This window comes from Pseudohalioglobus lutimaris (genome assembly GCF_002866825.1).
In the GTDB taxonomy this organism is placed as follows: Bacteria; Pseudomonadota; Gammaproteobacteria; order Pseudomonadales; family Halieaceae; genus Halioglobus; species Halioglobus lutimaris.
Window position 1 is genome coordinate 115,344 of sequence record NZ_PKUS01000010.1, and the last position, 56,544, is coordinate 171,887.

Annotated in this window: 58 protein-coding genes and 1 tRNA gene (2 of these 59 running past the window's edge); 32 read left to right on the forward strand and 27 right to left on the reverse strand. The window is 56.6% G+C overall.

Features of this window, described 5'->3' with window-relative positions; all coding sequences use genetic code 11:
- Positions 1 to 297 carry the 5' portion of an ABC transporter substrate-binding protein gene (locus tag C0039_RS09965; protein ID WP_076001254.1) on the reverse strand. Its footprint begins 456 nt before the window's first position, so 297 of the gene's 753 nt are visible here — the first part of the coding sequence; its start codon is at positions 295 to 297; the stop codon falls past the left edge of the window.
- A gap of 161 nt (positions 298 to 458) precedes the next feature.
- Between C0039_RS09965 and C0039_RS09970 the strand changes: the two genes are divergently transcribed.
- Positions 459 to 929: a YbjN domain-containing protein gene (locus C0039_RS09970; protein ID WP_076001253.1), complete on the forward strand. Its 471-nt coding sequence runs from the start codon at positions 459 to 461 to the stop codon at positions 927 to 929.
- Between the two features lies 1 nt (position 930).
- On the opposite strand, the gene C0039_RS09975 is transcribed toward C0039_RS09970, so the two are convergent.
- Positions 931 to 1,773, reverse strand: coding sequence for an SDR family NAD(P)-dependent oxidoreductase (locus C0039_RS09975; protein WP_101517974.1), 843 nt, complete (start codon positions 1,771 to 1,773; stop codon positions 931 to 933).
- Positions 1,774 to 1,803: 30 nt separating this feature from the next.
- Entirely contained in the window at positions 1,804 to 2,823 is a 1,020-nt protein-coding gene (locus C0039_RS09980) for an AraC family transcriptional regulator (protein ID WP_101517975.1), read from the reverse strand.
- A 146-nt stretch (positions 2,824 to 2,969) separates the two neighbouring features.
- Here C0039_RS09980 and C0039_RS09985 point away from each other — a divergent pair, with 146 nt between their 5' ends.
- From C0039_RS09985 to C0039_RS10000, 4 genes are all read left to right on the forward strand, one after another.
- On the forward strand, positions 2,970 to 4,604 hold the full coding sequence (locus tag C0039_RS09985; RefSeq protein ID WP_101517976.1) for an AMP-binding protein: 1,635 nt from the start codon (positions 2,970 to 2,972) through the stop codon (positions 4,602 to 4,604).
- A 16-nt stretch (positions 4,605 to 4,620) separates the two neighbouring features.
- The gene (locus C0039_RS09990; protein ID WP_101517977.1) at positions 4,621 to 6,141 is read left to right on the forward strand and encodes an aldehyde dehydrogenase family protein; all 1,521 of its coding nucleotides are present in this window, start codon (positions 4,621 to 4,623) and stop codon (positions 6,139 to 6,141) included.
- A gap of 24 nt (positions 6,142 to 6,165) precedes the next feature.
- Positions 6,166 to 7,365, forward strand: coding sequence for an iron-containing alcohol dehydrogenase (locus tag C0039_RS09995; RefSeq protein WP_076001249.1), 1,200 nt, complete (start codon positions 6,166 to 6,168; stop codon positions 7,363 to 7,365).
- A gap of 186 nt (positions 7,366 to 7,551) precedes the next feature.
- Complete coding sequence (locus tag C0039_RS10000; protein WP_101517978.1) at positions 7,552 to 8,820, forward strand: cytochrome P450; 1,269 nt, start codon at positions 7,552 to 7,554, stop codon at positions 8,818 to 8,820.
- Between the two features lie 135 nt (positions 8,821 to 8,955).
- On the opposite strand, the gene C0039_RS10005 is transcribed toward C0039_RS10000, so the two are convergent.
- Complete coding sequence (locus tag C0039_RS10005) at positions 8,956 to 11,073, reverse strand: oxidoreductase (RefSeq protein ID WP_101517979.1); 2,118 nt, start codon at positions 11,071 to 11,073, stop codon at positions 8,956 to 8,958.
- Between the two features lie 221 nt (positions 11,074 to 11,294).
- Positions 11,295 to 12,158 (reverse strand): LLM class F420-dependent oxidoreductase, encoded by an 864-nt coding sequence (locus tag C0039_RS10010; RefSeq protein ID WP_076001246.1) that lies wholly within the window; start codon positions 12,156 to 12,158, stop codon positions 11,295 to 11,297.
- Between C0039_RS10010 and C0039_RS10015 the strand changes: the two genes are divergently transcribed.
- The 3 genes from C0039_RS10015 to C0039_RS10025 all read left to right on the forward strand — a co-directional run bounded on the left by C0039_RS10015 (position 12,157) and on the right by C0039_RS10025 (position 15,892).
- Positions 12,157 to 12,363, forward strand: coding sequence for a hypothetical protein (locus C0039_RS10015; protein WP_076001245.1), 207 nt, complete (start codon positions 12,157 to 12,159; stop codon positions 12,361 to 12,363). The genes C0039_RS10010 and C0039_RS10015 overlap by 2 nt on opposite strands.
- Before the next feature lie 184 nt (positions 12,364 to 12,547).
- Positions 12,548 to 14,251, forward strand: coding sequence for a class I adenylate-forming enzyme family protein (locus C0039_RS10020; protein ID WP_076001244.1), 1,704 nt, complete (start codon positions 12,548 to 12,550; stop codon positions 14,249 to 14,251).
- Between the two features lie 30 nt (positions 14,252 to 14,281).
- Complete coding sequence (locus C0039_RS10025; RefSeq protein ID WP_076001243.1) at positions 14,282 to 15,892, forward strand: AMP-binding protein; 1,611 nt, start codon at positions 14,282 to 14,284, stop codon at positions 15,890 to 15,892.
- 225 nt (positions 15,893 to 16,117) lie between these two features.
- Here C0039_RS10025 and C0039_RS10030 read toward each other — a convergent pair whose 3' ends face one another.
- A complete protein-coding gene (locus C0039_RS10030) occupies positions 16,118 to 16,525 on the reverse strand; it encodes a nuclear transport factor 2 family protein (RefSeq protein WP_076001242.1) in 408 nt (135 codons plus the stop codon).
- 191 nt (positions 16,526 to 16,716) lie between these two features.
- Between C0039_RS10030 and C0039_RS10035 the strand changes: the two genes are divergently transcribed.
- Positions 16,717 to 18,276, forward strand: a complete 1,560-nt coding sequence (locus tag C0039_RS10035; protein ID WP_101518029.1) for a long-chain-fatty-acid--CoA ligase — start codon at positions 16,717 to 16,719, stop codon at positions 18,274 to 18,276.
- Between the two features lie 33 nt (positions 18,277 to 18,309).
- On the opposite strand, the gene C0039_RS10040 is transcribed toward C0039_RS10035, so the two are convergent.
- On the reverse strand, positions 18,310 to 19,044 hold the full coding sequence (locus C0039_RS10040) for a DUF975 family protein (RefSeq protein ID WP_076001241.1): 735 nt from the start codon (positions 19,042 to 19,044) through the stop codon (positions 18,310 to 18,312).
- Positions 19,045 to 19,211: 167 nt separating this feature from the next.
- On the opposite strand from C0039_RS10040, the gene C0039_RS10045 reads away from it, so the two are divergent.
- A complete protein-coding gene (locus C0039_RS10045; protein ID WP_076001240.1) occupies positions 19,212 to 20,132 on the forward strand; it encodes an aminotransferase class IV in 921 nt (306 codons plus the stop codon).
- A complete protein-coding gene (locus C0039_RS10050) occupies positions 20,129 to 20,857 on the forward strand; it encodes a sulfotransferase-like domain-containing protein (protein ID WP_165787090.1) in 729 nt (242 codons plus the stop codon). Before C0039_RS10045 ends, C0039_RS10050 begins: the two co-directional genes overlap by 4 nt.
- 30 nt (positions 20,858 to 20,887) lie before the next feature.
- Here C0039_RS10050 and C0039_RS10055 read toward each other — a convergent pair whose 3' ends face one another.
- The 13 genes from C0039_RS10055 to C0039_RS10115 all read right to left on the reverse strand — a co-directional run bounded on the left by C0039_RS10055 (position 20,888) and on the right by C0039_RS10115 (position 32,811).
- Positions 20,888 to 22,012, reverse strand: coding sequence for an NAD(P)H-dependent flavin oxidoreductase (locus C0039_RS10055; RefSeq protein WP_076001238.1), 1,125 nt, complete (start codon positions 22,010 to 22,012; stop codon positions 20,888 to 20,890).
- 99 nt (positions 22,013 to 22,111) lie between these two features.
- On the reverse strand, positions 22,112 to 23,110 hold the full coding sequence (locus C0039_RS10060; protein ID WP_076001237.1) for a phosphotriesterase family protein: 999 nt from the start codon (positions 23,108 to 23,110) through the stop codon (positions 22,112 to 22,114).
- A gap of 4 nt (positions 23,111 to 23,114) precedes the next feature.
- Positions 23,115 to 24,542 (reverse strand): DUF3336 domain-containing protein, encoded by a 1,428-nt coding sequence (locus C0039_RS10065; RefSeq protein ID WP_101517980.1) that lies wholly within the window; start codon positions 24,540 to 24,542, stop codon positions 23,115 to 23,117.
- Positions 24,543 to 24,668: 126 nt separating this feature from the next.
- Positions 24,669 to 25,391, reverse strand: a complete 723-nt coding sequence (locus C0039_RS10070) for a hypothetical protein (protein ID WP_243391591.1) — start codon at positions 25,389 to 25,391, stop codon at positions 24,669 to 24,671.
- Positions 25,381 to 26,172, reverse strand: coding sequence for an FTR1 family protein (locus C0039_RS10075; RefSeq protein WP_101517981.1), 792 nt, complete (start codon positions 26,170 to 26,172; stop codon positions 25,381 to 25,383). Before C0039_RS10075 ends, C0039_RS10070 begins: the two co-directional genes overlap by 11 nt.
- Positions 26,173 to 26,181: 9 nt before the next feature.
- The gene (locus C0039_RS10080) at positions 26,182 to 26,487 is read right to left on the reverse strand and encodes a cupredoxin domain-containing protein (RefSeq protein WP_076001233.1); all 306 of its coding nucleotides are present in this window, start codon (positions 26,485 to 26,487) and stop codon (positions 26,182 to 26,184) included.
- Positions 26,488 to 26,507: 20 nt separating this feature from the next.
- A complete protein-coding gene (locus C0039_RS10085) occupies positions 26,508 to 27,809 on the reverse strand; it encodes a sensor histidine kinase (RefSeq protein WP_101517982.1) in 1,302 nt (433 codons plus the stop codon).
- Positions 27,806 to 28,465, reverse strand: a complete 660-nt coding sequence (locus C0039_RS10090; protein WP_076001232.1) for a response regulator — start codon at positions 28,463 to 28,465, stop codon at positions 27,806 to 27,808. Before C0039_RS10090 ends, C0039_RS10085 begins: the two co-directional genes overlap by 4 nt.
- 11 nt (positions 28,466 to 28,476) lie before the next feature.
- Entirely contained in the window at positions 28,477 to 29,274 is a 798-nt protein-coding gene (locus C0039_RS10095) for an SDR family oxidoreductase (RefSeq protein WP_076001231.1), read from the reverse strand.
- A 9-nt stretch (positions 29,275 to 29,283) separates the two neighbouring features.
- On the reverse strand, positions 29,284 to 29,955 hold the full coding sequence (locus C0039_RS10100; protein ID WP_076001230.1) for an iron-containing redox enzyme family protein: 672 nt from the start codon (positions 29,953 to 29,955) through the stop codon (positions 29,284 to 29,286).
- On the reverse strand, positions 29,952 to 31,457 hold the full coding sequence (locus C0039_RS10105) for an AMP-binding protein (RefSeq protein WP_084179831.1): 1,506 nt from the start codon (positions 31,455 to 31,457) through the stop codon (positions 29,952 to 29,954). Before C0039_RS10105 ends, C0039_RS10100 begins: the two co-directional genes overlap by 4 nt.
- Complete coding sequence (locus tag C0039_RS10110) at positions 31,454 to 32,161, reverse strand: thermostable hemolysin (protein WP_076001229.1); 708 nt, start codon at positions 32,159 to 32,161, stop codon at positions 31,454 to 31,456. Before C0039_RS10110 ends, C0039_RS10105 begins: the two co-directional genes overlap by 4 nt.
- A gap of 11 nt (positions 32,162 to 32,172) precedes the next feature.
- Positions 32,173 to 32,811, reverse strand: a complete 639-nt coding sequence (locus C0039_RS10115) for a tetratricopeptide repeat protein (protein WP_101517983.1) — start codon at positions 32,809 to 32,811, stop codon at positions 32,173 to 32,175.
- 200 nt (positions 32,812 to 33,011) lie between these two features.
- Between C0039_RS10115 and C0039_RS10120 the strand changes: the two genes are divergently transcribed.
- Positions 33,012 to 33,674 carry a cyclic nucleotide-binding domain-containing protein gene (locus C0039_RS10120; protein WP_076001227.1) on the forward strand — a complete coding sequence of 221 codons (663 nt, stop codon included), beginning with the start codon at positions 33,012 to 33,014 and terminating at the stop codon, positions 33,672 to 33,674.
- A 28-nt stretch (positions 33,675 to 33,702) separates the two neighbouring features.
- Here the strand turns inward: C0039_RS10120 and C0039_RS10125 are convergent, their stop codons facing one another.
- Positions 33,703 to 34,638: a fatty acid desaturase family protein gene (locus C0039_RS10125; protein ID WP_076001226.1), complete on the reverse strand. Its 936-nt coding sequence runs from the start codon at positions 34,636 to 34,638 to the stop codon at positions 33,703 to 33,705.
- 109 nt (positions 34,639 to 34,747) lie between these two features.
- Between C0039_RS10125 and C0039_RS10130 the strand changes: the two genes are divergently transcribed.
- Together C0039_RS10130 and C0039_RS10135 are read left to right on the forward strand one after the other, a co-directional pair.
- Positions 34,748 to 35,557, forward strand: coding sequence for a PaaX (locus C0039_RS10130; protein ID WP_101517984.1), 810 nt, complete (start codon positions 34,748 to 34,750; stop codon positions 35,555 to 35,557).
- A 61-nt stretch (positions 35,558 to 35,618) separates the two neighbouring features.
- Positions 35,619 to 36,293, forward strand: coding sequence for a nitroreductase family protein (locus C0039_RS10135; RefSeq protein WP_076001224.1), 675 nt, complete (start codon positions 35,619 to 35,621; stop codon positions 36,291 to 36,293).
- Here the strand turns inward: C0039_RS10135 and C0039_RS10140 are convergent.
- On the reverse strand, positions 36,290 to 36,769 hold the full coding sequence (locus C0039_RS10140) for an Lrp/AsnC family transcriptional regulator (protein ID WP_076001223.1): 480 nt from the start codon (positions 36,767 to 36,769) through the stop codon (positions 36,290 to 36,292). The genes C0039_RS10135 and C0039_RS10140 overlap by 4 nt on opposite strands.
- 138 nt (positions 36,770 to 36,907) lie before the next feature.
- Between C0039_RS10140 and hppD the strand changes: the two genes are divergently transcribed.
- The 5 genes from hppD to C0039_RS10165 are packed head-to-tail and all read left to right on the forward strand — an operon-like array spanning position 36,908 to position 41,956.
- The gene (gene hppD / locus C0039_RS10145; protein WP_076001222.1) at positions 36,908 to 37,996 is read left to right on the forward strand and encodes a 4-hydroxyphenylpyruvate dioxygenase; all 1,089 of its coding nucleotides are present in this window, start codon (positions 36,908 to 36,910) and stop codon (positions 37,994 to 37,996) included.
- Between the two features lie 12 nt (positions 37,997 to 38,008).
- A complete protein-coding gene (locus C0039_RS10150) occupies positions 38,009 to 38,554 on the forward strand; it encodes a VOC family protein (protein ID WP_076001221.1) in 546 nt (181 codons plus the stop codon).
- Positions 38,551 to 39,552, forward strand: a complete 1,002-nt coding sequence (locus tag C0039_RS10155) for a fumarylacetoacetate hydrolase family protein (RefSeq protein ID WP_076001220.1) — start codon at positions 38,551 to 38,553, stop codon at positions 39,550 to 39,552. Before C0039_RS10150 ends, C0039_RS10155 begins: the two co-directional genes overlap by 4 nt.
- On the forward strand, positions 39,549 to 40,187 hold the full coding sequence (gene maiA / locus C0039_RS10160; protein WP_101517985.1) for a maleylacetoacetate isomerase: 639 nt from the start codon (positions 39,549 to 39,551) through the stop codon (positions 40,185 to 40,187). Before C0039_RS10155 ends, maiA begins: the two co-directional genes overlap by 4 nt.
- Before the next feature lie 11 nt (positions 40,188 to 40,198).
- The gene (locus C0039_RS10165; RefSeq protein WP_101517986.1) at positions 40,199 to 41,956 is read left to right on the forward strand and encodes an aromatic amino acid hydroxylase; all 1,758 of its coding nucleotides are present in this window, start codon (positions 40,199 to 40,201) and stop codon (positions 41,954 to 41,956) included.
- Here C0039_RS10165 and C0039_RS10170 read toward each other — a convergent pair.
- The gene (locus C0039_RS10170; RefSeq protein ID WP_076001217.1) at positions 41,953 to 43,011 is read right to left on the reverse strand and encodes a TIGR03617 family F420-dependent LLM class oxidoreductase; all 1,059 of its coding nucleotides are present in this window, start codon (positions 43,009 to 43,011) and stop codon (positions 41,953 to 41,955) included. The two genes, C0039_RS10165 and C0039_RS10170, sit on opposite strands and share 4 nt — an antisense overlap.
- Positions 43,012 to 43,064: 53 nt before the next feature.
- Positions 43,065 to 43,886: a class I SAM-dependent methyltransferase gene (locus C0039_RS10175; RefSeq protein ID WP_076001216.1), complete on the reverse strand. Its 822-nt coding sequence runs from the start codon at positions 43,884 to 43,886 to the stop codon at positions 43,065 to 43,067.
- A 171-nt stretch (positions 43,887 to 44,057) separates the two neighbouring features.
- Here C0039_RS10175 and C0039_RS10180 point away from each other — a divergent pair, with 171 nt between their 5' ends.
- Both C0039_RS10180 and C0039_RS10185 read left to right on the forward strand, forming a co-directional pair.
- On the forward strand, positions 44,058 to 45,095 hold the full coding sequence (locus tag C0039_RS10180) for a tellurite resistance/C4-dicarboxylate transporter family protein (protein ID WP_101517987.1): 1,038 nt from the start codon (positions 44,058 to 44,060) through the stop codon (positions 45,093 to 45,095).
- Positions 45,096 to 45,285: 190 nt separating this feature from the next.
- Positions 45,286 to 46,800, forward strand: coding sequence for an alpha/beta hydrolase domain-containing protein (locus C0039_RS10185; protein WP_101517988.1), 1,515 nt, complete (start codon positions 45,286 to 45,288; stop codon positions 46,798 to 46,800).
- Between the two features lie 129 nt (positions 46,801 to 46,929).
- On the opposite strand, the gene C0039_RS10190 is transcribed toward C0039_RS10185, so the two are convergent.
- Positions 46,930 to 48,252, reverse strand: a complete 1,323-nt coding sequence (locus C0039_RS10190; protein WP_101517989.1) for an amidohydrolase — start codon at positions 48,250 to 48,252, stop codon at positions 46,930 to 46,932.
- Between the two features lie 460 nt (positions 48,253 to 48,712).
- Between C0039_RS10190 and C0039_RS21405 the strand changes: the two genes are divergently transcribed.
- The 9 genes from C0039_RS21405 to C0039_RS10235 all read left to right on the forward strand — a co-directional run bounded on the left by C0039_RS21405 (position 48,713) and on the right by C0039_RS10235 (position 54,564).
- Positions 48,713 to 48,847 (forward strand): hypothetical protein, encoded by a 135-nt coding sequence (locus C0039_RS21405; protein ID WP_279304924.1) that lies wholly within the window; start codon positions 48,713 to 48,715, stop codon positions 48,845 to 48,847.
- Between the two features lie 1,356 nt (positions 48,848 to 50,203).
- On the forward strand, positions 50,204 to 50,485 hold the full coding sequence (locus C0039_RS10205; protein ID WP_101517992.1) for a putative quinol monooxygenase: 282 nt from the start codon (positions 50,204 to 50,206) through the stop codon (positions 50,483 to 50,485).
- Positions 50,486 to 50,597: 112 nt separating this feature from the next.
- Entirely contained in the window at positions 50,598 to 51,005 is a 408-nt protein-coding gene (locus C0039_RS10210) for a GFA family protein (RefSeq protein ID WP_101517993.1), read from the forward strand.
- Between the two features lie 69 nt (positions 51,006 to 51,074).
- A complete protein-coding gene (locus C0039_RS10215) occupies positions 51,075 to 51,305 on the forward strand; it encodes a hypothetical protein (protein ID WP_101517994.1) in 231 nt (76 codons plus the stop codon).
- 109 nt (positions 51,306 to 51,414) lie between these two features.
- Positions 51,415 to 51,828, forward strand: a complete 414-nt coding sequence (locus C0039_RS21540) for a GFA family protein (RefSeq protein WP_480341216.1) — start codon at positions 51,415 to 51,417, stop codon at positions 51,826 to 51,828.
- An 81-nt stretch (positions 51,829 to 51,909) separates the two neighbouring features.
- A complete protein-coding gene (locus C0039_RS10220; protein WP_076001208.1) occupies positions 51,910 to 52,206 on the forward strand; it encodes a putative quinol monooxygenase in 297 nt (98 codons plus the stop codon).
- Positions 52,207 to 52,299: 93 nt separating this feature from the next.
- Positions 52,300 to 52,593 (forward strand): DUF1330 domain-containing protein, encoded by a 294-nt coding sequence (locus tag C0039_RS10225; RefSeq protein WP_076001207.1) that lies wholly within the window; start codon positions 52,300 to 52,302, stop codon positions 52,591 to 52,593.
- A 91-nt stretch (positions 52,594 to 52,684) separates the two neighbouring features.
- Positions 52,685 to 53,749, forward strand: coding sequence for an ankyrin repeat domain-containing protein (locus C0039_RS10230; protein WP_101517995.1), 1,065 nt, complete (start codon positions 52,685 to 52,687; stop codon positions 53,747 to 53,749).
- 290 nt (positions 53,750 to 54,039) lie between these two features.
- Positions 54,040 to 54,564 (forward strand): GNAT family N-acetyltransferase, encoded by a 525-nt coding sequence (locus C0039_RS10235; protein ID WP_076001205.1) that lies wholly within the window; start codon positions 54,040 to 54,042, stop codon positions 54,562 to 54,564.
- Between the two features lie 107 nt (positions 54,565 to 54,671).
- On the opposite strand, the gene C0039_RS10240 is transcribed toward C0039_RS10235, so the two are convergent.
- Positions 54,672 to 54,747: transfer RNA gene (locus C0039_RS10240), tRNA-Ala, on the reverse strand.
- Positions 54,748 to 54,875: 128 nt separating this feature from the next.
- A complete protein-coding gene (locus C0039_RS10245; protein ID WP_101517996.1) occupies positions 54,876 to 55,871 on the reverse strand; it encodes a TauD/TfdA family dioxygenase in 996 nt (331 codons plus the stop codon).
- 207 nt (positions 55,872 to 56,078) lie between these two features.
- Between C0039_RS10245 and C0039_RS10250 the strand changes: the two genes are divergently transcribed.
- Positions 56,079 to 56,450, forward strand: coding sequence for a DUF4345 family protein (locus C0039_RS10250; protein ID WP_076001203.1), 372 nt, complete (start codon positions 56,079 to 56,081; stop codon positions 56,448 to 56,450).
- A gap of 11 nt (positions 56,451 to 56,461) precedes the next feature.
- Positions 56,462 to 56,544 carry the start of an FKBP-type peptidyl-prolyl cis-trans isomerase gene (locus tag C0039_RS10255; RefSeq protein WP_232334791.1) on the forward strand. It continues 442 nt past the right edge of the window, so only the first 83 of its 525 coding nucleotides appear in the window; the start codon lies at positions 56,462 to 56,464; the stop codon falls past the right edge of the window.

Below are 56,544 nucleotides of genomic sequence, written 5' to 3' on the forward strand. Positions count from 1 at the left end.
CTGCACCTGCTGGCTGCGCTGAGCTGTTACGCTGAGCCCGGACATCAGCACATCCACTTTGCCCGACTCAAGTGCTGGAATAAGCTCATCGAAAGGCAGCTCCACTATCTCAACCTTGCGCGACAGAATTTCGCCTACTGCAGTGGCATTGTCGGCCTCAATGCCGACATAACGACCGGCCTGCTTGAAATCAAGCGGCGGATAATCCGCGGACATGCCGACGCGTAAAGTGCCAGCGGACAAGGCGTGGGAGCTGAGCATCAGCAGGCTGATAGCCAACAGGTATTTTTTTAACATGGGTACTCTCTGCAATAGATGAATCGGCCAACACTGCTGACTTTATCATCAGCGCCACGCTGACCACGAGAAAATTTTGCCTTCAGCCAACGCGGACTTTGCTTGGGACACCCGGCTATCTGCCGTAGAATGTCAGCCTCACGTCCCAGGACCAGATCACCATGAGCTCACCCCAACTACTTGACAGGGCCACACTGGAAAGCTGGCTGGCCGAGGCCAGAGTCGACTTTTACACCTGTGGTCGATGTGAAGGTTTGCATCTGCGTGCTCTGCAGGAGATGGAGGGGGTCATCGACAGCCGGCTCTTCCTGGAGCCATGGGGGTTACTGCTGACCACTGAACTGGAGATCCGCCCAATGGCCCTGCTGCCACTGGCGGCGGACCTGGGCCGCCTGAACATGGACTATCCCACGTTAAAATTGTTCCAGGACGTGGTGGATGACGCCACGCCACAACTGGTGGCCGCAGGCACCCAACTGGGCGGGGCGGGCGTTACGCTGGAGCAGTTCGCAGGCTTCGTGGCCAATACCGTCTCGGCTACCCGGCAGGTGGGCGCAGAGTGCCTGCAACTGAATTACCTGTTCGCTGAAGCCGGTGCGGATGTCCAGTCCGGCTCCAACGCGTTGCACTGAATCAGGCCCCACGCAAGCGGTTAAGGCCGAACCGTTTGATCATCAGCGCATCGAACGCCTTTAACGGCAACAGTCGCTTCAGTGCGACCAGTTGCACGCTGCCGCGCCCTCCGCGGATAACCGGCGGTGGATCCTTGCGCAGCAATTTATCCACTACTGGTTTGATGAAGTCATCTGTGGGCGTGGCATTTTGCTGGCCCGCCTGGGCACGGGCACGTACGTCGGCCTCGATAGGCTTGTATACAGAGTCCTCCGGCAGGCGAATCCCCTCCTCGGCATGATCACCAAACGATGAGCGCACACCGCCAGGCTGAATGGTGATGGTGCGAATACCGAGCGGACTCGCTTCCATGCGCAGGGCGTCGGTCAACGCGTGCAGACAGGCTTTGCTGGAGCAATACGCACCGGCAAATGGCGTGGTGAACAAACCGACAATGCTACCCACGTTGACGATATCAGCGACGCCGTTGGCAGCGACCGCGGCGCGCAACAGTGGCAGCGCCGCACGGGTCACGGCGATAGGCGCGATGACGTTGGTTTCATACTGTTTACGCAAGTCCTCTCTGTGCAGGTCAAGAATGGCACCCACCTGCGAAAAGCCGGCATTATTAACCAGCATGTCCAGGCGACCAGCCTCATTCTTTACCTGTGACATTGCCGCGGCGATACTCTGGTCATCATTGACATCCAGGGCGAGCGTTTCAAGCCCCGCCTCCGCCAGCCCCCCCAGGGTTTCGGGTCGCCTCGCCGTCGCATAAACGGTCATGCCACGTTTGTGCAGTTCCAGTGCGAGGCTGCGTCCGATACCAGTGGAGCAGCCAGTTATCATTACAATTCTTGTCATCGCCAGTTTTTCCCTGTTTTGTTCAATGGCTCACGCTGTCCAGTTGCCCTGCTCTGCCCATTTTCTGGGAGACACACCATACCAAGTGCGAAAGCTGCGGCTGAAGGCGCTCAGCTCGCTGTAGCCCAATACCATAGCCAGTTGCGTCAACTGCATATCGCCTCGCCGCAAGTGAAACGTGGCGATCTCTTTGCGCACGCGTTCGAGTATCTGCCGGAAACTGCTCTGCTCTGCTTCCAGCCTGGCCTGCACAGTACGCGTATTCATGGCCAGTGTGCGCGCTACCAGGGGCAGGTTGCAATCGCCCGTGGGCAACAGGCGTCTCACGATGTCCTCCACCACCGCGGAGGTAGATTGCGCCTGGCTGTTCGGCTGGTCAGAAAAGTAGCTACCCAGCACCGAGCGCAGTTCGTCGCTTCGGCCCTGCAGTGGCTGTTCCAGGTAATGCGGACGAATATAGGTTTCCAGTGCGCCGGAACCTGAATCAAACCCAATGCGGCGGGCAGGTAGTTCGCTGTACACCGAGGTGTCTTGCGGCTGCGGGTAAGGAAAAATTATTTCTTCGGCGCGAAATTCAGCCCCGCAGAACTGACGCATGATATTGCTGGTGATACCTGCGGCCACATCATAGACCTGCCGCGTTCCCGGCTGGTCATTCCGCGGCAGCCCATAGCTGATCATCGCTGATTCGAGGTAGCGGTAAATACTCACCCGGCCATAGGTATCGTGAATCCGGTAGAAGTGGGACAGGGTCTGCCAGGCGTCGCCCACAGTATCAGCCTGGGTCATGATCATACCCACGGTTCCCAGTGTCTCGGCATTACCTCGCCTGGACATGAGCAGACCGAAATGCGGGGCATTGGTCACGTCCGCTGCCCGCCCCATCAGCTGCATATAACTGGCATAGGGAAGGAATGTTCCGCGGATGCTGACGACTTCCGGCGCCACGTCGGCCTCGCTTAACAGCAACCCGGCATCTGCGCCAAGCGACTCAGCCGTGCTCTCGAAAAACTCAAGTACGCCACCACGGATGTAGGACTGCAGCTGCATGGATCAACCATAAGCGATGATTCTCTTGCGCAAATTGTCAAAAGATCAGCGTAAATTGTCAAGCTATACGCGCATTAGCGTCTACACTAACCAACAGCTGCCATACGCGCTGTCCGACGATACCAATTAGAAAGGAGCCGATAGCGATGACCACCACTGTGCAAACGCCACTGGAAATGTTTTACCGCTGGGAGCGGGAGACTCCGGAGAAAGTCTACCTGCGCCAACCCAAAAACCTGGAATGGACTGAGCTGACCTGGTCCGACGTTGCCAACCGGGTGCGCCGCATTGCCGCCTTCCTCAGGGCAAAACAATACCCCGAGGGCAGCCGCATCGCCATCTGGTCGTCCAATAGCATGGACTGGCCTATCGTTGACCTTGCCATCATGCTGGCCGGGCACATCAGCGTTCCCATTTACCCCGGCCAGGACGTGGAATCCGCCCACTACATTTTTAATCATTCCGGTGCAAAGCTGGTTTTCTGTGGTGATTTTGACCAGCACGCACGCGCCACTGAAGCGCTGGTAGACGGCATGGACACCGTGGCCATGCTGGGCTGCAAAATCAGCACAGATGTCAGTCTTGATGAGATTTACCAGACCTTCGAGCCTTATTCTGATTCGCCTGTACCCGACGGCGAGGATATCTTTACCATCATCTATACGTCTGGCACCACGGGTAACCCCAAGGGCGTGATGCACATGTACCAGACCCCGGGGCACGTGGTGCCGGCACTCGCCAAGGCCTTCAGGCTGGGCGACGGGCCGGACGACTTTTTCTCTTTTTTGCCGATGTCCCACGCCGCCGAACGCATTGTCGTAGAGTTATGCAGTCTCTACGCCAACGCCACCATCTCATTTTCAGAGGGGTTGGAAACATTCGGCGATGAAATCCGCTCCGTGCAACCCACCCTGTTCTTTGCCGTACCTCGCCTGTGGGTCAAGTTCAAGGAGGGCGTGGACGCCAAACTGCCACCCGAGGCCCAGGCACAGCTCACCGCCGAACAAAAAGCGGGCATCGCCCAGATGCTGGGACTGGGGCGGGCACGATTCATCCTTACCGGGTCCGCACCCTGCCCCCGTGATGTGCAGGACTGGTTTCTGGATAAGGGCATTGCCCTGCGCGACGGCTATGGCATGACCGAAAACTTCATTCACGGCATTGCCTGGACCAGGGACGACCAGCCCATTTCTGGCTGTGTCGGCCAGCCGATGGACGACAGCATCCAGGTACGCCTGTCTGATACCGGTGAAATTCAGTTCAAGAGCAAGGGGCTGATGAAAGGCTATTACCTGGACCCCGAGAAAACCGAGGAGGTTTTCGACGACGGCTGGTACTGCACAGGTGACTCCGGTAAGTTCGATGAACAGGGCAACCTCTGGGTAACCGGCCGGGTGAGCGAGGTATTCAAAACCTCCAAGGGCAAATTTATCGTCCCCACTCGCCTCGAAACCCTGTTCGGCAGAGCCCCCACCCTGGCGCAGTTTTGCTGCATGGGTCATGGACTGGACCAGCCCATTGTGCTGGCGACGCTGTCAGAACTGGGAAAGGAGCGTGGACGCGAGGCCCTGCAGGCGGAGCTGAGTACTGCCCTCGACGAAATCAATGCCGAGGTCCCTGCTCACGAGCGCGTGTCCGACCTGTTCATCACCGATGAATGGACCATTGGCAACGCCCTGCTTACGCCGACCATGAAACTGAAACGCAAGCATATCGAAGACCAATACCGCGAACTCGTCCAACAACACCTGGGCAAGGGCCGCATCCACTTTCTGGACTAGCAGCGAGGAAACAACCATGCCGGAAATACAACAATACCCCCTGATTATTAATGGTGAACGCTGCGAACCTTCCAGCGGCGACTATGCCGATGTCATCAACCCCGCTACCGGAACGGTCACCGCCCGCGCTGCCATGGGCGATAAGATAGATGTCGACAAAGCTGTGGCCGCCGCCCGCGCTGCCTTTGACAATCGCGAGTGGCGAGAGATGTCTCCCGCGGACCGTTCCAGGGTGCTTTATAGCTGCGCCCATGTGGTGATGCAGAACGCCGCCGAATTGATTGGCCTGGAGATCGCCTGTTCCGGCGCCACCCTGAACCGCGCCAGCAATCTCGATATCCCCGCGGTCGCGGATTTGTGGATGAACCTGGCAGAGGCGGTGAAAACCTATCCCTTCGTTACCACCCAGTCACCACGGCCCCTTCCCGAGCAATGGCATTCACAGATATTTAAAGAGCCAGTGGGCGTCTGCGGCCTGATCACGGCGTGGAACTTCCCGCTGTTGTTGTTCTCCTGGAAAGTGGGCCCGGCACTGGCTGCCGGTAATACTATCGTCCTTAAACCCTCCGAGCTCACCCCGACCTCCTCCATCCGTTTGGCGGAATTACTGCAACAGGTACTGCCACCTGGCGTGCTGAACGTGGTCAATGGTGACGGTGCCCACGTCGGTGACGCCATGACCCTGCACCGCGATATCGACAAGATCTCCTTCACCGGCTCCACCCGGGTCGGTCGTATTGTGCAAACCAACTGCGCCTCCACCATGAAGCGCTGCACGCTGGAGCTGGGCGGCAAGGGCCCCGGTATCGTCATGCCTGATGCCGACCTGGACATGGTTGCCCAGGGCTCCCTGTGGGCGGTGTATATGAATGCCGGCCAGGCCTGCGAGTCAGGTACCCGGCTGATTGTGCACGAGGACGTCTATGAAGAGCTTTTGCAAAAACTTGCAGAACGCTCGGCACAGGTCATCGTCGGGAATCCAGCAGAGCCTGCGACCGGGGTGGGCCCTATGTCCACCGAGGCGCACTTCCATCGGGTGATGTCCTACATCCAGTCAGGCGTTGACGAAGGGGCACGGCTCATTTGTGGAGGCAGTCCGGCCACCGTCGCCGGCTGCGAAGGCGGTTTTTACATCCAACCCACGGTGTTAGCCGATGTGACCAATGACATGAAGGTGGCGCGAGAGGAAATATTCGGTCCGGTGTTATCAGTGATCAAGTATACCGATATTGAAGAGGCCATTACCCTGGCCAACGATACCGAGTACGGCCTGTCGGCAGGCATCTGGACAGGCGACCTGGTGCGGGCGCAACAACTGGCCCGGGAACTGCGCGCAGGGTCGGTTTGGGTGAACGACTGGCACATGATGCGCACGGATGCTCCCTTTGGCGGTTACAAGCAGAGCGGCTATGGCCGTGAACTGGGCGCCCAGAGCATCGACGCCTACGTGGAGACCAAGGCGGTGCAGATGTCGTTTGAACGCATTCCCGAGCGCAAGGCCATGCAGCGCATCGTTCACACTACCCTCGGTCAATAACGCGAGTTTCAACGGAGTTCAGTCATGTCCAATACAGGCTACTTTCAATACAACATGCGCACCGTGATCCACAGCGGCTATGGCGCTATCGTACGTATTCCAGCACTACTGCAGGGACTGGGTGCCCGCCGCGTACTGCTCATATCCGACCCGGGCCTGAAGGCCGTAGGCGTGGTAGACCGTGTGCTCGACTGCTTCGACAGTTGGCACTCGGGTAACATGCCGGTTATCGCCGGCGTCTATACAGACATTCCTCCGGACGCGCACAGTTCCGCGGTCAACCAGTGTGCGGCCTATGCTCGCGAGATTGCGGCAGATGCGATTCTCGCTGTGGGTGGCGGTTCGGTTATGGATGCGTCCAAGGCTGTTAAATACGCGCTGCACCATCAGTTACTGAACGTTGCCGAGGCACTGCAGAGCGGCATTCGGGTGGAGTCCTGGCCTGCTGCCCAGCACTCTGGCATACCCCACCTCACCGTGCCCACCACCGCCGGTACTGGCGCCGAGGGCAGCAACGGTTCGGTTATCTTTAACGACGAGGCAGGGATCAAGGGCGGCATCGTGGCGCCCTACCTGGACGCCGACATCGCCGTACTGGATGCACAGCTAACACTGGGGTTGCCCCCGGGCCTGACCGCGTCCACAGGCATGGATGCATTGACGCACGCGCTGGAGGGTATCGCCTCGCCCAACGCCAACCCTTTCACTGATGCACACTGCATGATTTCAGCACAGTTGATAGAGCGCTACCTGCCCAGGGCAGTGGCTGACGGCCAGGATGTGGAGGCAAGATCACAGATGCTCTCCGCCAGCTGCATGGCCGTGAACGGTTACCTGGCGGGGCTCAATGCGACGCCAGTGCATAACTGTGCACACGCGTTTGGCGCACTGTTTCACATCCCTCACGGTGATGCCAACGGCGTGTTCCTGCCCATTGTAATGGAGGCGCTACCCGAGCTGTACATTCCCCATGCGCAGCGCCTGGCCCAGGCCTTGAACATTCAGCAAAACGACAAGAACGGTGCTGAGCTACTGGAAGTAGTGATTACCAGAATTCGTGCCCTGCAGCAGGAGATTGGCTGCGCCACGGACCTGAAGCGCTGGGAGGTGAGCGCTGATCGGCTGGAGGAGATTGTGATGGCCGTGGCCACTGACCCGATAGCGGTGTTTTTCCCGATTCCACCGGAGAAGATCGCCGAGATCACCCTGAAGGCAATCGGTTAACTCGGCAAGCCGGGTGAATACTGTATAGCGGGCCTCAGGGCCCGCTTTTCTTACCCCCTTCCATCTCAGCAAGGCCGCTGCGGCCCTGCCTCTGTGCAGACCTTTCTGGCCATTACAAAGTACTTGTAACTAATACCTATTAGTCTATAGTTGGCGACATGCTCTCATTCGTCGGAGGAACCAGCTATGAGCCAATGCCCCTTTGCAAACTTCAAGAACCTGATCGACCCGGATACCTATGCCGAAGGCATGCCCTACGATGAACTGGCGAGAATCCGCAAGTCCGGGCCCATTCACTACATGGACGATCCCACCATGGGTGTGCCCTACTGGCTGGTAACGGGCAGGGAGGAGATCGACGCCATTTCGAAGAACCCGCAACTGTTCTCCAGCGAGGCACGCACCGCATTGGCCGATGAGCACAGCCCGGAGGATATCGAAAATATTCATCGTCACATGACTATCAACATGGATCCGCCACGGCAGTTAAAGTCACGTAAAATCGTACGCGCGACCTTTACACCCCGCGCGGTTGACTCTTACGAAGCCAGGTTCCGCGAGCACGCACGGAACATTGTCGACCAGGTGGCGTCGCGGGGCGAGTGCGAGTTTGTCGAAGAGGTCGCAGCTGAGCTACCCCTGTTGGCGATCCTGGAACTCTGTGGGATTCCGCCTGAAGATCGCAAGGACTTCTTTGAGTGGACCAACACCATGATGTTCAACCAGGACTCCGAGATGGCCGTCGATAAGCAGGCGGCAGAGATGGCTTCCTTCAAAGTGATCGAGTACGCGATGAAATTGGCGGCCGAACACAAGGAGAACCCCAAGGACGACATCATCGGCGCACTGTTGCGCGGCACTGAGCGCGCCGAGGGCCTGGACGAAGACGAGTTCGTCTGGTTTTTCCTGATGCTGATCGCCGCCGGTAACGAATCAACCCGTACTGTGACCAGTCACGGCATGCGCCTGCTGATCGAACACCCCGACCAGTTGGAATACCTGGTAGAGAATCCGGATAAAATCGCCAATGCCTGTGAGGAGATGCTGCGTTACAACACCGCCTTCATACTCATGCGTCGTACCGCCATGGAAGACACCGAGATCAATGGCAACCAGATTAAGAAAGGGGACAAGATCATCCTCCACTATCACACGGTGAATCACGACGAGGACATCTTCGGCGAAGATGCCATGGCCTTTGACGTGCGCCGGGCCGAGCGTATGCCCGATCTATACAATCAGCACCGCGCTTTCGGTATCGGCCAGCACTTCTGCCTGGGAACACACCTGGCAAGACTGGAGATGCGCGTTATGTTCGAGGAGATCATTCCCCGCATGCGCCACCCCAGGCTGGCGGGAAGCATCGAGTACACGCGCTCCAACCTGGTCAACGGCATCAAGCACATGCCAATCACCTTTGACCCCGAAGTTAAGTCGAGCACTGAAGCCGCCTGAGGCCCGAAACGGCGGTGACTCGTGAAAGTGCTCCGGACGGACGGAGCCTCTCTTACCCTGCCGGTAGCATGAACGACCCCGTCATTCCCGCGCAGTGCGGGATGACGGACGTCTGAACTTCATGACAATAACGAGCTAGAGTTTTACGGCAAGCTCTGCAGCGGACTCCATAGCACCCTCGATATAGCCGACTCCTGTGCAATCCCCGATGCTGTGCACAGTAAGGCCGGCCGCCTTGAGTTGATCTGCCAGTGCGGCGTCTCCTGTAGCGCCGCGCGCCACGATCACCTGCTCAGTGGCGATGGTCCGCTGCTGCCCGCGGAAGTTCGTATAGCTCACCGTAGCCTCCCCAATAGCAATGTCCTCTGCCTGGCGTATCAGGTTAACCCCCAGGTGCTTCAATTCGTCCAGCAGCCGCAAGCGGCGAACCAGGTAAAGCCCTCTACCCACGTCGGTGCCGCCGTCAATCACCGTTACCTGACGACCGCGTTCAGACAGGAATTCTGCCAACTCAAGACCGACCAGTTCGGAGCCGATAATGCAGACCTGTTTGGCCATCGGTAGCCACACCTTCGATGCCATGCGCACCAGACCGGGATGTCCGGTCACTCCCGTCATCGCACCGGCGCGCACCAGCGCTCTGGTCAGGGCATCCGTTTTATGCTCCAGACCGGGATAATCCTCCGCCATCACCAGGGCACGCATTTCGTCACCGCTGAACACAAAGTCCCGATCCGAGCCGGGTATAGGGGGGAGTTCACGCTTGGCGCCTGTCGCGACAATGACTTCATCGACATGCATTTGTTGCAGCCGCTGCGTATCGGCCCTGGTATTCAGGTGCACCTCAACTGCTGACGCCTTGATCTGTCGACGCAGCCAATGCAGCAGCCGCTCGTTCGGCTCATAGGCAATGCTGGCAAACTGCAGGGTGCCACCCAACCTGCTACCGGCCTCCAGCAAGCTCACCCGAAAGCCCCTGGCCGCAAGCCGCCTGGCGACTTCCATTCCGGCAGGCCCACCACCAATCACCGCTATATGCCGCGGCTTGTCAGTGGCAATCAGCGCCCGCTCTCGCTCAAAAGCGGTCTCCGGATTGACCGCACACTTCACTTTTTCCACCTTGTAAATCTGGCTCACGCAGCAATAGCAGTAAACGCAAGGGCGAATTTCTTCCGGCGTGCCGGCGGTGATCTTGTTGGGCAGGTCCGGGTCGGCAAGAATTTTTCGCCCCAGCCCGAGAAAGTCGAAGTGCCCCTTGCTGATGTGACGGTCGGCGGAGTCGGGTTCGATGCGGCCTGACGTAATCACAGGGATACTGACCGCCGCGCGGATGACGGTCGCGTCTGCCACCATACGTTCGGGAATGAAGGGAATATTTGACTCGGAGTGCAGGGCACCGCGGGAACCGTCGTGATAGGCTGACGCGGTAATGGCATCAACCCCCGCCGCTTCTGCCAGCCTTGCCGTGGCCACCGCATCGGTCAGTGTAATGCCTTCTTTCTTGCCGTATTCTCCGGCATCCAGCTTCACCCACAGGGGAAAATCAGCGCCCACCTTGTCGCGGATTGCAGCAATGATCTGCAGCAGTAGTCGCGCACGATTTTCCAGCGAGCCGCCGTATTCGTCATCGCGTTGATTCATTACCGGAGAGAGAAACCCGGATAATATATAGCCATGGCCGGCGTGAATCTCGGCGCCGTCAAATCCCGCGCTGCGCGCGCGCTCTGCCGCATCGGCAAACTGTGCTACCAGGGTTGCAATATCGTCCTGCGAAACCACGTGCAACTCCGGCCTGGGACCACCAGCGATAACCTGTAGCTCCTCGGTGAGCATGCCTTCTGCCATGTCGCTGTAAGCCGGAGGCACCGGGAGGGACGGAACCCACAGTGCACGCCCCTCCCGCGTATCCTGTACGGCGTTGATACCGCCGTGATGGAGTTGTGCTGCAATCTTCGCGCCATGCTTGTGGGCGGCCGCAGTGAGGGCTTTGAGGCCGGGCAGGAAGCGATCATCAGACAGGCCAATAGGGCCGGGTAATGGCGCGCCGTTGGGCCAGGCAACCGACGCGACACCGGTAATAATCAGCCCTGCTCCCCCCTGCGCGTGACGCTCATGGTAGGCGATGATGCGCTCTCCACAGGTGGCGTCGTACTCGCCAAGATTTACCCCCATAGCGGTAACGACCATGCGGTTCTTGAGTGTCATGGCGCCGATTCGGCCTTCGCTGGTCAGGTGCTTTAACGTCGCGGCCATAGAATTATCTCCTGTTATAGTTGGTTAGCTGCAGGCAGTGGCATCCTGACCGCGTTGTCAGTGTACTCGGCGGCGATGCGGGGGCAGCATTCAAGGCAGTGCACATCCCGCCTGCTGCGCGACACTTGCGTAACATTCTTTCCCTGCTCTGAAGGCTGCGGTAAAGCATACACGCCGTTCCGCCCTCCTCCCTCTACGATCAATATTCGACTGTACACGGATCAGCTCTTGAGTTGTGGGATAACGTCGGCGTACTGGTCTATCATCGGTAATACCGCGTCGGGCTTGTCCCAGAGATCCATAGCCACGCCTATGGTGGCTCGCTGCACGCCCATGTCGCGGTATTCCTTGAGCTTGTCCAGGTTGCTGGTATCCATGATCTGTATATTGATTTCGATCTCACTCGGGTCGCGGCCCGCCTCCTTGACCTCCTCGCGGAAGGCAGCCAGTGTCTCGGCAACGTCACCCATCGCCACATCAACGGGGTACCAGCCATCGGCCCAGGCCGCTGCATGCTTTCGACCCAGTGGCCCCATGGCGCCTAGAAAGACTTTGGGGCCGCCCTCCTGCAATGGCTTCGGGTCAGCCCAGACCGGGTCAAACTTGATGTACTCTCCCTGGTAACTGGCCTCATCGTCTCTCCACAAGGCCCGGGTGGCTGCCACCGTTTCGCGCAGAACCGCGTAGCGTTTGTTGAAAGGATACGGACTGATATTCTCATATTCCTCTTGATTCCAGCCCACCCCGGTGCCGATCATTACACGACCGTTGGAGAGCTGGTCCAGGGTGGCGATAGTCTTGGCCTGGGAAAAGATGTCTCGCTCCATCAGCAGGGCAATACCGGTACCCAGTCGCAGGGTCGTGGTTGCGTTGGCGGCGGTCATCAACGATAGATAGGGATCCATCATCAACCGATAGGGGTCCGGCATTTCACCGCCGGGCGGATAAGGTGTTTTACGCGAGCAGGGAATGTGACTGTGCTCACCGTACCAGAGTGATTCGAAGCCGCGGTCCTCAAGCAACTTCGCCAGTTCCGCCGGATGCGGATCATTGAGTGTATTCATAGAACTGAAGGCGAGGTGCATGGTGAAACTCTCCGTGTCTGTACCGGGTCTTTATTATGGCGCCGGCAAGCGTATCCTTGCACTGGCTGAGGGCAGCCATGATAGCGAACTGGCTGCTGTTACGCCCGCTGCGACACGGTTTGCGCGGGGTATATTCAGTTTCTGGTTTAACATTATGGGTAACAGGGACGAACCCGGTTCATTCCGCCGTTACAGATCTCCCTGAGCGCCAACTGCGGATTCTGCGGTCTTGAACCCTGTACTGCAAAACAGGTCAGTGAACGATAAAGATAGAGCTGGCAGTTCAATACCTTGTATCGACCCGCCCGCCTCGCTCGGAGCCGCTTCGCGACCCGATAAAGTCGGGTATATTGCGAGCATTAGTCGAACATCTCCCGGGAGTATCTGGTATGACCCTGAAAGGAAGTGACATTCGCGCCAAAAAAGCCGAGCTCACCGCGCCCGGCGCGTTTTTTGAAGTTGAGCAACTGGAAATAGATGGCAAGCAACTTACCGGCTTCAAACACGCGTCATTGACGACTGTTGAACTGCTGAATAATGCCCGCAATCACGGCGAACTGGAGTTCCTGGTCTATGAGGGCGAGCGCTATAGCTATGCGCGCCTGTTCACAGAGGTCGACGCGCTGGCGGCACAGCTGCAGGGAGACTTCGAGATAGAGAAAGGCGACCGCGTGGCCATCGCCATGCGCAACAACGTCGAATGGATGATTTCCTGCTGCGCGGCGATCCTGGTGGGCGCGGTGGTAGTACCTATCAACAGCTGGGGCAAAACAGAGGAGCTCGAATACGCCATCTCGGATTGTTCAGCCAGCCTGTTGATCTGTGATGAGGCCCGCTTCAGGCTGATTGAGGGCAGGCTGAACACGGAACAACTCCCCATTATTGTGGTGCCCACATCAGAGTCGTTTTCGCGGCCGGAGAACGTCGCCCTTTTCGACGACGTGATCAGCAGCGGACTGGAGCAAGGCTACGCGACTCCCGAGATCGACCCGGATGACAGCGCGTTCATACTCTACACCTCCGGCAGCACCGGCTTTCCCAAAGGCGTGCTACACAGACACCGCACTATCGGCCAGGCAATGATGAACATGATGTTCCTGGGATTGCTGGTTGCAGAATTCGAAGGTGGCCCACGAGAATACAGGGGTGGCGCGGAGCGGGAAACGCCGCTGCTTACCGTGCCGCTGTTCCACGCTACCGGCCTGATCAGCGGTCTGTTGATGCCGATACTGCTCGGGCAGAAAGTTGTCATGATGTACAAGTGGGACAGCGGCCAGGCGCTCAAGCTCATTGAGCAGGAGCGCGTCACCGGGTTGTCCTCCGTGCCTGCGATACTGCAGGACCTGCTCAACCACCCTGATTTCGACAGCTACGACACAAGCTCATTGATGCGCGTCAGCGCAGCAGGCGCTGCCACACCCGCCGGCCTGCCCGAACTGATTGAATCCAGAATCAAACTGCCCAGCCGCTCAGCGGGCTATGGCATGACTGAAACCATGGCGGTCTGCTCTACCATGAGCGGCGCCCTGTTTGATTTCAAACCTGACAGTGCCGGGGTGATCTCGCCGATTGTGGATGTACGCTTTATGCTCGCTGACGGCACCGAGTCGGCGCCCGGGGAACCGGGCGAGATACAGCTTCGTAGCATCTGTTGTACGCCCGGATACTGGGAAAAGCCCGAGGCCAACAGGGAGACGTTCACTGAGGATGGCTGGATGAAAACCGGGGACATCGGCCTGCTGGATGAGGACGGGTTCCTGCATATCACCGGGCGTATCAAGGAAATTGTCATCCGCGGCGGCGAAAACATCTACCCCGGGGAGATTGAACAGATCGCCTATGAGTTGCCGGAGGTTCGCGAAGTGGTGGTCTTTGGGGAACCCGACCAGAGCATGGGTGAAGAACTGGTCATGGTCATCTATGCCACCCCGGGTAGCGATCTTGGTGAGGCACAGCTGCGAGAGCACCTCAGCACCCGCCTCGCTGGCTACAAAGTCCCGCGCACCATCGCTTTCTGGGATCATCCGTTGCCGCGTAATGCGAGTGAAAAATTACATAAGCTCAAGGTCAAAGAAGCCTACCTCGAAACCTGACACCAGACCCGCCTTATCCGGAGAGAAGAGATGAAACTCGATTTGAGTAGCCCGGAAGATCGATTACTGGGCAAGATACTTGATCAGCAGGCCCTGCACTCTGGCAGCACCCGTTTTCTGGTAACAGATGATGTCACCATTACCTATGCCGAGGCGGCAGATCTCACTAACCGGCTCGCTTCCGGCCTCGCCGCCGCCGGCATAGGTCCGGGCGACCGGGTAGTCATCTTGCTGGGCAATTGCCCGGAGATGGTTCTCCTTACCCTGGCAGTAAACAAGCTGGGGGCGCTCTGGGTACCGATTAATACGGACTTTCGTGGCGACTGGCTGCTGGACTCGATCACTCGCAGCCGTCCCGCGATGATTGTTACCAACAGGCAACTTGCCCCCCGCCTGGCAGAATTGCAGGCAGAGCTGCCGGTTGCCACCCGGGTCATCGTTGGGGACGGGGCAGTCGAGGACGAGACGGCCCTGCGCTATGAATCGCTGCTGGAGCACCCGGCGCTGGAACCGGATTACGCTGCACAGGATTACGGCGACACGGTATCGATTATGTGGACCTCTGGAACCACCGGTAAATCCAAAGGGGTGATGCAGAGCCACAATAACTGGATTCGGGCGATCGTCGATGGCGCAGCACCTATGTATGACTCCCGGGAGGATGATGTCTGCTACTGCCCACTGCCCCTGTACAATTCCGGCGCATGGATAACCTGTGTCTACCGGGCGCTGATCGAAGGCATTCCACTGGTACTGGAAAACAAGTTCTCTGTATCCACGTTCTGGGAACGTATTAATCACTTTGGTGCGACGCAGATATTCGCTATCGGCGCCATGGGATCTTTCCTGATGAATGCACCCGAGTCTCCCCAGGACAGAAAAAACAGCCTGCGCACCGCCCTGATCGTACCCATGGCACCCGATCTCTGGGAGGCCTTCGAGCAGCGCTTCGGTGTTCGACTGCTCAGTGCAGGTATGGGCATGAGCGAATGTCTGCTGATTGCCAACCAACTTGACTGTCCCGCCGGCGTGCCATCCTACGCACTGGGCAGGCCGCCCAAGGACCTGGATCTGAAATTGTGTGACGATAATGGCGAGGAAGTGGCAGACGGTGAACCCGGCGAGATCTGCCTGCGCGCAAAGGCGCCGCATGTTCTGTTTGCAGGCTACTTTGACGCGCCGGAGGCGACCGCAGCTGCCTACCGCGGAGACTGGTTCCTGACCGGCGATATGGCGCGTCTTGACCCTGAGACGGGCGTTTATTTCTTCTCTGATCGCAAGAAGGACTCCGTACGCTTCGCCGGGCGCAACATCTCCTCGATGGAAGTGGAGAGCGTCGTGCGACGTCATCCGGAGGTTGCTGACGTGGCGGCCTATGGCATCCCCTGCGCAGAAATAGACAGCGAGGACGAGCTGAAACTCAGCGTGGTGCGCAAACCGGAAAGTAAACTGACTGCGGAAGCGCTTTGCGAGTTCATCAATAGCAATGCGCCCTACTTCTTCGTTCCCCGCTACCTGGATTTCGTCGACAGTCTGCCGTATACGCCAACGCAAAAAGTGCAGAAATACCTGCTACGGGAGCAAGGCAATACAGAGGACACCTGGGACTTGAAAGACTCGGGCTTCAACGTCAGGCGTTGAAACGACATTTCACGTGACCGCGCTATACAACGCTCATTAATGTGGTTATATTTCTCGCGCTCGCCCCCCTTGGGGAGGCGATACTACTTGCACGATATAACAAACTAACATTCGGAGTGTAGTAATGAGTCAGGTAATTTCTTTCAGCGCGGCCATGGCCGTATTGGCGATTTTTGTGGCCACCGGCCTCGGACCGATGGCAGGTTGATCGACTGCTGCGCGCCCTCAGGGGCGCGCGCCTCCACAGAGCACCTCGGTCACCACCTCCGTGTCGAGAAATTCCTTCAATTCCAGCAACTGAGACTGCCTCCAGGTAAACAGAAAGTGGTAGTGGTTACTGTATGTCAGACCGGAAACGTGACGCCCGGTGGAGGTGGCCTCTACCGCAACACGATCATCTTCCGCGGTCATATTGAGGATAGTGAAGGTCAAACCCTCGGGGAACGCATCCAACACCCCGGCCGCGAATTCACGTGTCTCCTCCTTGCTACGGGAACCTGAGATCAGCGTATTCCCCATGGTAATGACACGACCGTCATCGCAATACGTATCGGCGATGGCATCGGCATCCGCACGCTGAAGTGCGTCAAAAAAAACGCGGGTTCTACGCTTGTTTTCTTCAACCTGATTCATGCAGCGGTCCCTCTCCCAAATTTTTCTACCGGAAAAGTATAGCCAACCCGGAGGGAACACACATGCAATGGCGCTGGATTCCACCGGGAAAACGCCCGGGTGGTATAGAAAACAAGTCATCCGCAGTCCCCTTCTTCTCAATAAGAAAAAATGAAATACTGACGCACCTTGTCACTCACCCGAGCCAGCTTATGCAAAACAACATCGGTTTGTTACTGAGCAAGCGCGCAGCGATAACCCCAGACAACGAGGCTTTCGTCGAGTGGGAACGGCAAAGACGTTTCACATTCGCGGAACTGAACGAGCGCAGCAACCGTGTTGCCGACATACTGCTGGGCCGGGGCATCAACCCGGGCGACCGGGTAGCCACGCTACTTAAAAATGGTATCGAGTTTGTTGAGACCTACTTTGCAATTGCCAAAATAGGGGCCGTCATGGTGCCGATCAACTGGCGACTGGTTGCCGCTGAGGCAGGTTACATTCTCAAGGATTCAGGTGCCAGCGCCCTGGTGTTTGACGCCGCCTTCGACACGACTGTCGAAGCACTCCACGCAGGTTCGCGCGGTGAATTATCATGCAACTTCTGGCTCAGGGTTGGCGAGGGCGACGCCGCCTGCCCTGACATGTACAGCGACTACGACGGATTGCTTGCAGCCGCGCAGACCTCGGAGCCCGCTACTGGCGCAGCCGATGATGACAACCTCTTCATCATGTACACCTCTGGCACCACAGGTCACCCCAAGGGAGCCGTTCACAGCCATGACGGTATGCTGTGGTCCCAGTTTACGAGTATGGCTACTTCGGATATGCGCGGCGATGATCGCTTCCTGCTGCCCTTGCCCATGTTTCACGTGGGCTGCCTGAATCCTGTTTCACTGCTGGTCCACCGCGGCGCCACCGGGGTAATTATGCGTGAGCTGGACATGTCAGGAATGTTCCAATGCATTGAGGCTGAACGGGTGAGCATCTTTATGGCTGTACCAGCGGTACTGCAATTTATGCTGCAGGCGCCGGAGCGAACACGGTGCGACATCAGTTCCCTGCGCTGGATCGCCACCGGTGCCGCCCCCGTGCCGGTGTCCCTTCTCAACAGTTGGTCAGAACTGGGGATCAGCATTCACCAGGCTTACGGTCTCACCGAGTCCTGTGGGCCTGGCACCTTGCTACTGCCTGCTGACGCCGCCACCAGGGTGGGCTCCTGTGGGCGACCACAGATGCATACGCAGGCGAAGGTTGTCGATGCCCGGGGAGAATCGATCCCTATGGGCAGTAGTGAGGCAGGAGAATTGCTGCTAGGCGGCCGTCATATTATGAAGGAGTACTGGAACAATCCGCAGGCCAGCGCCGAGGCACTGCAAGACGGCTGGCTGCACACCGGGGACATTTGCACCTGGGACAGCGAAGGCTTCATTACTATCTGTGACCGCAAGAAGGACATGATCATATCCGGGGGGGAGAACATTTACCCGGCGGAACTGGAAAACGTACTGGCTGCCTGTCCAGAGGTACAGGAAGCGGCGGTAATCGGCATTTCTTCGTCAAAGTGGGGCGAAACCCCGCTAGCGCTGGTCGTGCCTGCACAGGGTTGCGCCCCTACCAGCGACAGCCTGAAGCGATGGTGCAAGGAGCACCTGGCTGGCTACAAAGTACCGCAACTCTATGAATTGGTGGATACCCTGCCCCGCAACCCCTCGGGTAAATTGCTCAAGCCGCAGTTGCGCGAGCAGTTTCCCGATGAGGCGCCATTCTAGGAGACAGCCACCGGCCCGTTCCCTGTGCGCTTGCTAGGCGCTGCCGACTACCTTCCGCAGCGTATCGGGTTCGAGTCCCGCCAGATTGCGGTACAGAATTCCGTAGGCAATAACCAGCATCGGTACGGTCCAGATCAATGGTATACCGAACAACAGACTGGACAGCGCCACCAGAATCATCGCGACAATATTAAAACCGAACACGGTGAACCAGCGATGCCCGATAATCTTGCGCGAGGTTTCCAGGGCTTCCCAGGGGCCGAGTTTCTTATCCACCGCCAGAGGCATCGCAATCTGGTAGCTGACCAGCAAATAGATGCCGGGTAATACCAATAGCAGAAAGCCGATGAACAGCATGACCGCCATCAACAGGTAGGTCAGTGCCAGCCTGCCAAAACTGTCGTACCAGCCGAGCACGCTGGTGGTAACAGGTGTTCGACCAAGCGCAATCGAGGTGGCCGCGAAGGCCACCCCCACGCCAACGGGCAATAGTGCCAGCGTGGTCACCAGGTTGGCCAACGACTGCATAGCGCTGGGCGGCTCTGTGCTGTTGGGGTCGGCGGGCCCAATACCGATAAGGTTGAAGATAAAAACTATTGCCAAAGCCAGGCCAATGTATAGTCCGACGGCTTTCCACACTGCCGCCTTGTTGCCGTTCACCCGGCTCCAGGCCTCACTTAGCCAATCCCCCAGGCTCAAGGTATAGTCGCCAGCCAATCCCTGCTGCACAGACCCCTGCTGCACGTCCTGTGTCATGTCGTCATTCATCTGGTGTTCCCCTCGGCTCAGCCTGTTGTTTCAAGTAATATAGCATCCCACGAGAAGATGAACCCTATTGGGGCAAAGAATGCCGGGGAATTGGGCGACCACGAGGCCGTGCAACTGACCCTGAGGCAGCCCCTCTAAACATTCACAGTATCAAGGAAATATAAACCATGGGCAGTACCCATACCTATCAGCAGGATCCCCGCAACGCGGACATAGAAATCAACATCAACGGCGAACTGTTTCATCGCGACAAGGCGGTGGTCTCGGTCTTTGATTCGGGTTTTATACTGGGTGACGGCATATGGGAGGGCCTGCGTTTACACCAGGGGGTGATTCCTTTTCTGGACCGGCATATGCGGCGATTATGGGAGGGTGCCAAGGCACTGGACCTGGACCTGGGCCTGAGCAAGGCGGAACTGCAGCAGCGTCTCTACGCGACGGTGGACGCCAACAGCATGAATGATCATGTGCATATTCGGCTGATGGTCAGCCGCGGCATCAAAGCCACTCCCTACCAGGATCCCGCCGTAACCATATCCGGGCCTACTATCGTGATTATCCCCGAGTACAAAAACCCGGACCCAGGCCTGAACGATCGTGGCGTAAACCTGTACACCGTCTACGTACGCCGGGGCTATGCGGACGTACAGGACCCACGCATTAACAGTCACTCCAAACTGAACTGCATTTTCGGCTGTATACAGGCGGCCAAGGCAGGCGCGGACGAAGCATTGATGCTCGACCCTCACGGTCACGTGGCGACCTGTAACTCTACCCATTTCTTCATCGTTCGCGAGGGCGAGGTGTGGACGTCTTCGGGTGACTACTGCCTGGACGGAATTACCCGGCGCAACGTCATCAACCTGTGCAAGCAAAATGGTATTCCCGTGTACGAGAAGAACTTCTCCGTAATGCAGGCCTACGGCGCAGATGAAGCCTTTGTAACCGGCACGTTCGCCGGGCTCACCCCGGTGCTCGACATCGACGGCCGCACCATTGGTGAGGGTACGCGCGGTCCCATGGTGGACCGTTTGCAAGCGCTGTATCGTGACATGATCAGCGCTGAGTGCGACCGGGGAAGACCATGACCCTGCGCATTGCGATGTGGTCCGGCCCACGCAATATTTCCACGGCAATGATGCGCAGTTGGGAGAATCGACCGGACTGCACCGTCGTCGACGAACCTTTCTACGCGGCATATCTCGCAGACACAGGCATTGAGCACCCCTGCCGCGAACAAATCCTGCTCACTCAGAGCACGGACTACGGCAAGGTTGTAGAGGAACTCACCGAGCATCCTGTATCTTCTCCACTGCAATACCAGAAGCACATGACACACCACATCCCCAGGGGCATGAATATGGGTTGGTGTGCCAGCATGAAGCACTGTTTCCTGATACGTGACCCGGCCGAGGTAATTGCCTCTTATGTACAAAAAATGCCTTCCATAGATGAGGACGCTATTGGGATCAGGCGACAGGCGGAACTGTTTACTGAGATCGCCGCCATAACCGGCAGTAATCCCGTTGTCATAGACTCGAACGACGTCCTTGACGACCCGGGCCCGATTCTGGCCGCCCTGTGCCGGGACCTGGAGGTGGACTATTACCCGGATGCCATGCTGCACTGGCCGGCCGGCAAGCGGAGTTCAGACGGAATCTGGGCCAGCCACTGGTACCACAACGTGGAGCAGTCCACCGGTTTTGGCCAAAACCGGACTGGCGCAGCCAGTCTGGAACCGGCACATCGTGAGCTGGCTGAGCGCATGCGTCCGTTCTATGAAGAGATGGCGGTGCTGCGCATTCGCAACTGACGGCGCAGGAACAACTGCGCCACTATGCCTCTACTCTTGCAGGGAAAGGGTGTTGACCTGCTCCAGGGCGTCCGCGTACTCGGTGAGCAACTGGAACATGATGTCCCGGCACGACTGCTCATCATTCATCTGCCCGACGACCTGACCGACGGGATTGAACGCAACCTTCTGACAGTCACCCACACTGGCGTAGCGGTGGGTACGTCGCAAGGCATCAAACGTCAGGTAACCCTGCATCGGCATGGGCAGAGGATCGGGGGTATCGTCTCGCTCCCACGCCTCAGTCCATTCATTTTTCAACATGCGTGCGGTCTTGCCGGTAAAGGAGCGAGAGCGCACTGTATCCTCGGATGTTGCCGCTTTATAGGATTCGCGCTGTCCGGGCTCGGCCTGGGCCTCGGTAGAAATCAGCCAGCGTGACCCCATCCATACGCCCTGCACACCCATACTCATCGCTGCCAGCATCTGCCGGCCGTTGGCGATACCACCGGCGGCCAGTACAGGTAACGGGGCAACGGCGTCTACCATCTGCGGCCATAACACCATCGAGGTGACCTCGCCGGCATGGCCTCCGCCTTCGGACCCCTGGCAGACAACAAAATCCAGCCCCGCTTCCTTATGCGCAAGACCGTGTTTAATTCGGCCCGCCAGTGCGCCGATCAGGCGGCCGGCTTCGTGTACCTGCTCAATGATCTCTGCGGGAGGTGTACCCAGCGCGTTCACAATCATACGGCACTTGGGCCGGGTCAGGGCCTCATCCACCAGCGCCTGCGCCTGCTGGATAGAAAAGCTGAGACTGATCGGGTCATTGGCGTCTGGCCAGGCCGGCACGCCTGCGTTGGAGAGTAAGCCCTCGGCAAATTCACGATGCCTCTGGGGAATAGCAGACTCGATCAGTGCGACCAGTTCCTCCGGTGTGGACGAGTCCATGCCTTCGTACTTTTGAGGAATGGCGGTATCAACGCCGTAGATATGATCACCAATGTGCGCGTCTATCCAGTCCAGTTCCTCCCTCAACTGCTCCACTGAAAAGCCCACCGCACCCAGCACACCGATGCCACCCGCCCTGGAAACCTCCACCACCACATCCCGGCAGTGAGTAAAGGCAAAAATGGGCGCTTCAACGCCGAGTTGCTTACTCAGATCTGTTTGCATGCTCTTCCCTTATTCCTATCACAATGCAATAAGAATGGGGCATAAGGGGACAGCGGGAAATGGCGGAATAGGCCGAATGCGCTGGCTAAAACTCCGCGGTCAGCCTTTTGCCGGTAACGGTTGTCCGGCAAAGTAGCGACGCGGATTTTCCACCAGCAGCGTATGGATATGCTGATCGGTGACGCCATGCTGTTTCAGCTGCGGGATAATGTGACGATGAAAGTGTGTCGGGTTGAACAAGACGTCGGTATCCATTGAGGCCAGCAGAGCGTCGGGGAAAGGCCTGCCTTTCAAACAAAACACACAGTCGTGTGACACCACCATCTGTTGCACCCAGCCACGCCGTATCATCTCGGCAAGGTTCTCTACACGCTGCTGGTCCGGCGCAAGCACCTCCAGGCCGAAGCGGTCAAAGCCAACATAGGTGCCTGCCTCCGCCAGTGCCTGATGGTAATCCACGTCAGGGTTACCACAACTGTGACCAATGACGATACCGTGAGGCGCAACCCCATGCTCCAACAGAAACGTCTGCTGCTCGCGGCCCATGGTCCCGCCATCGGTATGCGTGGTGATGGGTGCGCCCGTTTCCCGGTGGGCGATGGCCGCCGCTTCCAGCACGCAGTACTCGTAGTCGGTAATACAGCCGGCGCCGGTGCCTACTTTGATAATGCCCGGCTTGATGCCGGTATCACCTATCCCATGGCTGAGCTCGTGTATCATCAGCTCCGCCATCCGCGGCACCGCCTCGCCCAGTTCCATGGAGTAATGCCAGTAGGCCTTACCACCTTCATCTTCCTTGTACAGACCTGTCGCGCAAACGATATTGAATCCGGTACGCTGTGAAACCTCTGCCGCCAGCTTTACATCCCTGCCCAGATCAGAGGGGCAGGGATCGAGCATTGACTGAATGCCACAAGCCTGCATTTGCTCAATTCTCTCAACGCAAACCTCTACGCACTGTTGGTAAGTGGGGCCGGGGTTCAGGGTGTCTGCTTCCCAACCCGGGTAGGCTATGTGCAGGTGCTCGTGCATCAAGGTGACGCCAAGTTCATCCACGCATAAAGGCCCGGTGACCGTGTTGATCATTTGCCCGGTCATGCAATTACTCCAGGATGCCCAGGTCGCCGCACAGTTCCTGCAGCGTGCGCCCGATCCCGGTCTGAATACGAATAACCTCCAGTTTCGGCCAGGTTGACCGCTCGCCGGTCTTGATCAGGTTAAAGATCTCTTCCTCGGTAAGATGCGCGAGTAGGCGTGAGGGATTGAAAAAGCGGAATGGCGGGATGATATTAATATCGCCGACGTAGTCCTGGTTGACCACCGCGAGAATGGTATTGGTCCACTGATTGAGCATGGGGCGTTTCTGTAGCGGCTTTTGCATGATCTCAGCAGATGCATTCAGCCACTCACGCGCAGTGCGTGTGGCGGCAATCTTGACTATGTCCACCCGGGTATTGCGCCTGCCCGAGTCGCGGACGAACGGAATGATGTGCGGGTTAGTCTGGCTGACAATATAGTGATTCACTCCATAAAGCCGCGCCAGGCGTTTTGCTGGCAGGTCATCACTGATTGCGCCGTCTACCCACTTGCGTGAAGGCAGGTATTCTTTTTTGTCGCCGTATTTATCACGCGCCATCAAGGTGACCGGGGGATAGACACCGGGTACAGCCGCCGACGCCATGATCGCCTGGCGAATCAGCACATTGGGAGTAGTCGTCGCATTGAGCAAGCGCGAGGTCTGGTGGGTCTCCGCCGGTGCAATGGAGACATTCATATGAATGCCGGTTTTGGCGAAGGCCTCCTGGAAGGTCATGTCAGGCACCAGTCTCTCAATGATGCCCTGTATCTCATGTACCTGCAGAATCTGAGGCCGGATCCTGTGCAGCATGCTCAGACGCTGCTTCTCCAGCTCTATCTGGTTCACCAGATAATTCGGATCAAACAACTTCTGCAGCTCTTTCTCGCTATGCGTGGCCAATATGCTTCCCACGAAGGAACCGCCACTGGAGCCAGAGAGAATATTGGGCAGCAGATCGTGCTCCAATAACGCTTTTACGACACCGACATGGAAGTACAGCAGCATGCCCGAGCCGCTCATCATCATTGCACTTCGCCCGAAGCAGTGGTTGGCGCGCCGGAAAAAATCCAGGCGTTCCTCCTCCGATATTTCATCGTGCTGCACCGTTGCCAGCAACCGCAGGGAATCGGTGATCTCGTCGATATAGTCTTCGATAACCTGCTTGGTGCCAAATCGCGCCACCTGGTAGAGCTGGGAACGCCCCATACCGCCTACATTGCCATGGATGCCCTCATTAAGGGTAAACAACAGCCCGGGATAGTCATGACGAGCGCGCAGAGAGCGCAACCGATCCAGGCGGTGGCGAATGGAGACGTAGTCGTAGGCAGAGGATTGGTCCTTGCGCTTCCAATTGGCGCGGCCGGACTTGTCATCATGCGCTCGGGCGGCTTGCTGCCAGTCCTCGTATGTTTCGGCCTGGGACATCGCCTTTTCATACTTCCGTAATGTCATCCTGCTCACAGACAAACCTCTCTACACTGGATTAAAGCTGTTGACTCGCCGGGTGGCGGATTACAACTCCTGCAGTTTAGCATTTTATAGGGCTGTTCCCGCAAGGTGTCATGGCGTGGTGAAGCACTAGAATTCATACTCCAGCAATGCCCGTACCGTATAGTCGGCAGTCGTGTCATCCAGGCCGAAAATAACACCGGCCTGCCACTTGAGCGCGCTCAAGGGGCCAAGTCTTTCCAGCCCAAGTAGAACCGGACCTGCGCCCAGCGTATCCTCGCCTGAATACATCTCCAGCGCAGGTTCAAAGCGCGGGGAATACCTGTAGCGACCCTGCAACGCCAGCGCGGTCTCCCACTCATCGGCGATGTCGCTGCCGCCTTCAAAGGTGAGACCCAGATTTGCGGTGGCGCTGAATCGGCCAAACTCTTTCTCCAGCAGCACCGCGGTGGAAGCTTCCCAGATATCCCGGTTATGCTCCTTCTCCAACTCGAACAGCAGCCCATAGTCAACGATATGCTCGCCCTGCTCTGACAGCTGCCAGAGCATTTCAATTTCGTAGGCCTCAAGCCCAAGGCCCTCCCCGGCGCTCTGCTCGCCAATCAGGTACGCTTCCACAAAGACGTACTCAGAAACCGCCCTGCCCAGCCCAAGCCGATGCAACTGCAGTCGCTCTTCGCCACTGGGGGGGTCCTCGTCGGCAAGAGTCGCGCGCCACTCCAGCTCCCACTCCAGCTGCTCAACATAGGGGTGATAAACCTTGTCTATCACTGAACCGTCGGCCATCAGCCTGGGTGACTGTAGCAATAGCAAGCACGCCAACATCAGGATTGAAAACGCCCTAGGCTGCATCTACAGTACTCCCGACGACCTGCCCGGCCCACCAGGCGCAGACCACCAGTGCTACGCTGCCCAGGTACAGAGATACCTGCAGCAAACTGGGCGTCGCTTCATATCCAAACACCGCGTAGAGCAACTGCCCGGTCAGCGATTGCTCGTTTACCAGTACATTACTGTCCCACAGCTGTCGCGCTGAAGGCAGCCAGTCTACCTGCTCAAGCAACATACTCGACTGCATCACCATGCCGGCGCCAATCAGGGCAAGCAACGCGTGGCAAACCGGGATAACGCGCCGCTCGGGCAGGGAATTCAAAGCCGCATACAGTAATACCCCCACACTGAGACCGATGGTTGCCCCTATCGCACTGCCAGCGAATACCGCTGTCCTGTGCTCCTCGGATGTTGCAAACCCGGTAATGTAGATGAGGATCTCCGAGCACTCACGGGTCAAGGCACAAAGTGTGGCAAGTGCCATGAAGATAGCCATCGGCTGTGCCATCACCGAAGCACTGCGCCCTACCCGCGTTGCCACGAAGACAACACAGACCAGAGCAACAAAAACCAACACCTGCAGCAAGGCACTGACCACCTCCTGCCCGGCCCCGTCCAGGGCGTCAGTCATAGAGTCGAGTGAAAAGGCGAACAAGACTACCGCCACCACCGTTAGCGGAAGCGCCAGCAGCAGCCAGCGCAGGGACAACCGTAGCGAGACGGTCATCGCCAGCAGCACGCTGATCAGGACTGATGCCTCCAGAACTTCACGCAGCACCAGCACAACCGAATTAATCAACATGAAAAAACTTCACTCTACAACCACCCTGCCCTGTGCCGTTTTGGGGTTAAATTCACCAAAGAACGGGTAGACTCCCGATTTCAAAGGGCCGATAAAGATATTCGCTTTGCGCCCGCCCATTATCACCTTCTCGCGATTGAGTTCATAACTCTCGAATTCCTCTGGAGTGCTGTCGCGGTTATAGACAACCAGTTTTACCTTGGTATCAGCGGGTATGCGCAGTTCCTCGGGGTGAAACAGGTGGTCGCGAATCTCAATTTCAAAGATCGGTGTTTTTGCCTGCAATGCACCAGCCCCCAGCAGCAGGCCGGTCATGATTACAAGCGGCCTCCTTATCACGATGATGCCGCCGGAAAATGAATGCGTACGCCAAGACCACCAAGGTCGCTGTCTACCAGTTCAATGCGGGCAGAATGCACGGTCACAATGTGTGCAACAATTGACATGCCCAGCCCTGAACCGCTGCTGCCTCCACTGCCACCCATACGGTAAAAACGCTCAAAAACACGCTGTCGCTCGTGAGCGGGAATCCCGGGACCCGAGTCATCCACGGCCAGTACGGGATAGCCATCCTCCATACTTACCGAGACGCGTATCTCTGCCTCGCGCGGGCAATACTTGGCGGCGTTGTCCAGCAGGTTACCGAGTAAAGTCTCAAGTAAAGCCGGATCACCGGACATGGGCGCCGGCGAGCCCTCCAGGGACAGCACCTGGGCTTTCCCGGTGAACCGGGGCCAGGCGGCAGCGGTTACGCGCTGGCAAAGCGAGTGCAGGTCCAGCTCGCTGAACTTCGCTTGAATCAGTTCGGGATGGGTTCGACTGAGATCAAGAATCTGCTCCACGAGATGGTGCATACGTTCCACTCCGGCATTGGCATGTTCGAGAGCGGGCGCACCGGGGGGCAGGTCAGCGGCAATATTGTGCAGGTGTACCTTCAACACACTCAGCGGTGTGCGTAGTTCGTGAGCGGCATGTGAGGCAAATTGCTTTTCTCTCTCAAACGCCGCAGCCAGGCGGGCAAACAGAGAGTTAGTTGAATCGATCAGTTGCACCAGCTCGCGAGGCGGGCGTCGCACCCTGACCGGAGACAGATCATCGCTGCGACGTGTGTTTATCTGGTTGCTCAGTTCGCGCAGAGGGCGTAGGCCCCAGCCCACCAGCAGCCATACCAGCAGCGCAGAGACTGGGAGCCAGAGCAGCAAAGGCAAAACCGATTCGAGCACTACTTTCTCCGCCACCAGGTGACGCAGGTCGGCCCGCTCAGCTACGACAAAAACCGTTTTATTCTCTGCTTGTAGTGTGTATGTGCGCCAACGATAGCCGGAAAAGTTTGCGTAACGATACCCCTCGCTGAAGTCACCTATAGGCGCGGCCGGTGACCCCTCCGACGCCAGTAGCAGTTCCCCTTCTCGCCAGACCTGGAAGGCAAACTCACCATCACGCTGATCCATCACGCGGCTACTGATGCCCTCCGTGCGGGCCAGTCGCAGAATATCGCTGGCGTGGGCCAACTGTTTATCGAGCAGTTTCTCCGCCTCACGCATACTGGAAAGATATCCATTTAGCGCCGCGATAAAAGACACCAGCGAAAACGCGGCCACCAGCATGACCACCAGATAGGTGCGGATTGAGTTCATGTCGCGGACACGGTATAGCCAATGCCACGTACAGTCTTGATCAGTTTATCAGGTAGCTTCTTGCGCAGGTGGTGTATGTGGACTTCCAGTGCATTACTCGATACTTCCTCTCCCCAGCTGTAGAGGCGCGCTTCCAGCGCCTCACGCGTCAGCACCTTGCCGGCGCTTTCCATAAGCGTCTTCAACAGCATATATTCACGTCTTGGCATTTCCACCGGTTGCCCTGCCACAGCGACGGCGTGGGCTGCGGTATCAAGCTCCACATCACCGATACATATCTTGCTGCTGGCGGCAGTGGACAGTCGGCGTTCAAATGCACGCAGGCGCGCTGCCAGCTCCTGCATGTCAAAGGGCTTGGGGAGATAATCATCGGCGCCCCGGTCAAGGCCGGCTATCCTGTCGCCTATCTCACCCCTGGCCGTTAACACCAGCACCGCAGAACGAACACCTTTATCACGTATCTGCGAAAGTACGTCCAGGCCATCCATATCCGGCAGCCCCAGGTCGAGAACGATAATATCCGGCTGCTCGGCCGCGACCGCAGCCAGGGCCAGCCTGCCGCTGGCAACATGGTTAACCACAAAGCCCTCGCGACCAAGGGCCTGCTGCAAGCCGGCCGCGAGTGAGTCATCGTCTTCTACAAGGAGGATGTGCATTAGGCGGGATTTTAACGCGCCACGGTGTGCGCCGCCATTGCCTGGCGGCGGACAACCGCTAACTTTTTAACCAGGGCGGAATCGACAATGCCGGGCAAGAGAGCGTTTAGCATGGCAAAAAAACGCTCCGGAGCGCCGATTTGACGCACGCTTTTGCCGGAGTGCAGCAACGCCAGCAATTCTTCTGCCACCTGTTCTGGCGCGTCCGTTGCATTGCCCAGTTCCTCGTTCATTGCCACCACTTCCGGTGGATTCATGGGGGTGGCAACAGCCCGCGGGGCAAGATACTGTACCCTTACATCGCTATCAGCGAGCTCACGCCGCAAAGCCTCGGTAAAACCACGCAACGCAAACTTGCTGGCACTGTAACCACAGTAGCCAGCGAACCCTATACTGCCAAAGCCAGAACCGACGTTTACAACTGCGCCATGGCGCTGGCGCAGTTGCGGCAGCAGGTCCCTGGTCAGCAGGATGGGGGCCATAACATTGACAGCTATCATCTCTTGTAACTGCTCATCGGTTTGATGCTCAAGCAGGCCAAAGCAATTGACCCCGGCGTTATTGATCAGTATGTCCACTGCGTCAGCGCAGGCATTCACCACCGTCGCCCTGCCCTCCTCGGCGGTAATGTCGGCAACCACCGGGCGATGGCCATCGCCCGGAAGTGCCTCGCATAGGGCACCAAGCTGATCTATTGTGCGACCCACCAGCAGCAGGCATGCGCCGCGTCCGGCCAGTTTCCTTGCCATCGCACTGCCAATACCGCCGGCAGCACCTGTCAGGACAACCCTCTTGCCACTGATATCCATCTGTTACGCCTATGCCGCCAGGGCAGTGGCCTGCCCTGCCCGCACACTGCCATAGACGTTCGCATAGAGCCGATAGAACATCTTTGCGCAATGCAGGATCGCACGCTGGTCTTCTTCACCATCAATGCGATTCATCAGGTCCTCAAAGAATTTTACATGCTCGATATCAAGTGCGCCGTGCGAGCGCAGATAGGAAAACGCCTCCGGCCCCAGTCCCGTGGATGCCGCAATGCATTCTGCCGCCTTGTCGGCCACCGACACGCTGGTGCCTTCCAGCACGTGCACCATACCGAAGAAGCCGACTGGATTTCCGCGATCGATCACGTGATATGCATAGGCCACCATCAGTTCTGTTTCAGCAGTGGGTATAGCTGCGCGCACGGCCTCTGCATCGTAACCGCAGGCACGGATATCGTTGAGTATCCACTCCTGGTGTCCCAGCTCCTCTTCCACGTATTCTGCCAGGGCAGTACGCAGCCATTCCATGTCACCCGGTATGCGTGAACCTGCCGCCATCAGCAACGGAATGGTATGCTTTACATGATGGTAGGCCTGCCCCAGAAAGGCTGCGTAAGTGTCCCTGTCCAGCTTGCCGGCAAGCGCGTCCTGCACCAGAGGGCTGGCGATCAACAGCTCCCTCTCTGTTCTGGTTTCGTTCTGAAGTGTTGAGAAAAAGCTCATACGGCCATCGGCTCCTGTTCTGTAATTGAGTAGAGTTGGTCAACTTCATCTGTGTAGCGCTTGCAGATGTGATCACGACGCAGGCGCCCGTTGTCAGTCAGGCTGCCTGCGGCAACAGAAAACGGCTCAAACAAGCGAAGCCAGCGGGCCACGCGGGCATAATCCGGCAATGTGGCGTTCACCTTATCAATAGCCAACTGCACTGACGCATCATCAAGCTCGTTGGTCGCAGGCAACAACAGCGCCGCGCAAAACGGCCGATCATCACCCAGCACCATTACCTGGGCAAACAGTCCGCTGGCCAGCAATTCGCTCTCCACCCACTCGGGGCTGATATTCCTGCCAAAACTGCTCACCAGCACATTCTTACTGCGACCCTTCACAGTCACGAACCCATCCTCTGTCACACTGCCAAGGTCACCGGTAAGGATTTGTTCGACGCCCCAGCTTCGTGGCTCGTCCAGGTAACCGAGAAAGCTGTTACCGCAGACCACCAGCTCACTGTTTTGCTGAACCACCGTTACATGCGGTAATACTTTGCCACTGGTGCCAGGTCTGTCATGTTGCCGGGTGTTGAGCGCAACCACCGACGCGCACTCGGACAAACCGTACCCCTCATAAACAGGCAGGCCGGCAGCGCGCACTCGCTGCACTACCGCCGGCGCTACACGCCCTCCTCCAACCGCGACAAAACGCAATGAGGCGGGGGCTTGCCAGCCGCTGGACAGTGCGCTGTCAAACAGACTCAAAAACTGCGGCACCAGAATCATTGTGCTGGGCTGCAGTTGAGAAACCGCTTTCAGGAACCGTCGCGGACGCAGGCCTGAGCTGCCGGCCATACCCAGCTGTTCAAGGGGGTAGACCAGGCTGGTGCCGGCACTGATCAGAGGCATATACAGGCCGCCAATATTTTCCAAAAGCGTACTCAACGGTAACGCGCAAAGATGGCGCGGCGCCTCTTCATCCAGGACACTGGCCAGGGACACGGCGACTCGCTGGCACTGCGCCAATGAAAGGCAGACACCCTTTGGACTGCCAGTCGAACCTGAGGTGAATGTAAGTTTTTCAGTACCTGCGGGCATACTGGCGGCTTTAGCTACCGCCAGTCTTCGCCAGCGTAAGGTGGGTGCACCGTGTGCACAAGCATCGTTTCCACCGCCCAACAACGCGCTTATGCGCTGCTGGTTCTGCTCGTCGAAGAGCAGCGTATCGATGCTTGCCGAGTCAAGCACGTGGCGCAGCTGGGCATCGCTAAAAAATGTAGGTATGGGTACCAGACAAAGTGCATCACACTGGCTAGCCATGTCGGCCACCACCCAGTCAACGCTGTTGTCACTGAGCAGGCCGATGACAGCGGCTTCACTTACCCGCAGTTGCTCAGCGAGCGCCTCAACGCGATCCAGCAGCGCGGCTGCACTGACCGTGCCAGCAGGACCTTCAAGCACTGGATCTTCGCCACGGCTTTCGGCTCGCCTGCGCAAGACGTCCACAGGCGAGGTCACACGCGCTGCCCCCGAATGGCGTCCGCGAGACTATCGATAGCCAACTTCTCACGGCTCCAGAGCGCGGATATGCGCGGATGGTGACTACCGTGTACCACAGCCTGGGCAATGTCTGCCAGCACGACACGGGGGTCGCCGTCATAATAACTGCCCCACATTTGAGCTCTACCATCAAGCTGTTCGGGGTCTGCCGGGCAGACCTCGCGAGTGACGAAGCCGCATCGCCTGATAGACATTCTTACCGCGCGATTGGCGGCAAACACGAGATGACTGATTCCCGCCCGCCCCAGAGCTGCAACCACCAGCAGGTAAAGAGCTACCGCCTGGCCCGGTTGCGACGCCACCAGGTTACCCAACTCCATGACCTGGCCACGGCTTACCTGGCGACCGAATACCCGGGCGACATGGTCCTCCACCGGTGAGGGAAGGTAAGCCTCACAGAACAGGCTGGTGTTGTTGGCACCGCGTAAACCCAGGGCTGCCTGCAAGTCCCTGTCCTGCTCCATAAACACCAGCAAGGGCAGGAATTCAAACACTGACGCGCCATACGCAGCACGAAATATCGAGGTGATATAGCGCTCTACAGGCTCGCGCTGCGCAGAGTGCGCGTCGCGATAGTCCACCCGCACAGGAACAACAGATTCAGCATCCAGCCGGCTGCTGACTTTCTCCAAAGGAACTTGTCGCCGTGTATCGATAGTCATAGTACTTGTCCCTATTGGCCGTCTATGTCGGCAAGCAAGGCCTCGATTTCTTTGCGCCTAGCCTCGTCAGCCAGCTCCCGTCCCGGCCTTTTCGGCGCCTCCAGCGCGCTTTCCAGGTACTGGCGCGCGCCAGCGGAGTCGCCTTGGTCGAGCAGATAATCAGCATAAAAATAATTGGCATCGATACCTTCCGGGTTGAGCGCCAGGCCCGCCTTAAGCAACTCACTTGCCTTGTCATTATCACCAAAGCCGATGGGCCAACCGGGGACCTTGAAATAGAGCGTACCCAGGCTGGTGCTGGCGGCACCATGCAAAGTATTCGGTGAAAGGTCGATCGCTTTCTCCAGCATCGCGCGGGCTGCCCTGGCGTACTTCATGGCGGAAAAGCTACTGGCCAAACCCGCATAACTGGAATTGGCGATACCGCACCAGGTCAATAGTTCCGCGTCATCAGGTTGCCGGGCGGCAGCCTCGACGCAGGTTTCCACCAGTTCCTCCAGCGCTGCTTTGCGAGCATCACCTGCAAGGCCAAAGTTAGCCTGATCCCAATCCTGCTGAATGGTTTCAGAAAGTGAACTGGCCGCTAATAACGGCGACAGTGATAACAACACCACAGCCAGAATGGGACGGTAGTTTCTGTTCAAGCACATAACGTATCTCCACCGGGGCTCTTTGCCCTCCATGAACGACACTTTAGCGAGCATTTCTTAACGAAAGCTTATGGCGCAGCGATAAAATGGTGAATGGAATCAGCGTTTTGGTTAATCTATTGTCGTGGATTGACGGCAGCGACCAGCATTGCCAGGGACGGCCCGGCGATGGCGATCCATGCTATCGGGAGTAATCAGCCATGCTGGAGAAAAACAACTTACTGGAACTGCTGGTTGATCATTGCCAACAGCAGCACTACCCCCCACGAGTCCAGGTGCTGCAGCCTGGAGACCCCGCAGACACGCTTTACTATGTGGTGGAGGGCTCCCTGTCCATTCACCGTGAAGACGAAGGCGGTCAAGTGATTGTCCTGGCCTACCTGCACCAGGGCGACTTTCTGGGTGAGATGGGTGTCTTCCTCGATTTTCCCTCGCGGGGCGTCTACGTAAAGACCCGCGCAGCCACCGTGCTTGCCCAGATCACTTATCAACACCTGCAAGCACTACTGGAGACTGAACTCGCACCACATCGTGCCGATTTTTTGCACCTGTTCGGCGCGCAGTTGGCGAAGCGCCTTATGCAGTCCGAGCGCAAAGTCGGCGACCTTGCGTTGCTGGATGTCACCGGACGAATCGCCCGTGTACTGCTCGACCTGACGGAAGAACCCGACGCGCATGTGCACCCTGACGGCATTCGCGTCAAGGTCACGCGCACGGAGATGGCACGGCTCACCGGGTGTTCCCGGGAAATGGCAGGACGCTGCCTGCGCGAACTGGAGGAGCGTGAGTTGATATTCAGTGAAGGGCGCAGCGTGATTGTACTGGGTGCCGGCAAATCCGGGGCACCGCTGGAAAACGTTTAATCGCCAGCGTACTGCTGGTTAAAGGTATCTAGGTCGGCTGTGGTGCGCCCGCAAACTCCGGCACCGCACGCTTGATCACCTCAAGGTAACTGTCGGCCAGGGCCTTATCGTGGCCTGCATAGAAGCCTCGCTCCTTCAGTAAACGGTGCAGCGCAGGCAGCCTGTGTGCCGGCACACTAGCGAGCACGTGGTGCTCCAGGTGGTAATTCACATGGTTGGGGCATAAAAACAGGCGCTCCAGCGGACTGGCAATAGTGGTGCGTGTATTCATCCGCGGGTCCGGGTCATAAAGGTCGGGCACATTGCCGTGCTCGGCGACCTGGCGGATTCGCGCAACCAGCGGATAAGCCGTGAAGTAGGCTACGACCCAAAGCAGGTAGTAAGCGCCGATACCGGCTACCAGCATGGTGAGAAAGATGATCAGGTTAACCAACAGGCCTCGCACTTCAGCGCCGCTCTTTTCTCCCTCCCTTAGCATCAAATTGCGCCCTTTGCCGCCGAAGATACTGCGCATTAACAGAATGCCAGTCTGCCCGGTAACATCGCGCTTCACCTTGCGCAGGAAGCTGGCCCGACTCACCGGATACGCGCGATAGTTGGGCAGGTCAGGGTCACGGTCCGTGCCCGCGTGGCGATGATGCTCGCGGTGAGACGCACCATAAGCATTGACGTCGCCCATTACAGGGTAGGCGCAAAGCCACTGGCCAACCCACTGATTGAGTCGCGGTGACTTGAACAGCGTTTTGTGTCCGGCCTCATGCATGAGCACGGCAAGACCCAGCTGGCGGCCACCGAGCAGCAGCACTGCCAACAACAGCGTCAGGGGGTTGGTCCAGCTAATCGCCATGGCGAAAACTACGAAGATGAGCAACCAGTTGCAGGCCACCATCCAGGTGCCGGCCAGATCACTGCGCTGGGTGAACGCCCGAATTTCATCCTTGCTGAGAAAGTCACTGGCTTGCATCACTACATCTCCGTTCGCCGATTATGGGGATACCTCGCTCACAAATAATGTAACACGAAACACATTATTGTGCATATAATTGTTATATGCTGACACTGAAGCCGGATCGATGAATAGAGAAAACACAGCCCAGCCCCCTACGGCCAAGCGACTGGTCCTTTCACTGCTCAGCGCACCCGATATGCACGAGGTCAGCATTGCGCTGTTGGTGAACTGGGGAGAGCTGTTTGGCATTGATCCTGCCACACTGCGCGTCACCGTGGGGCGCCTGACTCGACAGGGTCTGCTGGCGTCCACCAGGCGCGGTGTTTACCACATTGGTCCCCGGGGCCAGCTCATCGCCGAGAAGGCACGCAGTTGGGTCGCGGTAGAGCAGCGTGTCGCGCCCTGGCGTGGCCAGTGGATACTGGTGCATGCTGGCCATCTCGGGCGCACCAACCGCACTGCCCTGCGTATGCGCGAGCGCGCCTTCCGCCTGAACGGCTTCGTTGAATACGTTGCAGGCCTGTGGCTGCGCCCCGCCAATCTTGCAGAGCCGCTTACGGGGACACGGACCAGCCTGCTCGCACTGGGCCTGGAGCCCGCGGCAGTGATGTCACTGGCCAGCGAATTACCAGGCGTGGAGGATCAGGAACTGTTTGCGCTCTGGCCTCGCGTCGACATTGAAGCGGCTTACCGCCTGCACCTTGAGGCCATGCAGCGAAGCACGGCACGCCTGCCGAAGCTGGAGCTCGCTGAGGCCGCACGGGAAACTATCGAGGTAGGCGAGGCCGTCATCCGCCAGATCAACGCCGATCCGCTGCTTCCCACACCGATGATTAACGCTGCAGCGCGACAGACCATGATCGAACACATGCTTGAATACGATAAACTGGGCCGCGAGACCTGGCGTCGCTATATTGCCGAGTTCGCCGGATGATGGCCTGCGGCAATCCAGTCTTCCCACGACTATACGAAAACATAATGGAACGAGTCACCCCATGAAAGATTATCAACCCGTGCCACTGCCTGACTGGAAAGGCTATGACGAGGAGGAGATGCGCCTGCGCGCCGCAAACTACCTCAGCGACATCAGGCGTCGCCATTCAGTGCGCAACTTCTCCGATATACCGGTGCCTCGTGACATAATAGAAACCTGCATCCGCGCGGCGGGCACAGCGCCCAGCGGTGCCAATCACCAGCCGTGGCACTTTGTTTGTGTGTCTGACCCTACTGTCAAACGCAAGATACGCATTGCCGCGGAACATGAGGAAGAAGCCTTCTACAGCGGCCGGGCCGGCGAGGACTGGCTGGAAAACCTCGATAAACTCGGTACCGACCAGCACAAGCCATTTCTGGAAACGGCCCCCTGGCTGATTGCGATCTTTTTGCAACGCTCCAGTCAGGATGATGCAGGCAACAAACGCAAGAACTACTACACGAGTGAATCAGTCGGTATCGCTACCGGTTTTTTGCTCAACGCCCTGCATTGCGCGGGACTCGCCACACTCACGCATACGCCCAACCCGATGAGGTTCCTGAACGAGGTTTTGAATCGCCCCGCGACTGAACGCGCCTATATGCTGCTGGTCGTCGGCCACCCCACAGACGACGCCACGGTTCCGGCCGCTGCTCTGCAGAAAAAGCCCCTGCCTGATATCGCCACGTTCATCTAGGACACTGGCGACCCACTGCCAATTGGCAGCGCACCGCCCTCCTTGACTGCCAGCAGACTGAAGTTGGACTCAATGTTGCGTACGCCGGGGAATTTGAGAATACGCTGCATAGAGAGTTCTGAGAAATGATCCATATTGCGCGCCACCACCTTCAGTAGAAAGTCATGTGATCCACTCATGGCGTGGCACTCCACTATATGTTCTTCCCCTTCCACTTCGGAGAGAAACTGGCGTTGCTTGCGCTCGTCCTGCTTGTCCAGGGTCACCAGCACGAAAGCTGTGACCTGCAGACCCAGCGCCCGGCGATTCAGGCGTGCCGCATAACCATCGATGACGCCTGCCTGTTCCAGTCCGCGCACCCTGCGAAAGCACGGGGACTCTGACAGCCCTACTTTTTCCGCCAGTTCCACATTGGAGATACGTCCATCCGCCTGCAGGCGACGCAAAATATCGCATTCCGCTCGATCGAACTTCATGGAATAATCCTCCTGTTTTTCCTACTAAATGGCAATATCCCATCTTATTAGCAACAAATACAGGCGTTAATAGAAGAAAAGCACCCATTAAACAGCGTTATCGTGGATAAACCTGAATAATGATAACGGTGAATTACGATGACCGACCTGTTTGACAACCCCATGGGCCTGGACGGCTTTGAATTCGTGGAATACGTGGCCCCGGAGCGCGGTGTACTGGAACCGGTATTCGAGATGATGGGGTTCAGCCATGTTGCCAGGCACCGCTCCAAGGATGTGGACCTGTGGCGCCAGGGCGATATCAATTTCATCATCAATTATCAACCTCGCTCCTGGGCCAGTTATTACGCTGAAGAACACGGGCCCTCCGCCTGTGGTATGGCCTTCCGGGTTCGGAACGCGACGCAGGCTTACCAGCGTGCCATGGATCTTGGCGCGCAGCCGATCGACATTCCCGCCGGCCCGATGGAGCTGAAACTCCCGGCAATTCGCGGCATTGGCGGGGCCATCCTTTACCTGATCGACCGCTATGAGGACGGCGCCTCCATCTACGACATCGACTTCGAGTACCTCCCCGGCGTGGATCGGCATCCGCAAGGCTGCGGCTTCAAACTGATTGATCACCTGACCCACAATGTTTACCGCGGCCGCATGGATTACTGGGCGGGCTATTACGAAAAACTCTTCAACTTTCGCGAGATCCGCTTCTTTGATATCAAGGGCGAGTACACCGGCTTGCGCTCCCGGGCGATGACCGCGCCAGATGGCAAGATACGCATTCCCCTGAACGAGGAAGGACGGGCCGGAGGCGAGGGCCAGATCGAGGAGTACCTGATGCAATACAACGGTGAGGGCATTCAGCATATCGCCTTTTCCTGTGACGACCTGTTAACCTGCTGGGACCGCCTTAAACAGAACGGCGTACCCTTTATGACCGCCCCGCCCGCTGCCTATTACGAAATGCTCGATGAGCGACTGCCCGGCCATGGCGAACCGGTCCCTGAGCTCCGCGCTCGCGGCATACTGTTGGACGGCTCGACAGCGGAAGGAGACACGCGCCTCTTGCTGCAAATCTTTTCGGAAACCTTGATAGGGCCCATATTCTTCGAGTTTATTCAACGCAAGCGGGATGAGGGTTTTGGCGAAGGTAACTTTCAGGCCCTGTTTGAGTCGATGGAGCGTGACCAGCTGCGCCGTGGTTCGATCCACACTGGCGACGTCGCCTGAGGTCTATCCCCTATGCAACTCAAACGAATTCATCACGTCGCCTACCGCTGCCGGGATGCCCGGGAAACCGTAGGTTTCTACCAACGTGTACTGGGCATGGACTTTGTCCTGGCCATTGCCGAGGACCAGGTCCCCTCCACCAAAGCCCCCGACCCATACATGCATGTATTCCTGGATGCCGGCATGGGCAACGTCCTTGCCTTCTTCGAGCTGCCGAATTCCCCGGATATGGGGTTTGACGACAACACACCAGACTGGGTGCAGCATATTGCGTTTGAACTGGAGGACTGGGACGCCCTGCTCAGCGCCAAAGCGGCAGTAGAAGCGGAGGGCCTGGACGTGATCGGCCCCACCAACCACGGAATCTTTCAGTCGATTTATTTCCGGGACCCCAACGGGCATCGACTGGAGCTGGTGGCCAATACCTGTTCACAGGCAGAAATGAACGAGTTGCACCGTGTGGCGCCGGCCATGCTGGAAGAATGGAGCGCAACCAAAAAAGCGCCTAGGCATGCGGCCTGGTTGCACAAAAAAGAATTCAAGGGAGATGAGGAATGAAGCTGGCAAGCCTGAAGTCCGGACGCGATGGTAAACTGGTGGTGGTATCAAGGGACCTGACCCGAGCGGTGGACGCCGGGTTTATCGCCTCCACCCTGCAGAGCGCACTGGATGACTGGGCGAAGACAGCGCCCGCTCTAGACGCCCTGTCGCAACAGTTGAATGCCGGCGAATGCGCCGGCACCTTCGACTTCGACCCAAAAGCCTGCGCTGCTCCACTGCCCCGCGCCTACCACTGGGCAGATGGCAGTGCCTATGTGACGCACGTGGAACTGGTGCGCAAGGCCAGGGGCGCAGACCTGCCCGAGTCGTTCTGGAGCGACCCCCTGGTTTACATGGGCGCTTCGGATGCCTTTATCGGTCCGCGAGATGATATACCGGTGCAAAGCGAGGACTGGGGTATCGACTTCGAGGCTGAGGTTGTCGTTATCACCGACGACGTGCCAGCGGGAATCAGCAGCGAACAGGCCCGCGACCATATCATGCTAATCGGCCTGGTCAACGATGTATCCCTTCGCAATCTTATCCCCGGAGAACTGGGCAAGCAGTTCGGCTTTTACCAGTCCAAGCCCTGGACCAGCTTTAGCCCGGTACTGGCGACGCCGGATGAGCTGGGTGATGCGTGGGATGGCGCCAGACTGCATCTGCCTCTGCGCGCCAGCCTGAATGGCAAGTTGATAGGTTCACCCAACGCCGGCGTGGACATGACCTTCGACTTCCCCACGCTGATCGCGCATTGCGCCAAATCGCGGTCGCTGATGGCAGGCACCGTTATAGGCTCTGGTACAGTATCCAACGTGGGCAGCGCGGACGGCTCATGCTGTCTTGCTGAGGTGCGCTGCCTTGAAACCATTCGGGACGGAGAGCCAAAGACCCCATTCATGTCATTCGGTGACAGAGTGGAAATTGAAATGCGGGACAGCGATGGTAGCCCCCTCTTCGGTGCTATCGACCAGGTCGTCACACGCTATTACCCGCCAGGGAGCCAGGCGCAATGAAACTCTTTTCCTACTTTCGGTCTTCCGCAGCCTTCAGGCTGCGCATCGCCCTGAATCTAAAGGGCCTTGCTTATGACTACGAGCCGGTAAACCTGTTGCGCAAAGAACAGAAGAGTGACGCCTACATGGCCCGCAATCCCCAGGGGCTGGTTCCTGCAATGGAGTTACCCGGTGGCGACACGCTGGGCCAGTCGGTGGCACTGTTGGAGTGGCTGGAAGAGACCCACCCGCAGCCCGCGCTGTTGCCGGCAGATGCCTTACAGCGGGCGCGCGTGCGCTCAGTGGTCAATGCGATTGTCTGCGATATACACCCAATCTGTAATCTGGCGGTCACCAACTACCTGCGGGACAGGCTGGAGGCGAACCAGGAGGACCTGGCCGATTGGTATACCACCTGGATGCACCGTGGTTTCCATGCCATTGAAACCACATTGTCCACAAACGACACGCTTTACAGTTTTAGCGACCAGCCGGGCATGGCCGATATCTGCCTGGTTCCTCAGGTATACAACGCGAAGCGCTTCAACGTGCAACTGGACCCGTTTCCCCGCATCCTCAGCGTCGTGGAACGCTGCCAGCAGCTGGCGGCATTTGCTGACGCAGCACCTGAGCGGCAACCCGACAGTACGCTCTAGGGGCGCCTGCGATGGATCAGCAAACAATAATTAATAGCCTTCCGCTTCACCTTCGCCCCTTCGTCAAACAACAACGCTACGACGACTACACGCCTCGCGACCAGGCCGTGTGGCGATTCGTAATGAAGCACCTGAGCAGGCAGCTGGCCGACTCTGCTCACCCGATTTACAAGGAAGGCCTTGAGCGCACCGGTATCGCCCTGGATCACATACCTTCGATTGATGAAATGAACGCATGCCTGGCCCGGCTGGGCTGGCGAGCAGTCGTCGTTGACGGGTTTATCCCTCCAGCCATTTTCATGGAGTTCCAGGCGTTGAAGGTGCTGGTGATTGCTGTCGATATGCGCAGCGTCGACCAGATCTTCTACACCCCGGCGCCGGATATTCTGCACGAGTCCGCAGGCCACGCCCCCTTTATCGTCGACATTGACTACGCCGAGTTCCTGCAACGCTTCGGCGAAATAGGCATGAAAGCCATAGCGTCGCATGCAGACCTGGAACAGTACGAGGCGATTCGCGAGCTTTCGATTCTCAAGGGGTGCCCGCAGAGCAGTCGCCAGGAGATAGAGACTGCCGAGGAAAAACTGGCAAAGCTTTGCAACACCGAACAGGCACCTTCTGAAGCAGCATTGCTGACGCGCCTGCACTGGTGGACAGTGGAGTACGGCCTGGTAGGAGACTGCGAGGATTACCGGATTTTTGGTGCCGGCCTGCTCTCCTCTCTGGGTGAAAGCCAGCACTGCATGGATGACACAGCTGTGCGCAAGCTGCCACTTACCGTGGATGCTGTGATGTCACCCTACGATATCACCCGGGAGCAACCCCAACTTTTCGTCACCAAGAGCTGCAAGCATCTTAGCCAGGTACTGGAGGAGTTCGCAGCCTCCATGTGTTTCTACAGAGGCGGCACGGAGTCTTTGCGAACGGCGATTGCAGCACAAAGCGTGTGCTCTGCCTGTTATGACTCAGGCGTGCAGGTTAGTGGCGTGTTTACCGAGGTCCTGTGCGACGCGGTAGGTAATGCCACCTACCTGCGCACCACCGGCCCCACCCAACTGGCCTACCGCGACCGCGAGATGCTTGGGCATGGCGTTGCCCACCACGCTGACGGCTTTGGCTCACCCATCGGCCACCTCAAGGATTTCAGTCGCTGCCTTTCGGAGTATACGATTGATGAGCTCAAGGCTCACGCCATCGAAATTGGCCAACCCACCAAGCTCGAGTACCTTTCGGGGATCACTGTGGAGGGGACGCTGCAAGAGGTGTTTCGCCAGGACCACCGCAACCTGATACTCAGCTTCAGTGATTGTGGGGTCACGGACTTGCACGGGCGCGTCCTGTTCGCTCCGGAATGGGGTACCTACGACCTGGCCGTGGGTTCCGCTATCTGCTCGGTATACGGTGGCGTGGCAGACAAAGAGTCCTTGCAGCTCTTTAAACCGACGCCGCGCACCAGCACCCTGCGCGTTGATGTCGATCCGTCGCTGATGGCCTGCTACTCGCTGGTGGACAGGCTGCGTCAGCAACCTGCCGGGCTTGACGCCGATGACGGCAGCATTGAAGACGCGTTGCTCGCAGCCCTTGCACAATACCCGAACGAATGGCTTTTACGTGTCGAAATGCTGGCGGTGGCGGACAGCAACTTGCAGCAAAGACTGCTAGAGGAGTTGCGCCAGCTTGGCACAGCAAATAAGGCAACGGAACAGCTGGTAGCGATGGCCCTGGGCGACTTCCCTGCGCCTCATGAAGACAGGCCCGCTTCGGCTTAACGAGCCGGCTCCAGATTACCGTTGAAACCGGAAAAGCGCGTCTCTATCGCTTGAATATCATCGATCACTGCTGCCGGCAGTTGGCCAGGCGTGTCATAGGAGGCACTGTCAGATAGCGCATCGGCGAGCCCACCGAACTGCCGTTCTATCTCGCTGGCGATCTGGTCATGACGACCAATCGCGCAGAACAATTGCAGCATGTCGTCAGAGACCACAGCTGGCATGTCGCGCCATTGATTGTTCTTCGCCATGTCATTCAGCTGCTCGCCCACGTCCAGCAGATCATGCTGCTCCAGCACCGGCCAGTAGGCCCGCGTTGAACCGTAGAAAGCGATGCGCTGACGATGGAACTCCACACTGGCGGCCACCTCCTCGTCTGTCGCACCACTGACCACGAAGCCGCCGCCGCTGACCTGCAGGCTCTCCCGGCTTCGCCCCGCTCTGGACAGGCCTGTCTGCAGTTCAGGGAGCACTGTATTCTCAAAGTACTTACGGGTGCAAAAAGCATGCAGTCGCACCCCGTCTGCCACCTCACCGGCAAGCCGCAGCATGGCGGGACCGACCGCAGCCATGGTTATGGGTGGCGGCGCAAATGCCATGGGTTCGGGGGTAAAATTGGGCGTCATCAGGGTAAACTGGTAATGCTCGCCCTGAAATGCGAGGGGCTCGCCTGTTTTCCAACTTTGCCAGATCGCCCGCAGCGAACCAATATACTCTTTCAAACGCGGCACCGGTGCAGACCAGGGCACAGAGAAACGCCGCTCGTTATGGCCCTTTACCTGCGTACCGATACCTAATTCGAAACGTCCACTGCTCGCCAGCTGCAGGTCCCAGCCAATATTTGCCATCACCATGGGACTGCGTGGAAAGGCAATCGCCACTCCCGTTCCCAGTTGCAGACCCTGGCTGTGAACTGCGGCAACGCCCAAAGGCAGGAAGGGGTCGTGACGATTTTCCTGGGTCAACACACCGTCGTACCCTGCCGCCTCTATACGCGCTATTTCGGCGGGTATTGCACCGAGGTCGTTCTGCACCAATGTAGTGTAAATTTGCATAGGTTAATTCCGCCAGACGCCTGACCAAATCAGGCGCCCGTAACATGATTGGATTAGGGCTTGCGGAACACCAGGGTCATGCGTTCACTTTCACCAATAGCCAGCATAGGTGCCTTTTGCGCGTCAGTTTCCAGCTCATGCAGGGTTGGCGGAAGGTTCCATACTCCTTTCGGGTAGCGCTTGACGTCCAGTGGGTTACGATTGAAGAACCCCTCTGCTTCCAACACAAAGCCAGCGCCGGTGGCCAGGGCAATGATGTAGTCCCGCCCCACGTAACCAATATTGCGCGACATCCAGTCCTGCTCAGGATCCGCCATATGCTGCACAATGCCCAACTTGCCGCCAGGCTTGAGGATGGCAAAGAAATGCTCAAATGCAGCGGGGGCAACGCCGGAGCGCACCATACCGTGAGCGCTACGGAAGGTCAGCACCCGGTCGACACTGTTGTCTTTCGCTGCCGCGATAGTCAGTGTGTCGGCCTCTTCATCGAACATCAACGAGCTCACCTGTACTTTACCGTAGACAGCTGCATCGGCATTGAGCTTGGCCTCAAAACGCTCTCTGGACGTCGGTCGATAGCTCGCCTGCTCGTCGCCACTGTCGTAATGGGCGGCGATCAGCTTGCCGTTCTCCTTCAGGTAAGGCGCAAGAATCTCGGTGTACCAGCCACCACCTGGCCAGACTTCCACCACGGTATGCTGGGGCTGTACATCGAACAATTTCAGGGTTTGCAGCGGGTGGCGATACTGATCCCGTGCCACCCAGGCCTCCGTGCGGTGTTCTCCCTCTATCGCGGCCTGGAGCTCCGCATCGTTTGCATGCACAGCTTGCACCGAAAACAACGTTATCAGCGCTGCATAGACTAGTGTCTTCATTTAGGTTTTCCTCTCTTGGGTTGCTATCTTGTCAGTGGGTGATTGGCAGGGTACAGCCGGTCTGCACTACCTGGCAAGGACTCACCCCGACCTTGAAAAAATAAAGCCAGCTATCCCCCCATGCTTCATTCTGTTATACGATGTGTGCGCTCAACGGGACCAAAATAACACATGCTAAAAGCACTGCAGGCACTACACCCCGGTAACTTCGCTCTGGTGATGGCTACTGGCATACTCAGTATTGGCTTGCAGTCGCATGCGCAGTATTGGCTTTCAGATGTATTCAGTATTATTGCCGTTGCCGCCTGGGTTATTCTGATCTTCCTCTGCACTGTTCGCGTCGTGTTGTTCCCGGGAAATGTCTGGGCTGACCTGACGACCTCGAGAACAGTTTTTTCCTACTTCACGCTTGTCGCGGCAACCAACATCGTGGGCATGTTGATGCTCACCTATGACCTTCCCCTGCTCGCAACGGCCTGCTGGTTCCTGGCCTTTTTGTGTTGGTCACTACTGCTGTATCTGGCGTTCAGCGTGCTCACGTTCATCAGTCACGAACACAATGTGAACATCGTACATGGCGGCTGGCTGATAACCATTGTGGGCACCCAGTCCCTGGTGCTGCTGGGCGTTAAAATCGCGCCCTTCCTGGGCCACTACGCTAACTACATGATGATGGAGGTACACCTGCTTTGGGGTCTTGGCCTTGCACTGTACGGCATTTTCATCGTGCTTTTCTGTCACCGTATCTTCTTTCTGGAACTCAAGCCTGAAGACCTGTCTCCATTGCTCTGGGTGGTAATGGGTGCTGCTGCAATCAGTGCCAATGCCGGCACCAACTTGTTCGAAAGTGAAAACCAGCTTTCCTTTCTGGCCAACCAGAAGCCATTTATCGATGGCGTGACCCTGATGACATGGTCCTGGGCCACCTGGCTTATCCCTCTGCTGACACTCTTTGGCGTATGGAAACACCTGGTTCGCAAAATCCCTTTCCGTTACGAGCCCATTGTTTGGAGCATTGTTTTTCCACTGGGCATGTACGCGGTAGCCAGCGATCGCCTGGGCGTGTTAGCCGAATTCCCACCCATGGTCTGGATCTCACAGGTAATGCTGTGCGCCGGACTGGTTGCCTGGGCGAGTGCATCATCAGGCCTGCTGCGGCGCCTGGGGCAGACGATTTTCTCCGGCGAACACGAACACATACCAAAATAGCGGCGAAGCATTTTCTCAATGAAAACGAATGAGACACCGACCTCCTACAGATGCATCACCGTCTTATCACCCTACATCATGCTCTCCTGGTAAGCGTCGATATGGTATTTTGCAGCCGGCACTTGATCGCCTCTCCTGGAGCAGATGGACATCCCCCCATGTTCGCCACTATTTTAAAGAGTCGACCCCTATGCTGAATCAAAGATCTTCCCTGCTGCGCCTGTTCGGTGTTGCTCTGACTGTTACCGCCCTTTGTGCCTGCTCCGACAGCAGCGACCGTCCTTCGGCACCACCGGTGCCCGAGTACCTGCCTATTGCCAACCCGGACGTATCCCTGCCTCCCGACGAGGGCTCTATCAATCTGTTAGCGCAGAATTTTGATCTTGGCGATGTGGGATATCAGCAGTCCGAGTATTTTCTGGAAGGTAACGCGTCTGCCTTTACTAACCTCAGTGAACTAATGCGGGACGGACTATGGGAGGCAGAGCCTGGTGAGCAGGCGGCCTACAAAACACGCATCGTGGTCTACCGCCCGATTGAACCGGCTGACTTCAGTGGCACTGTGATAATGGAATGGCTGAACGTCACCGCAGGGTTTGAAACGCCACCCAGTTGGGGCACAGGTCAACTCGAAATGCGTCGCGGCGGCGCTGTCTGGATCGGTGTATCAGCGCAACTGATTGGCATTGAAGGCAATGAGAATGGCCTGCTGCCCTTGCACCTGAAGGCCGTTAACCCAGCCCGCTATGGTTCGCTCTCGCATCCGGGTGACAGTTTCTCATACGATATCTTTTCGCAAGTCGCGCAGGCGGTGCGGGAACCCGTGGGCATCGACCCGCTTGGCGGCCTGGTTACTGAGCGCATCATCGCCTATGGCGAGTCGCAATCGGCCGGCCGACTCACAACCTACGTGAATGCTGTACACCCGCTCTACAACACCTTCGACGGCTATATGATCCACAGCCGCGGCGGTGGCAGCTCCTCCCTGGCCCAGGAGCCACAGGTCAGCATCCCTACGCCCGAGGCCCCGCAGGTGAGAACAGACCTGAACGTGCCGGTGATGACGTTTGCAACAGAGACCGACGTGGTGTTCCTCGGCTACGCGGCAGCACGACAGCCAGACACAGACATGATCAGGACCTGGGAGGTGGCCGGAACCGCGCATGGGGACATCTACACCTTCGTGACCGGCCGCGATGACACCGTAGGCGACCCGGTATTCGCCTCCGTTATCGAGGAAAACTCGGTGCTGGGCTTTATCTCCTGCGAGAAGCCGATCAACAACGGGCCGCATCACTATGTGTTCAATACCGCAGTCAGGGCGCTGGACGAGTGGGTAAGCACGGGCACCCTTCCCCCGACTTCTCCTCGCCTGGAAATCAACGACGATGGCTCGGACTATATTTATGACGAACTCGGGAATGCCAGGGGCGGCATCCGCACACCCTATGTCGATACACCTTCTGCCATTCTGCGCGGTGAACCCAATTCCGGCGCCAGCTTCTGCCGCCTGTTCGGCACCACTTCACTGTTCAGCGCCGAGCAGATGGCAACGCTCTATGTTGATGAAAGTGGCTTTGTGGATGCAGTGACCGAGTCCACCAACGCGGCCCTGGAAGCCGGCTTCCTGTTGCCCGAAGATGCGGATGCAATCACCACCTGGGCACCGCAACAATGGCGACGCCAGACTGATGAAGCGCCGTGAGGCGTGGCACACAGAGAAGTGGCCACACAGGATTGAGCTGTTGGTCAGCGCGCAGGATGCGCCATGCCGTGACCTGTTCGCGACGTCGACAGGCTTATATCGAAAGAGCTTGTTAGCTCCCCGTTAGGGCTACTTCTGCATCAACTCCAACAGGGCAGACACCGTTGCCTCAACGCCAAGCGTCACTGCGGGCTCCGGGGTGATCTTGAACAAGGGTGAATGATGCGAGGGCACCGGCTCACCACCCGCGGCCTCGCGGTCGAATTCGGCTTGCGGCGTGCCGCCCACAGCGAAGTAAGTGCTGGGAATATACGGATCGGTGGTAAAGAAGGGGAAATCCTCGGCACCCATGCCCTTGCGCTTATTGCCATAAAAGATATCCCCACCGAAACGGGCCGCCCACACGCTGCGCAATCGTCCAGTCAACGCCGGGTCATTGATTGTCGGCGGCACGGACTCCTCGGATACAATCACCTCAGGTAGCTTGTCCTCCGGCAGACCGGCAACCCTCCCCATGTTCTCGGCCACGCGCTTGATTCCCGCCAGTAAGAGTTCGCGTGACTCAAAATCGTCGTTGCGCACCGTTAGCTGAAGATGTGCGCGGTCGGAGATAATGTTGTGTTTGCTGCCAGAGTGAAATGAACCCACGGTGATAACACCCGCGTCCCTGGGCGCCAACTCCCGGCTGACCACCGTCTGCAGGGCCAGCACAATCTGCGAACCGAGTACGATAGGGTCAATGCCACGGTGCGGGCTGGCGCCGTGAGCACCAACGCCGTGGACGATGATATCCACGGTATCTGCACCCGAATACGGGGAATCCATAACAGCAGACAATTTGCCCGTTGGAATTTCGGAGGAAACGTGGAACGCAAGCGCATAGTCGGGCTTGCCGAAACGTTGCCAGAGATTGTCATCCATCATCTGTCTGGCGCCAATTACGCGTTCCTCAGCCGGCTGCCCGATCAGCATCAACGTACCTGACCAGTGGTCCTTCCGGGCCGCCATCGCGCGGGCCGTGCCCACCAGGCTGGTGATATGTACGTCGTGGCCACAAGCATGCATCACCGGGACTTCTTCCCCGCTGGTATCGACCTGTCGGGCGGTGGACGCATTGGGCAACCCGGACTTCTCCTCCACAGGTAAGCCGTCCATATCCGCTCGCATCATCACCAGCGGACCATCGCCATTTTCCATCATGGCCACCACGCCAGTTCCGCCAACACCCTCGGTTACCTTGAAGCCAGCCGCGCGAAGCTCTCCGGCAAGTCGCGCCGCCGTTTGAGTTTCCAGCGTAGACAGTTCCGGGTTGCGGTGAAAATAGTCGAACAAGCCACCCAGGTGTGCCTTGTAGTCCTGATCTATATCGCGACCGAGTTCATCGCTGCTGGCATTACCTGCGAGAACTGTTGTGCAAACTAAAACGAATAGAAGCTGGGAAAGCACTGGCATTTACCTGATCCTTTAACAATTGCATTTCCGCAGGCTAACAGAGCCGCATAAAAGCACAATAGCAAACAAGAGACGTTTGGCCCCCGCTCAATGGACATCCCCTGACAAGGGGCGCACCAGGCTCTTTATCCTTTGAGTTATGGACGGCATGACCTGCACTGATTATTCGAACTACTAACTACTTGATGGGAGTAGCTCGTAAACCGTGTTTACCGCCCTGGTAATAGTGTGCCCCACGCCCTCCGGCCTCCCCTCCCGGGTTGGCCCCTACCATTCATTAGTGTTTAACGTCTAATTCCTGAATAGCTTATAAGGGGTGACTATGACCCCATTAGTTCATGCCTGTTCTGAAGGTAAACCAATTACGCTGGGGAGACGCCCTCGTTGTGAGGCCCTAAGCGGCGTCGCTGTTCGTAGCGTCAGCCGGGAATTGCAGCATTTCATATATCAGGAAATATTAATGAAGATTGATGTATACCAATCTGCAAAGAAAAGTGACTGCTTTCTGTCTGTTCCGACAGGTACCGATCCAAGCGCGATTAAAGTCAGCGCCAAGGAAGGGAAAGTCTACGGAGAAGTGAGATCCTTTCAATAGTCGCTAAGCATTGATACGACCGATAACAGAGCCGCTATCGATTCGAGCGTTGTTATTGATCAGATCAATGAAAAGGGTTATGCAATACAGGGCGCCATCGTACAATTTGAAGGCGTTTGAAATAGACGCTATTAATAACTTTATATAAAGTAACAAACAACCCGCACCCACTGCGTAAAACGAATATGCATTTATTGGAATTTGCTGCGTCGCTGTGCAAAATCACGACTTCCGTCAGCCTGCCCTGCTGTAGTAATTACCAGCGCGCTGCTTATAACCACAAAACGTTTCCGCGGAAACGTACCGCAGCATGCTTGGCAAATGCCTTGTCGGTATTTCCTCGCCGAGCCCGGCAACGCGCTCCATTAGCAAGTACAAGCAATCGGGGCCGCCGTACCGGCGACCCATGTTGTGGGCGTCATACGCGCCCCACAAAATGACAGGAGGTTGATTTGCAAGAGTTTCCCCATGTTTCACACAATAAATACTGGGCTAGAGTGTTATATAGACCGGTCTATATACTTAACTGTTAAAGGTTACTCGTGCTGTTCGCATACTCAAACATCTACATCCCGATTATGGCCTATATACTCATAGCGCTTTCCTCAAAGGCTTTGTACTCTAGCGGTTCACGACTCGCGGGTTTGATTGTGGGAGCTTCGTCTGGTGCGCTTGCCTTTGCATCCCTCATGGCAGAAATTTGGGGGGAGTGGCCTAAGCAAATCGTCTATGGCCCTCAAGGAGAGTTTCTTTGGTTCGGGGGGCAGCCGAACGCGTGGCATGAAGTCCTTGGGTATTTGTGGGCACCATGTTTACTACTAATGGCAATCGGTCTCTGTGTTCATGCTCGCAGAATCGCAACCCTTAACAAGTAAGGGCTTGGGACGCCGTAACCGGCGCCCCAGCCTTAGGCGTTAGGTGGTACTCGCAGTGGTCAAGCGGCAGCTGAAAGCGTGCATTCTGATTAGTCTAATTATGGCCCTGATTCTACCCATTGTTAGTGTAGAAATTTATGTCCTAGTGAACGATATCGAAGATAGACCCGATCATGTAGCGTATGAGCGTGCCATAGAAAGAGGAGAGGATCCTCTCGATGCTGCCACCGGTTCACTAAGGAAGATCTCGGGCTTCGAACGAATAACGCATCGTTTCCAAGATTGGTATAGTTTTCAGGAGTATCTTTGGCAGGTGGGTTACTACTTTGCAATACTTTTGATTGCTACTCTTCTGGTAAGTGGAGTGAAGCTCTATGGAAATCGCACCACCTAACAAGGCCAGGCAGTGCGCTCCCTGCGGTCGCCGGACGCGCGTACCGCGCGCCCGCTGCTGCAAGCGTTATACGTTTAGAGAGATCCGGTGAGTAAAGTAACCCTTAAAGGATATGTTATCGCTTCCGACGAGGATTTGCCTGGAATAAGAGCGGAGCTTCCACGTCATATTGAGCTCACACGTCAGGAAGACGGGTGCTTGGTATTCGAAGTTGTGCAAGACCCGAATGATAAACACAGATTCAACGTTTACGAAGAGTTTATTGATAAAGCGGCATTTGAAGCGCATCAAAATAGAGCTAAAGCATCGAGTTGGTGGGCTGTCAGTCGAAACCTAGAAAAGCACTATCGAATAATGGATGGTTTTTAGTGAGGGTCAATAAAACGTATAACAAGGCGGTGTTGTCGCCTTCGGCTCGGACGGCCCACTTCGTGGTCCGCCGCAAACCTCGGCGTTATGTGTACAGTCAGGTATCGAGCTCATGAATAGAGTTGCACAATGTGCATGTAAGAATGTTGAAGTAAGTGTTAAAGGCGATCATGTTAGGCATATAGCGTGTCACTGCGACTATTGCCAGAGGATGTCAGGGTCTGTGGCAACACTCTGTGCCGTATACAAGGAAGAAGATTTCCTGTCAGCAACTGGAGATACCACAGTTTACGAACTGCCTAAGTGGCCAGGTGCGAAAAAGTACTTTTGCTCCAGTTGCGGATCAACGGTTCATTGGGTTAATCCAGTCGCATTTCCTGGCATGCATATGATTGCTGGTGGCTGTTTCGCAGATCCTGATTTTCCAGCACCAGATACAGTAACCCAAACAAAATATAGACAGCCTTGGTGCCCTGAATTTGAAGGTGCAGATCACTATGAAGGATATTCAGGTAAGTAAGCTAAAACACATAATTAACTGTTATGTGGCAGTAGAGCCAAGCCTCGATCACTAAAGGAGATATATCGCATGGAAGCGCTTTCAATTGTTGGTCTTATTCTTTTCATTGTTGGTGGGCTGGGTCTTCTTATCGCCGCCTTCAAGACAAGTATATTGTGGGGAGTAGGAATAATCGTCATTGCTCCCTCCGCCCTAATTTATACGGTTCTTCACTGGGGCGAGGCAAAGAATCCTTTTTTATTGCAGCTGTTAGGCTTTGTAATTCTATTCGCCAGCACCAGTGGATTGCAGACGCTGTGATTATGCGGAAACCACATAACAAGAACCGGCAATACGCCCCTGCGGGGCCGGAAGCCCAAACCGCTGCGCGGTTTAAGCGCCGCTGCGGTAAGCGTTATGAGTACCTGTAATGACTATCAGTGGTAGCTGCGAGTGCAACAACATCAAAGTCATATGGCACACAATTGATCACAGTCTTGTGCCTAGGGCTTGCCAATGTGAGTATTGCTCATCTAAAGATGCCGCCTATGTAACAAAATCAGGCACAAAGTTTGAAGCTATTATTCAAAACGAGAACCTTCACAAGCAGGTACAGCACGGGTCTAGGAGCGCAGTGTTTCATGAGTGTGCTAACTGTGGCCAGGTTATATTTGTTACATCTGAAATAGACGGTGAATTATATGGCGCCCTTAATGCTCGCCACCTCACCAACAAATTTGGGTTCGCGGAACCTGTTGAGCTCAATTATAGCTATCAGTCTCTCGAGCAGAAACGAGATCGATGGCGTCAGAATTGGTGCCACCCGGTTCTCATAACAAGTTAAGGCAGCAAGGGCGCTTCGCGTTGGGACACACTAACGTGTGCCCCTGCTTAAAGCGTTAGGCCATTAACAGGAGACCGAACATTGATAATTGTTTTAGGCAGCGTCATCGTTGATGAAGCGAAGGTATCTGAAGCACTTGAGCAGAGCAGGGTTCACGTTGCTAGATCCAGGGCTGAACCTGGCTGCATTTCTCATGCGGTTTATCAAGACCCCGAGGTGAAAGGTAAATTGGTCTTTGTGGAAGAATGGCAAGATAAAGAATCACTAGCTAAGCACTTTCAGGTTCCCGCTTCAGGCGAGTTTGTAAAGGCTGTTAGCGAATTTGCCGTTGAGCCCCCATCTATGTCAGTTTTTAGCGCAGAGCGAGTAGAAATTTGAGTTTTCGCTGGCCTAAAAAGGCCAGGCAGTTCGCTCGCTTTGCTCGCAGGGCGGCGTTAACCGGTTTAAACCACATCGCAAAGGAAAAATGTCATGGCAGGGTATCTGATAGCAAATTACCGAATAACCAACCCAGAGGCTTATGAAGCCTATCCTCCCGCTGTAATCCCAACCTTAGTTGCTTGCGGTGCGGAAGTACTTGTCGCTGATTACGAAAGCGAAGTGGTTGAGGGGCAAGCGTCGAGTGTGACTATTGTGTTGAAATTCCCGAGCAAGGAAGCGGCGCGTTCATGGTACAACTCTAGCGACTATCAAGAGATCATTCGTCATCGCCTGGATAATACTGAGGGTTTTCTCCTCTTTGCTGACGAGTTCAGCAGGCCGTGATACTGAGTCTGTACGGCCTAAAAAGTCACGGTTTGAGAAGCACTAGAGTTGAAATCTCACATAATTCACCGCATTTCACGCGATCTTTAATATGGATAATGAAACAAGAAGTAAATTGATTTACCGCCTCACCTGGATTGCTCTTCTGGTAAGCATCATATCCCTTGTTCTGCTTGTTGTTGGTAATCAATCAAAAGGTGATACAAGCTTAACGCTTTGGTTTATTCTCCTTCTCTTACTCGTATATGTGTCTGCACCTTTACATGGCATTATCTTAATAGGGTCACTGGTCCAGCTAATAAAAGGTAACGGATGGGCTATCAGGTGGGTTTATCTATATTTGATTCTCGCGGTGAGCGGACATTTGATAGTTGGATACAGTCAGGGGGCATTTGATAGTCAGCTTATTAAAATAGCTCGATTTAAAAGGTCAATCGAAGAACCGGCACAGCTAAAACTGGAACAGGCCATTAGTCGAGGGCCATCATCAAAAATTGAAGATGTGCAGGCTGCTCTGGCCGATGGTGCAAATCCTAATGCAGGTATCTTTGATAACCGCTTACCTTATTTAGTGGTTGCTGCAAGCAGAGCAGATGTACCGGTAATTAAGGCACTACTGGATGCTGGTGCAGACCCGAACAAACGAGCCACCATAGAATATGAATCTATCGAAAACCCTTTACCGTTGGATGTAGTAGCCTTTTCAGAATATCAGGGCGTGGCTGTTAGTGTGGAATTGTTACTGGCTGCAGGTGCTGACCCCTCTCAATCTATCATGAAGATAGGAGCCTGCAGGCGCGGTGATTTGTCTCTTTATGGCCAAACTGAAAGCTCTGGTGCCAGAGTTCTGTTTGATATGAAGGGTCAAACTTGTCTGCACCACGCCGCTGAGACAAATCAGCTCGCTTTCTTAAAGGCACTTTTATTTGATCCTGCCTATAAAAATGAAAAGACCAGGGAGATGCTGGTGATGAATAACCATAGAGGTCAAACTCCATTGGATGTCGCTGTAAGCAGCGAACATTTCGAAGCTGCCGTTCTTATGGCAAAAGCAGGAGGGAAAGCAAACAAGAAAGAGCCTCTTAAAGATGTTCTGAGAAATCAGGCTGATAACCCTGTGCTGGATGAGTTAAAAGAACTCCTTCTTGGTGAGTAACTAGAAGAAGAGCGATTCCAACAAGCGCTTCCACTACACCCGCAAATCGCGCGGATCAGTGAATTCAACGTTAATGAACGGCAGCTCCCTGCCCACGACCAAGGCATTCCACATGGAGTGTTCGATAATGAGTGCTAATGCCAAGATAAAGGCCGCTGTCGTCGACCAAAGCTGACGCTCAGATACTTGTGGTAATCTGGGTTTCAGAGTGAGCTCCCGAACTGCAGCGGACAATTTACTCACCTGCTAGCCAACGCACTACAAGCCAACGAGGAATTGATTCGTAATCAATGGACCCACGAATTCGGCGATATAAGTCTTCGGATGCCGCAGCCTTTCAAGAGGCGGTACTCAGCTCCATAAATCATCTATCCCGGTGGCTTTCGTGGTGTACCCCCGCTTATAGCATCAATGACGCAGTGGAATGGGTCAATTCAGCAGAGAATTCCTGGAAAGCGGGAACGGACTATCGATTTTTAGTAGAAGACACTAAAACCGGGGCAGTCATTGGTGGAGTGGGAATCAATCAAATTGTGCATCAACATCGTGTTGGCAATCTAGGGTACTGGGTTCGCGAGTCCGCAATAAATCGTGGAGTATGTACAACAGCCGCTCGTCTTGCGACGGAATATGCCTTCAGGGAACTGGGCTTTCAGCGAATAGAAATACATATCCAAGTCGATAATCACGCTAGCAATGCGGTCGCGTCAAAGCTAGGCGGCGAGTTTGAGGGGATCTTGCGAAACAAGCTGATGTTCAATGGCGAATCTGTTCGAGCCAAATGCTATTCCATCATTCCAAGTGACTACGAATAACCGGCTACCGAGCGTCCGCTACTGGCCCTGTGGATTCAACCGGTCAGCGGTTCGATTGGCGGCCCATACGGAAAAAGCCGGACCTCATACGAGATCCGGCTTTTGATTGGTGGAGCTAAGCGGGATCGAACCGCTGACCTCAACACTGCCAGTGTTGCGCTCTCCCAGCTGAGCTATAGCCCCAAGAACTTGTGCTAACTTGTTGATCCATCTGGATTTTTGCGTGAGCAAGATCAATCAAGAGGTGCGCATTTTATTTAGCCGGGCCGCGCCTGTCAAGGCATGTGCGGAAATACCGCAGAGCTGCCGCACTATAGCGAAAGCCACAGGCGCAGCAGATGCCGCCGCTGCGCCGGGTCTTCAAAATCCTCGTACTCGGTGCGGGCGTGCAGAATGGTATGGTTGGACAGCAACTGAATATCCCCCGGTTGCAGGTCCATATCCAGGTACATACCCTCCTCCATGGCGATCGACTCGTAGGTATCGAACAGATCTTCTTCCTCTTGCGTTAGCGGTGGCACGTCATCATGGCGCACGGCTGAACGGAAGTAGTCCGCGTGATAGAAGGTGCGCAGGCTGTCGTCTGCATAGCGACACGGGGGAATCAACAAGGTGCTGCCCACCTCATTCACATCCTTATCGCGAACATCCAGGTGAACCGGTTCGAACAGCCTCGCTACGAGCTCCGGTCTGCGGCGCAGTAATTCGTTGAACACGGCAACGGAGCTTACAATGCGGCTCTTACCTCCGGACCGCGCTTTGTGCAGGCATAACAGGCCGACCACGTCCGCGGCATCGCAGTGGTAGTCGATGTTAGCGGCGGTCTTGTAGAGTCGTACCGTGTTGACTGCGGCGCGCTCGCGCAAATCGACGACATGGCCCAGCAGGTGGCCGTCCGGGTTTTGTTCGCCTGGTTGACCCAGATGCAATCCAAAGCACCAGAAGAATCGCTCGCATTGCGCCTGTGACCAGCGCTCAACCGGCACACCGCGAATCACCTGGAAGCCCAGCCCCGAGCCGAGAGTCGCTCGCCACTCCTGAAAGCGTTGCGTCAGTGCGGGAAGCGGGAAGTCGCTGGCTGTGAGCGTGCGTGTATCCACCGCGCGGTCTTCAAGGAGGGCCAGAGCCGCCTCAATCTCCGCAATCTCGCCTTCCTCAAGCCGATAAGCCATTTGCTCCAACGGCGGTATGTCTTTTCCCCGCCATGCCGCCGCGTATTGCAGTGGTTCACGCGGTATCTGCTGGTGTGGTCGATCGAAGTAATGCAGAGTCTGCTCTATAAAGCTAAGGTAATGGGCGCTGGACACGGCTGGTCTCCTGATAAGAACCGGGCTTGCCGACGTTGCGTGAACTGTAAACCGTGACAATCCGTAAACACAGGTATTCTACTTGAATAGTTGTTCGTGAGTAGACCGTGGACGGCGATTGTGGGAGTGAACTGCGCGAGGAAGACAGTACCGAGCCTGTACTGATTCGTATGGTCCACATAACCAGCAACACAGAGGTAACACCCAATGTTTGAAAAGTTACTCCTGAGCGCAAGCGGGCTCATCTTCCTCGGCTACGGCCTGGCTTGCTTCATCAACCCTGAACTACCCGCCGCGCTTGCCGGTTTGAGTATCGAATCCGGCGACGGCTTTGCAGAAATGGGGGCAATGTACGGCGGTCTGCAGTTCGGCGTGGGTGTATTCTGCCTGATGTGCGCGGCCATACCTGTGCATACCCGCGCCGGCTTACTGCTGTTATTGCTGGGTATAGGCTGCATTGCACTGGCAAGGTTGGTCTCTGCCTGGGATGCGGATTGGATGGTGGGTTCGTACACCTGGGGTGCCTTGGCCTTTGAGCTGCTGGTTTCCGTGCTAGCCGCCGTCGCCCTGAAGCGTTAAAGAATAAACGTGTGTATGATACGCGCGACGTAAAACAGCATGAGCGACCCAGCGTGAATATAGGCCCCAAAACCGTTACCGTTTTCCACTACAC

Coding starts and splice junctions, on each gene's coding strand:
- C0039_RS09970 (WP_076001253.1), top strand. CDS start 459: ATGAGCTCACCCCAACTACTTGACAGGGCCACACTGGAAAGCTGGCTG.
- C0039_RS09975 (WP_101517974.1), bottom strand. CDS start 1,773: ATGACAAGAATTGTAATGATAACTGGCTGCTCCACTGGTATCGGACGC.
- C0039_RS09980 (WP_101517975.1), bottom strand. CDS start 2,823: ATGCAGCTGCAGTCCTACATCCGTGGTGGCGTACTTGAGTTTTTCGAG.
- C0039_RS09985 (WP_101517976.1), top strand. CDS start 2,970: ATGACCACCACTGTGCAAACGCCACTGGAAATGTTTTACCGCTGGGAG.
- C0039_RS09990 (WP_101517977.1), top strand. CDS start 4,621: ATGCCGGAAATACAACAATACCCCCTGATTATTAATGGTGAACGCTGC.
- C0039_RS09995 (WP_076001249.1), top strand. CDS start 6,166: ATGTCCAATACAGGCTACTTTCAATACAACATGCGCACCGTGATCCAC.
- C0039_RS10000 (WP_101517978.1), top strand. CDS start 7,552: ATGAGCCAATGCCCCTTTGCAAACTTCAAGAACCTGATCGACCCGGAT.
- C0039_RS10005 (WP_101517979.1), bottom strand. CDS start 11,073: ATGGCCGCGACGTTAAAGCACCTGACCAGCGAAGGCCGAATCGGCGCC.
- C0039_RS10015 (WP_076001245.1), top strand. CDS start 12,157: ATGGTGAAACTCTCCGTGTCTGTACCGGGTCTTTATTATGGCGCCGGC.
- C0039_RS10010 (WP_076001246.1), bottom strand. CDS start 12,158: ATGCACCTCGCCTTCAGTTCTATGAATACACTCAATGATCCGCATCCG.
- C0039_RS10020 (WP_076001244.1), top strand. CDS start 12,548: ATGACCCTGAAAGGAAGTGACATTCGCGCCAAAAAAGCCGAGCTCACC.
- C0039_RS10025 (WP_076001243.1), top strand. CDS start 14,282: ATGAAACTCGATTTGAGTAGCCCGGAAGATCGATTACTGGGCAAGATA.
- C0039_RS10030 (WP_076001242.1), bottom strand. CDS start 16,525: ATGAATCAGGTTGAAGAAAACAAGCGTAGAACCCGCGTTTTTTTTGAC.
- C0039_RS10035 (WP_101518029.1), top strand. CDS start 16,717: ATGCAAAACAACATCGGTTTGTTACTGAGCAAGCGCGCAGCGATAACC.
- C0039_RS10040 (WP_076001241.1), bottom strand. CDS start 19,044: ATGAATGACGACATGACACAGGACGTGCAGCAGGGGTCTGTGCAGCAG.
- C0039_RS10045 (WP_076001240.1), top strand. CDS start 19,212: ATGGGCAGTACCCATACCTATCAGCAGGATCCCCGCAACGCGGACATA.
- C0039_RS10050 (WP_165787090.1), top strand. CDS start 20,129: ATGACCCTGCGCATTGCGATGTGGTCCGGCCCACGCAATATTTCCACG.
- C0039_RS10055 (WP_076001238.1), bottom strand. CDS start 22,012: ATGCAAACAGATCTGAGTAAGCAACTCGGCGTTGAAGCGCCCATTTTT.
- C0039_RS10060 (WP_076001237.1), bottom strand. CDS start 23,110: ATGACCGGGCAAATGATCAACACGGTCACCGGGCCTTTATGCGTGGAT.
- C0039_RS10065 (WP_101517980.1), bottom strand. CDS start 24,542: ATGACATTACGGAAGTATGAAAAGGCGATGTCCCAGGCCGAAACATAC.
- C0039_RS10070 (WP_243391591.1), bottom strand. CDS start 25,391: ATGCAGCCTAGGGCGTTTTCAATCCTGATGTTGGCGTGCTTGCTATTG.
- C0039_RS10075 (WP_101517981.1), bottom strand. CDS start 26,172: ATGTTGATTAATTCGGTTGTGCTGGTGCTGCGTGAAGTTCTGGAGGCA.
- C0039_RS10080 (WP_076001233.1), bottom strand. CDS start 26,487: ATGACCGGCCTGCTGCTGGGGGCTGGTGCATTGCAGGCAAAAACACCG.
- C0039_RS10085 (WP_101517982.1), bottom strand. CDS start 27,809: ATGAACTCAATCCGCACCTATCTGGTGGTCATGCTGGTGGCCGCGTTT.
- C0039_RS10090 (WP_076001232.1), bottom strand. CDS start 28,465: ATGCACATCCTCCTTGTAGAAGACGATGACTCACTCGCGGCCGGCTTG.
- C0039_RS10095 (WP_076001231.1), bottom strand. CDS start 29,274: ATGGATATCAGTGGCAAGAGGGTTGTCCTGACAGGTGCTGCCGGCGGT.
- C0039_RS10100 (WP_076001230.1), bottom strand. CDS start 29,955: ATGAGCTTTTTCTCAACACTTCAGAACGAAACCAGAACAGAGAGGGAG.
- C0039_RS10110 (WP_076001229.1), bottom strand. CDS start 32,161: ATGACTATCGATACACGGCGACAAGTTCCTTTGGAGAAAGTCAGCAGC.
- C0039_RS10115 (WP_101517983.1), bottom strand. CDS start 32,811: ATGTGCTTGAACAGAAACTACCGTCCCATTCTGGCTGTGGTGTTGTTA.
- C0039_RS10120 (WP_076001227.1), top strand. CDS start 33,012: ATGCTGGAGAAAAACAACTTACTGGAACTGCTGGTTGATCATTGCCAA.
- C0039_RS10125 (WP_076001226.1), bottom strand. CDS start 34,638: ATGCAAGCCAGTGACTTTCTCAGCAAGGATGAAATTCGGGCGTTCACC.
- C0039_RS10130 (WP_101517984.1), top strand. CDS start 34,748: ATGAATAGAGAAAACACAGCCCAGCCCCCTACGGCCAAGCGACTGGTC.
- C0039_RS10135 (WP_076001224.1), top strand. CDS start 35,619: ATGAAAGATTATCAACCCGTGCCACTGCCTGACTGGAAAGGCTATGAC.
- C0039_RS10140 (WP_076001223.1), bottom strand. CDS start 36,769: ATGAAGTTCGATCGAGCGGAATGCGATATTTTGCGTCGCCTGCAGGCG.
- hppD (WP_076001222.1), top strand. CDS start 36,908: ATGACCGACCTGTTTGACAACCCCATGGGCCTGGACGGCTTTGAATTC.
- C0039_RS10150 (WP_076001221.1), top strand. CDS start 38,009: ATGCAACTCAAACGAATTCATCACGTCGCCTACCGCTGCCGGGATGCC.
- C0039_RS10155 (WP_076001220.1), top strand. CDS start 38,551: ATGAAGCTGGCAAGCCTGAAGTCCGGACGCGATGGTAAACTGGTGGTG.
- maiA (WP_101517985.1), top strand. CDS start 39,549: ATGAAACTCTTTTCCTACTTTCGGTCTTCCGCAGCCTTCAGGCTGCGC.
- C0039_RS10165 (WP_101517986.1), top strand. CDS start 40,199: ATGGATCAGCAAACAATAATTAATAGCCTTCCGCTTCACCTTCGCCCC.
- C0039_RS10170 (WP_076001217.1), bottom strand. CDS start 43,011: ATGCAAATTTACACTACATTGGTGCAGAACGACCTCGGTGCAATACCC.
- C0039_RS10175 (WP_076001216.1), bottom strand. CDS start 43,886: ATGAAGACACTAGTCTATGCAGCGCTGATAACGTTGTTTTCGGTGCAA.
- C0039_RS10180 (WP_101517987.1), top strand. CDS start 44,058: ATGCTAAAAGCACTGCAGGCACTACACCCCGGTAACTTCGCTCTGGTG.
- C0039_RS10185 (WP_101517988.1), top strand. CDS start 45,286: ATGCTGAATCAAAGATCTTCCCTGCTGCGCCTGTTCGGTGTTGCTCTG.
- C0039_RS10190 (WP_101517989.1), bottom strand. CDS start 48,252: ATGCCAGTGCTTTCCCAGCTTCTATTCGTTTTAGTTTGCACAACAGTT.
- C0039_RS21405 (WP_279304924.1), top strand. CDS start 48,713: ATGAAGATTGATGTATACCAATCTGCAAAGAAAAGTGACTGCTTTCTG.
- C0039_RS10210 (WP_101517993.1), top strand. CDS start 50,598: ATGAATAGAGTTGCACAATGTGCATGTAAGAATGTTGAAGTAAGTGTT.
- C0039_RS10215 (WP_101517994.1), top strand. CDS start 51,075: ATGGAAGCGCTTTCAATTGTTGGTCTTATTCTTTTCATTGTTGGTGGG.
- C0039_RS21540 (WP_480341216.1), top strand. CDS start 51,415: ATGACTATCAGTGGTAGCTGCGAGTGCAACAACATCAAAGTCATATGG.
- C0039_RS10225 (WP_076001207.1), top strand. CDS start 52,300: ATGGCAGGGTATCTGATAGCAAATTACCGAATAACCAACCCAGAGGCT.
- C0039_RS10230 (WP_101517995.1), top strand. CDS start 52,685: ATGGATAATGAAACAAGAAGTAAATTGATTTACCGCCTCACCTGGATT.
- C0039_RS10235 (WP_076001205.1), top strand. CDS start 54,040: ATGGACCCACGAATTCGGCGATATAAGTCTTCGGATGCCGCAGCCTTT.
- C0039_RS10250 (WP_076001203.1), top strand. CDS start 56,079: ATGTTTGAAAAGTTACTCCTGAGCGCAAGCGGGCTCATCTTCCTCGGC.